We start from the raw sequence: 41,014 nt of genomic DNA, 5'->3' as shown, positions 1-41,014 counted from the left end.
GTCACACTATCCACCGGATTTCTCTGACTGGTAGTCACAACGATATCTAGTCAGACGGCGCTACACTCTGCTAAACTAGAACGGATGGGCGCACCGTACCCGACGTCGAAAAGACCGGTTTTCGGGGGTCGAAAGGACTCGCCGTTTGTCGTTCGTCACCCGAGCAGACGAACGGGGACGATGCCTCTCGTCGTTTCCACCGCGTCGCGACAGTACCGTCCTGCGGTCAGTCCGCGTTCTCCTCGGGAAGGATGCGGACGGTCGTTTTACCGGTGAGCCCTTTTTCCTCGGGCTCGTCGACGTTGATCTCCGCACCGATCGTGTGTTCTCCGGGATCGACTTGCTCCCACTCCGTTTCGGAGACCCGAACGAGTTGGTCCCAGCGCTTCCGCACTTCCTTTCGTTCGCCACGATCGAGGACCAGTTCGCCTTCTTCGTCCGGCGGGTCGTGGACCGGTACCTTCGAGGCTTCGGCGAAGCCATCGACCGTCCACGACCACAACAGCGGCGAGTTCGTCGAAATCGCGACCGGGGTCGGAAGCGGATTCCGTAACGTCACCTTGAACCGAATCGGCTCCCCGAGGGCGAACTCGTCTCGCGGAGTCGAAACCGTCACCGACACCGCGCGGTGTCTGAGTCCCTGCGGGAGAACCCGTCGGCTCCATGCGGTCGAATTTACCGACCGCATCGCCTGGATCTTGTAGGATTTGTCTTTTTCGCTGGGAGTGAACGGTTCGTCGTCCCGGCGAAGCGCTCCCGAGTCGTATATCCGACGCACTGGTGATAGCAGGGACGGTGAAAACTAAAACGTTCGGATCGGGTCCGATTCGTACCGCTCGAGTGCTCTGACGTAGCGTCTTCCCGTCGAAAGGGAAAAACGGAAATCGAGCGAAGCCGGTCGACGACTACGTCGTTAGTCGTCCGCGATCGCGCTTCCGGTCGCGTCGCTGTCGTCACCCGCTCCCGAATACCGCTCGCGCTGGTGTTCGAACTCCTCGTCGTACAACAGACACGAGATCCGGTGAGTGTCCCCCGTCGGGATGCGGTCCGGGTTGAACTGTTCGCACGGGGATTCGAACGCCGAGTTCATCTGCTTGCGGGCGTCCTCGATGTTGCCGGCGTGGAGTTCGTCGATCGTCTGGGAGAGAACGAGTTCCGCCTCGCGATCCCCGACGTTCTCCGGGAGGTCGAACTCGGAACGCACCAGGTCGTCGAACTCCGTCCCGGAGACCGCCGTCGGATCGACCCGTTCGGTATCTCCACCTTCCTCGGAGATGTCCGTCACCGACTCGACGTTCTCTGCCTCGGCGAGCCGGAGCTTGAAGTCGACGACCGAGCGCCAGACTTCCTGCTCGAGGTCGTACTCCTCGGGCTGGATGATCTTCGGACACCGTGTGTGGAATCGACAGCCCGACGGCGGGTCGAGCGGCGACGGGACGGTTCCCGGCAGGAGGATCTGGTCGCCTTCCCACAGCGGGTCGGGTTCCGGAATCGCCGAGAGCAGCGCCTCCGTATACGGATGGTACGGCGGCGAGAATATCTCCTCGGTGGTACCGATTTCGGCGAACTCGCCGAGGTACATCACCGCGATCCGGTCGGAGATGTGCTCGACCACGCTCAGGTCGTGAGCGATGAAGATGTACGACAGGCCGAACTCCTCTTGGAGGTCCTCGAGTAGGTTGAGGATCTGAGCCTGGACACTGACGTCCAGTGCGCTGACCGGCTCGTCACAGATGATGATCTCGGGGTCAACCGCGAGCGCACGGGCGATACCGATCCGCTGGCGCTGTCCGCCGGAGAACTCGTGGGGATAGCGGTGTGCGTGGCTCGCGTTCAGTCCGACGGTCTCCAGCAGGTCGTAGATGCGCTCGGTCCGTTCTTCACCCTCGGCGATGCCGTGAATGTCGAGTGGCTCGCCGATGATGTCGCCGACGGTCAGTCGCGGGTTCAGACTCGAGAACGGGTCCTGGAAGATGTACTGCAGGTCCGTTCGCAGGTCTCGAAGTCGGCTGTCCGAGACATCGGTCAGGTCGACCTCCTGTCGTTCCGGCTCGCCCGGTCCGTCGATGTTTTCGACGGCTTCCTGGTAGTAGACCGACCCATCGGTCGGCTCGATCAGTCGAAGCAGAGTCTGTCCGAGCGTACTCTTTCCACAGCCACTCTCCCCGACGACACCGAGGGTTTCGCCTTCGTACAGCTCGAGGTCGACGCCGTCGACGGCTTTGACCCACTGCGTGCGACCGAGAATGCTGTCGATGACGCCGCTACTGCTGTCGTAGTACTTCTGAAGTTCCTCTGCGCGCAACAACGGCGTCTCGTTTGGCTCAGTCATCGGTATCACCGTCCATTCGTGACTGCCCACTCGCAGGCGAGTTCGCGTTCGCTACCGTTGCTTCGACGTCACCGGCCGCGGCGTCGCGAATTTCCACCGAGTAATCGAGCCCCTCTCGAAGCTTACCCGTGTACTCGTGGCAGGCGGCGACGTGGTCGGTGGTCGACTCCACCCCCTCTTCGAGCTGTCCAGTGTCGGGGTCGACGAGCTTGGGCTCCGTTCGGGTACACGATTCTTCGGCGTACGGACACCGTGGATGGAAGCTACAACCCGACGGCAACTCGACGAGGTCTGGCATCGTTCCGGGGATCGTCTGTAGCCGTTCCCGTTCGTCCCCGATACGCGGGATCGAACTCATCAATCCGACGGTGTAGGGATGTTTGGGATCGTAGTAGAGCTCCTCGACCGGAGCTTTCTCGACCGGCGCGCCCGCGTACATGACCATCACTCGGTCACACACTTCCGCCACGACCCCGAGGTCGTGGGTGATGAGCTGGATTGAGGTGTCGAACTCGTCGGCGAGCTGTTCGATCTCGTCTAGAATCTGAGCTTCGATCGTGACGTCCAGTGCCGTCGTCGGCTCGTCACAGAGCAGCAGGTCGGGGTCACACGATAGCGCCATCGCGATGACCGCTCGCTGTTGCATCCCCCCGGAGAACTCGTGGGGGTAATCGTCGTACCGCGTTTCCGCTTCCGGAATACCGACCCGGTCGAGCAACTGGATCGTCCGTTCTCTCGCTTCCTTGTCGCTGTAATCGAGGTGATGTCTGATCGCCTCGGAGATCTGCTCTCCGACGGTGTAGACCGGATTGAGTGCGGTCTGGGCGTCCTGGAAGATCATCGCGATCTCGTTGCCCCGGATCGTCCGGAGCTCCTCTTCGCTCATCTCCAGGAGATCCTCGCCCTTGAACAGGATCTCGCCGCTCTCGATCTGTCCGGGGCTCTCGATGAGCCGCATCAGCGAGAGCGCAGTGACGCTTTTGCCAGCGCCGGATTCGCCGACGACACCGAACTTCTCGCCGCGCTCGATCTGATACGAGAGGTCGTCGACCGCAGTGACGACCCCCTCTTTCGTGTAGAACTTGACCGTCAGATCGTTGACCTCGAGCAGGGACATCAGGCACCACCTCCCTGTTGGCCAGCGCCGGTCTCCTGGGCGTCGAGCGCGTCGTTGATGCCGTCACCGATCATGTTCATCGCCATCACGAACATGAAGATGGCGAGACCCGGGAAGACGGTCGCCCACCAGGGGATCGCGCCGTCAGGCCCCTGGATGAGGGTTTCACGGGTCTGGTCGAGCATGGTACCCCACTCCGCCGTGCCCGGCGGCATGCCGAGCCCGAGGAATCCGAGCGCGGCGACGCCGATGACGACCGTCCCGATGTTCAGCGACGCGACGACCAGCAGCGGCGGCATCGCGTTGGGGACGATGTGTCTGAAGATCACGGACTTGTCACGTGCACCGAGGGCTTTCGCAGCCATAACGTACTCGTTCTCTTTGATCTTCAGCACCTCGCCACGGATAAGTCGAGCGTAACTCGCCCAGCCGACAAGCGAGAACGCGAGCACGAGCTGCCAGTAGCCACCGCCGAGCATCGCGACGATGATAAGCGCCATGACAAGGAACGGGAACGCGAAGATCGTGTCGACGAAACGCATCATGATCTCGTCGATCCAACCCCCGTAGTAGCCCGAGATCGCACCGTAGATCGTTCCGAAGGCCGCCGTGATCGCGACGACGACGAAGCCGATGGAGATGCTGTATCGGCCGCCGTACAGAATGCGCGAGAACAGGTCACGGCCGGAGCCGTCCGTTCCCATCAGGTTCTGCATGGACGGCGGATCGTAGACGCCGACCGTCGGGTCCTGGAGATAGAGAATCTCCGTCGGGTCGTATGGTGCAAGCGAGAACGGCTGGATCGGGACCCCCATCACCGAGATCGGTCGCGAGAAAATCGCCAGTAGCGACAGTAACGCGACGACGGTGAGACCGATGAGGGCGGTTCTGTTGCGCTTGAACCGATGCCAGCCGCGTTGCCATCGGCTCTCTGTTTCGCCGCCCGAGTCTTCGGTCCAGTCCGAAAGCGGTTCTCGCTGTTCGACCTGTTCCGGGTCGAACCCGGTAATCTGTATTCGTCCCCGTTCCGCCGATATCTTCCTAGTCATATCTGATTCTCGGATCGAGTGCTGCGTACAGGATGTCCGCTACGAGATTCGCGATGATGATGATGACACCGACAAACAGCGTGATCGCCATGATGAGGTTGATCTCACGCTGCTCGATCGCATTAACCAGTTCCATCCCCAATCCGGGCCAGTTGAAGACGAATTCGACGACGACGGACCCGGAGATGATACTCGCGGTCAGCGTCGCGGCCAGCGTGACGACCGAAATCAGGGAGTTGCGAAGCACGTGCTTGAGCACGACCTGTCGTTCGGGAAGTCCCTTCGCCCTGGCCGCAGTTACGTACTCTTTGTTCAGTTCTTCGGCCATCGACGTCCGCATGACACGCATCATCGCTGCCGCCGACGCGGTCCCGATCGTGATCCCGGGAAGAACTAGGTACCACAGCATCTCGGGATGGTACAGCGGTAGCCGGGACGGTGCCAGCACCGGCCACCAGCCGAGCCACATCGACCCGATCAGGATCAACATCAGACCGAGCCAGAAGTTCGGGATCGAGATACCCGAGAGCGCCAGGAACCGACTGACGGTGTCGCCCAGCTGGTCTTTGTTGACCGCCGCGTAGATACCGGTCGGGATCGCGATTATCAGCCCGAACACCCAGCCGAAAAGCCCGAGTGCGATAGTCTCGGGAAGGCGGGTCATGATGACTTCGGAGACATCTCGCCCGGAGCTGATGACCTCTCCGAAGTCGCCGGTCAGGACGTTTTCCATCCAGGTCATGTACTGGTGCCAGATCGGCCCGTCAAGCCCGTATCGTGCCCGGAGCTGTGCCTCCTCGCTCGGGCTCATGTCGGGATTCAACCCGACCATCTGGTCGATCGGATCGCCAGGTGTCAGGTGAACGAGCGCGAACGTGATGACCGATACACCGAACAGTATCGGAATTATCGATATGAATCGTTTCAGTATGAAACGTCGTAAGCTCATGATGTATACATATCCACTAAACCGCGGAGTGATTCGGACGGCTACGACCAGTTCCCCTTACAGATCGTAGTCGTCGACCACTTCTTCGAGCAGTTCTTCGGCGCGTTCAGGGTCGTACTCGTTGTACGGTCGAATCTGTTCCTCGAGTGCGTCGGGATCTACCGTCCCGAGCTCTTCGGCGAGTGCCGGAACGTCCGTCCAGGCGGGAACAGCCCAGCCGTTGAAGACGTTCTCGGTGATCTGTTCCCGGGGAACGAGGTGGTTGACTGCCTCGCGGAGACGCGAGTCGTCCCACGGTTCGACGTTGACGGGGTACTGGATGTAGTCGTAGCTGCCGGCCTCGACGGCCTCGACGAGGAACTCGTCGGACTGATCGAATTCGTCGAGGGTCCCGGAGGCGAGACCGAACGTAGCGTCGATCTCCTCGTTCTGGAGCGCACCGGAGCGGGTCGCGTCGTCCGGGATGATCTCGAACTCGATCTCCTCGACGACGGGACCGTCGGGGAACTCCGCAGGCCCGTCGTACCAGTCGATCGAGTCGACGCCCTGTTGCTCGACCCAGTAGTCGTCGAACTTGGTGTACTCGGCGTACTGCTCGTCTACGAACTCATCGAACTCGTACGGACCGGTACCGACCGGATCGTTCCCCTGTCGCGGGTCCATGTCGCCGCCCTCGAGGTCGGCCTGTTCCAGCGAGTGGATGTAGACGCCGGGGAGTTCGCGCTCGGCTTCGGCGTCGGGAACCTGCGCATAGAGGTTGACGGTGTACTCGTCGACTTCCTCCGCGTGCAGTACGGAGTCGAACGTCTGGGCCGACAGGTCGGAGTTTTCGTAGCGCTCGTAGGTCGCGACGACGTGCTCTGCGGAGAGTTCCTCGCCGTTGTGGAACTCGACGCCTTCGCGGAGCTCGTACTGGAACTGCATCCCGAAGGTCCCGTCGTCGACGGCGTCGGCCGCTTCGTCGGGGGTGAGGACGCGGACTTCGTCGTCCGTGAACGGATTGTCATCGGGGTGTTGGATGATGACCTGCTCGTCGGTACCGAGGACGCCGTCTTCGTCGGCGTCGACCGAGATCATGTAGTCCTCGTAGTCCTCCCGCTCGATGTCTTGCATCTCGACGAGCTCGTAGTCCTCGGCGAGCCACGGGTAGAGGTTGCCGTCGGCGTCGGAGGTCACGAGCTGTTCGAAGATGAACTCCTGGGCCATCGTCGAGGTCGTGTCGTTGCTGTACGGCACGTCGAAGGAGTCGACGTTCGCACCGGCTCCGATCGTGAGCATGCCGCCCTCCTCGAGATCGCCGAGGTCCGTATCGTCCGGATGGGACCCTTCGTCGCGATCGAGCCAGGAAACCTGTTCGTCCTGGGGAGCGTACAGCCCGTAGTCGAACAGCCCCTCGGTGAACGGATACGTGCTGTAGCCGTGCAGGTCCGCGCTGATGACGGGCGCGAGGAGGTCGAAGTGCGTGATCGAACTGTACCGGTTCTCGGCGAGGTGCTGCCAGATCTCGTCGTAGCGCTCGGCACGGAGCTCCGAGTCTTCCACGACGTCCATGTCGAACCGGGCACCCTCGAGCAGATCGTCGAGTTCGTCGTCGCTGATACCCTGGAGGTTACAACACTGTCCGTGGTTGTCCGACTGGTGAAGCGCGTCGGCGAAGCTCTCGGGGTTGAACGTCCCGGAGAGGCCGATAGCAGCGATGTGACCGTTCTCGGCGTATTCGGTGTCGAGAACGCGCCCAACGTACGTGTTCCACTCGTAGGTCTCGATCGACGTGTCGAAGTAGCCGGTCTGTTCCATCGACTCGGCGATCAGCTCGACCATCTGGACGCGGTCGTCGTTGTCCGCGTTGACTTCCAGCTGGACCTCGAACGGAGCGTCGCCGTCTCCGTTTCCGTTACCGAGGCAGCCGGCGACTGCGATAACCCCAGCACCGCCTACCCCCTGCAGGACTTGACGTCGGTTGACATTACGTCCCGACTGATTGTGTTTCTGCACCATGGTTCTCTGATGTGGAATGCTTCCTTATAGATGTATTGTTTTTCTCCTTCGTTCCGGTAGCTATGTTTTCCTCAGCGCCCGAATTTCACAAACAGCACCCCCGTTTTCTCACGTTCTAGTGTGATACTGTACAAAAGTCCCGACTGTGAGCCAGACCTGACCAACGAGTTTAATATCATGTAGCGCCATCGGCGGTCCCGTCCCACCGGGTATCGGCACCGGTTCGTCGTGGCGGCGTCGTCCGCCCGGGCAGGATCGTGAAACCGACGTTCGTCGGGCCCTATCGAGGGTCTTCCGCCTGCGTTCCGATCTGGACGTTCTCGAGTGAGACCACCCGTGTTCTCGGCGGTTCGGTGTCGATGTCAGTCTCCAGTTTCGTCGACGATGACGACTTCGCCGTCGACGACATCGACGTTGATCAGCGTCTTGACGTCGTAGCCGGCGTCGTCGACTTTGTTCTCGCCGCCGACTTTCTTGATGACTGCGACGGTATCGACGACTTCAGCGCCGATCTCGTCGAGTGCGGTGAGGACGGACGCGAGCGTTCCACCGGTCGACAGCACGTCGTCGAGGACGAGCACTCGTTCTCCCTCGCGAACGTCGTTGATGTACATCTCGTTCTCGGAGTAGCCGGTCTGCTGGGAGATCGCGACCTCGTGTTCGAGCCCGTACTCGCGCTTTCGGATCACGGTCAGGGGAATGTCCGTCATCAGCGAGACGGCCGTCGAGATGTGGATTCCCATCGCCGCGGGAGTGACGATTCGGTCGACGTCCTCGAGTTCCGCCTTGCGGATGATGCCGATGACGATCTCCCGGAGAAGTCCCGGATCGAGCTTCGGCAGCCCGTCGCTGATCGGGTGAACGAAGTAGTGGTAGCCGTCTTTCTCGATGATCGGCGCGTCGAGGAGCGACTGTTCTAGTTGATCCATGTCGTCGGTCGGTCGGTATCGGAGTAAAAGTTGACGATACGCCGCGCTGGTCGGCGTTCGAACCCGACACTCGTGACCGCCTCTCGAGCCAGGTCACGAGTCGGAAAGGCCCACTCCCAGTGCTTGGCGACCGACGCAATCGCCCGTCGCTCCGTTCGTCCATCACTGCCTCCGAAAACGTGAGAGAGCACTGAACCCGGTCGGAGACTGCTCTTCGTCGAGTTCCGGTCGGGTCCGACGACTACTCGTTCCCGTAGCTCAACTCCGGCGGTTGATCGCCGTGTCCGAGACGCATGTGGCGTTCGTGGTAGATGTGCGCGACGGCCGTCGCGGTAAACGTGACGGCGATAACTCCGGCCCAGGTCAACGGCGAGAGGATCGTCAACGGGTAGATACCGACCCAGAGCGCAGCGACCAGCGCACAGCTTATCGCCCCAAGCGAAAGGTACAGTTCACGCCAGGCGAACTCCCGCCCCGGAACGATCTCGAGGTAGACGCTGATGTCTCGAGTCCGATCGGTCGCTTCGATGACGCCGCGATCCGAGTCGAACGTGAGGATACCCGCTTCGTCCATCTTGGGAAGGTGAGTCTGCTGTAGCGTCGTATAGACCCGTTTTCGTTGTTCGGGTGTGACGCCCTCGAGGGTCGTCTCGTACTCCCAGGCAGCGATCTGCTGTGCGAGATCGCCGAGTTCGACCGGTCGATCGTCACGTTTCAGATAGTGGAGCACGTACCGACGCCGCTGGTTTCGCAACACTTCGAAGACCTCTCCCTTGGCGAGCTCGAGAGTCCGGCCATCCTCCTCGGCGGCGGTCGACTCCTCGCCGTTTTCTCCTGTCGGTGCCGATTCGGATTCGGATTCTGATTCTGATTCGGCCTCCGAATCACCCTCCGAGTCGTCGGTCTCGGCGTCAGTGCCGTTTCCCACCCGGTCATCGTCGCTATCGTTTCCTTCTCCGCCGTTGTTGCGCTGCTTTTGTGCCACCACGGATCACCTCTCGACGTCGATCGGGACTGCCCCCGATTCCACCCGTTCACGCATTAATTCGTGGCAGGAACCCCTCCTATATAATACCCCGCCTGCACCGTTCAGGCTGACGACAGTGTCCCGACCACGGCAGCAATGGAGTCGGCGATCTCGTCGGCGAGCCCCGACTTCGGCCCTTCGTAACGGGCTGCATCCTCCTCGTGGACGAATAGCGCCTTCGTTCGGTCCGAACCCATGACACTCGCGTCGTTGGCGACGACGAAGGCCAACCCGGCTCTCTCCAGCGTCTCGCGGGCCTGTGTGATCATTTCGCTCTCGTCACCGGAAGTCTCGGCTTTGAATCCGACGATCGGGATATCCGGCCTCGTGGCCCGAACCTCGTCGATCAGTTTCGGCGTCGACTCGAGGTCGAGACAGAGGTCCTGCCCCGAGCGGATTTTCTCCTCACTGCGCTCGACCGTGTAATCGCCGATGGCAGCCGCGGAGACGAGCACGTCGGCTCGACTTTCGTCGATACCGCTGTCTTCGTTCCCGTCTCTTCCGTCATCTCCTCGTTCTGCTTCGTCACCGAGACAGACGCTCCGCGTCGTCTCGAGCATCTCGGCTGCACGTTCGACCTGACGAACGTCGGCGTAGGGAACAGGATCGGCACCCTCGGTCGCCCGCTCGAGCGACTGTGGGCCGACGACACCGTGGACGAGCGTCACGTCGGCACCGCGGACGTAACAGGCCCGCGCCACGGCACGGCCCATCCGCCCGGAAGCGCGGTTCGTGAGTACCCGCACGGGATCAATAGCCTCGGCCGTCGCACCGCTGGTGACGACGACGTGCTCGCCCTCGAGCGCACCGTCTCCGGCCGCACGAGCGACGGCACAGCAGATCGCTTCCTCAGTCGCGATCTTCGCCTTTCCTTCCTCGATTCGCGGGTCGACGAAGTCGACGCCCCACGCGGCGACGGTGTCGATCGCCTCGAGGACGCCCGGATGGTCGTACATCGGCTCGTGCATCGCGGGGGCGATCACGACCGGCGTGTCGGCTCCCAGTGCCGTCGTCGCACACGTCGTCACGGGCGTATCGTCGACCGCACCGGCGATCTTGCCGACGGTGTTTGCCGTCGCCGGGGCGATCAGGAAGACGTCGGCCCATCCGTCCCGGCCACAGAGTTCGACGTGCTCGACGCTGCCGGTGATCTCGGTGACGACATCGTCGTCGGTCGCGAACTCGACAGCCCACGGGTGGACGATGCCTCGGGCACTGTCGGTCATCACGGCACGGACCTCGGCACCACGGCGTCGCAGTTCGTGGGCGAGTTCGACCGTCTTGACGGCCGCGATCGAACCCGTCACCCCGAGTGCGACGTTGACTCCCTCGAGCATTCGTCTCGAATTCTCACTCGGGGTATGTTAAGCGTAGCGGGGCGTCGTCGCGGTTCGAGCGGGAGAAGCAGTTACGTGTAGTCGTCGAGTACGTGCAGTTCGTACGCCTCCAGGGGTGCGGCGTCCTCGGGTGCTCGAAACCCGTCCGAACTGGCACCGAACCCGACCGTCTCGCCCGCCGCCGGCCCGAAGAGGACGTCGGAGCCGGTTCCGCGAAACGTCCCGTCCTCGTCGTAGATCGGCGCGACGACGACGAGTCGCTCGGCATCGGCCGCCGGCCCGGAGTCGTCGACCTCGAGTTCGCCAGCCACGTTGACGACATCACCGCCAGCCGACAGGTCTGCATTCCGGATCGTGACGCCGTCGACTGGCGAACTCGTCACCTGGGCGTTCGCGTCGTGGATCTCGGCTTCGGCCGTCTCGAGGTCGTCCACGTCGACTTCTCCCTCGAAGTAACACCGCAGCGTCGTCTCTCCCGGGAGCAACGCCACGACGCGTTCAGTCGTGCCCAGTACGTCGCCGTTTTCCGAGAGAAAGCGAACACCGATCTCGAGCCGGCCGTGAGGGACATCGCTTCGGTTCTCGACGTCGACCCGGTGCCACGGGGTCGCCGCCGTTCCGCTCCGTGGCGGCGCAGTCATCGATTCGGCGTCGACGAGTTCGACATCAGCGTCGCGGTCGCTCGGCAGGGCACCGATTCCGCCGTCTTCGCTCGCGTCGCCGTTCGAAGAACAGCCCGCGGTGCCAACCGCAACGCTCCCGGCGGCCGTTAACAGGAACCTCCGTCTCTCCATACTCGACGAAGGTGACAACCGGTGACAAACGTTACGGATGGAGGACCGGCCGTGGTCACGACGAGCCGGCCACTCACTCGTCGCTCGAGTCCGCGACGCTTGGATGCATCGTCGGCCGTTGCTCGAGCGGTTCCTCGAACGCCTGGCGCATCGTTTCGCGAGCCCTGGCGTCCCGTGCTCGCCGGTCCTCGTCGTCGATCTCCTCGCAGCCGGGCGGGACATCGCGACCGCGGTCGGTGAAGTAGCCCTCGGGCGTAACCCAGTCGTGATAGAAGTTAGCATCCGAGTCGTGGATGACCGCGAGGCCGACTTTCGCGCCGTGGCCGGCCGCGACGATCGTCTGGTGGGGTTCGCCGGCGATCCGACCGGCAGCGTAGACACCGTCGACCGCGGTCCGACCGCCGTCGTCGACCTCGAGGAAGTGTTTACTCCCGCGCTGTCGTCGCCCCACGTCTAGCGGAGTCAGGTACTCGCTGTCGGGCCAGGAAGCCGCGATCACGTGGCTCGCCTCGAGCGGCTCGCCACCGTCCGTCTCGAGGACGAATCCGTCCTCGGGAGCGGTCTCCTCGACCGGTTCGACTCGTTCGACCCGTCCGAGTTCGAACGTCGCACCCGCGTTTCTCGCCTGTTTGCGGGCGAGTTGCAGATACCGGCGGGCGTCGACTCCGTCGGGAAAGCCCGGGTAGTTCTCGAGGCTGGCGTTGCGCGCGAGGATGGACTCGCCTCCATCGACGACGAGCGTCTCCAGGCCCGCGCGGGCGGTGAAGATGGATGCGGCGAGGCCGGCGACGCCCCCGCCGACGATACAGACGTCTCGCATGGACGGCCGTTCGCGCGCCCGAGTATAGAACCTGCCGTCTCCTCTCTTCGTCGGAGCAGTCGGCTCGAACCGGACGGCAAACGCCGGAACGTGATAGCGAGGGAGAAACGCTTACTTTGGAACCGAACGTATGGCCGGTGTGGATCGAATTCTCCTCAGTACCGTCGCCTACCGTCCCCCCGAGGAGGCCTTTCCGTACGTGCGGTCGTTTACCGAGTACCCCCGCTACACCGAACACCTGAAAGACGTCAGTGTAAACGGCGACGGGGACGCCGGCTCGGTCTACGACCTGCGGTTTGCCTGGTGGAAACTCAGCTACACCGCCCGCTCGCGGGTGACGAACGTCTCCCCGCCCGAGTCCCTCCAGTGGCAGTTGGTCAACGACCTCGACGCCCACGGGGAGTGGCGGATCGAACCCGAGCCCGAGGCCGTCCCGGACGGCGGGGACGGTGACGGCGACAGCGAAACGGCGAGTCGAATCTACTTCGAGGCGAGCTACGACCCGTACTCCGCGAACAAAAACGCTATCTCCCTCCCCCGGTTCGTCTCGCTGGATCGGGTCGTCGACAAAGTCGAACCGCGGCTCCTGCGGGAGGCCGAAACAGTCGTCGAGCGTCTCGTGGCGGACATCGAAGGCAGAGAGACGCCCCGTGACGTCGAGCTGACGATCCACGAGATGCCCTAGCCCGCACAGGGCAGTTCCAGGGGGACGCGAGGCCGGCCGTCTCAGCCGTCGTCGTCGAGTGAGTCGACGACCACCACGTCGCCGCGCATGGTGATCCGGTGTGGTGCACAGACGTACTCGGCTAATTCCTCCGTTGCCGTAACGGTGAGCTCCCGCGTTCCGTCGTCGTCTTCGATGAGATCGGTCGCGTAGTCGTCGACGACCGCTTCGCTCTCGTCCCCGAGCTGGAAATTATGTACGGAACCGTCGCCGTTTTCGACAGTAATGGTATACTCCCGGCCTTCCTCGAGGACGAGGGGCGGATTCGTCTCAGCGGCGATGTGGTCGGGTTTGCTCCCGACCCAGCCGGAGGTCTGAGCCTCGAGCGTGATCTCGGTGACGTCCGTCCAGGCCGCGAAATCGACGATCGAGACCGTCTGGAGCGTGTTGGCTCCTTGCTCGGAGGGGTCACGAACCGCGGCCCGGATTTCGTACGTTCCGCCGGCGACGTCTTCGTTTTCGGTCGAGAGCGTACGTGCTTCGCCGATTTCCTCGAGTGCGTACGGTTCGCGTTCGTCGCTATCGCCATCCGTGCCTTCGTGCTCGGCCGGAACGACGAACACTGTCATCGCCTCGCTTCTGTCGAGGAGCGTGATTTCGACCGTTTTACGGTCCGTTCTGTCCACGTCGACTGCGGCGTCGGCTGGCGGACGGAACGGCTGTGACGGCGGTTCCCGGTACCACGCGTACCACTCGCCGTCGATCTCGACTGCGGTCACTCCGACACGCCGCTCGTATCGATGGTCGGCAGCTTCGAGTTCGAGATCGTACTCGAGTCGCCGTTCGGTCTCGACGGTTCCGTCGTCGAAGACATCCGGCGTGTCGGTCTCGTCGTCGGCCTCGCCGGCGAAGTCGATCGCGCGGACGGCGTCGGGTACCCAGATCCGTTCGTACGGGCCGGCTCCGTCGAATGGGGCATACGAAGCAGCCACCGCCGGCTCTCCGCGGGCGAGCGCGTCGAGCGTAGCTTCGCCGGTTTCTCGGGCAGCGGTCGGAACGTCGTGATCGTCGCTGTCGTCTCCAGTATCCTCTCGTTGGTCTTCGGCTTGGTCCTGGCTCCCCTCGGCGCTCTCGCTCGTGTCGCTCCCCTCACGATCAGCGGTCGGGTCGGGAGCAGCGTCGTCGAGACAGCCGGCGAGTCCCGCGAGCGTGAGACCACTGGCAGTCAGAAGATGACGTCGATTCATCTAGTTACCTTTCCGTCAGGACTCGACTCGTATAAAAGTATAGGTCGACCGAGACGATCAGGTCCATCCTCCGCCGGACCAACTGGCGTCGATCGCGTCGGTGACCCATCGAACGCGTGTATCGGCGGTTACAGCGAGTAGTCGTGGCTCCCGTCCTCGCTCACGAGGAACGCCTCGAGCAGGTCGATCGCCGCCGCCACGTCGTCGACGTTGGCCGTTTCGGTGACGGTGTGGAGGTACCGCGTCGGAATCGAAATCGCGCCGACGGGCTTTGCACCTGCCGTGTTCTGGAAGCCGGCCGTGTCGGTCCCTCCAGCGGGGAGAATCTCGAGTTGCTGTTCGATCCCTTCTTCGTCGGCGACCGACTGTAGACGCTTGTGGACTTTCGGGCTCGTGAGTACGCTCGAGTCTTTGAGTTTGATCGCTGCACCGTCCCCGAGCCGGGTGACGTGCTCGCCCTCGTCGAAGCCGGGCACGTCGTTGGCGACGGTGACGTCCAGTGCGATGGCGAGGTCCGGATCGACGTCGACACCCAGCGCCTTCGCGCCGCGTAGGCCGACCTCCTCCTGGACCGTCGCACAGAAGTGAATCGTCGCGTCGGGGTCCTCGATCCGGCGAGCTGTCTCGAGCATGGCGAACAGACAGACGCGATCGTCCAGGGCCTTGCCGGTGACCGTCTCGCCGACGCGTTCGGTGGTCTGATCCATCGTCACGAGGTCGCCAGGGGCAACGCGCTCCTCGAGTTCCTCATAGGGGATGCCCACGTCGACGAAGACGTCCTCGACTGCCGGCGTCTTCTCGCGCTCCGCCTCGTCGAGCGTGTGGGGTGGGGGCGAGCCGATGACTCCCGGCAGGTCGCCGTCGTCGGTGTGGACCGTCACGCGCTGGGCCTTGAGCACGCGGGCGTCCCACCCGCCCAGAGGCTCGAGTTCGAGGAAGCCGTACTCGTCTTCCTCACCCTCGACGTGGCGGACCATGAACCCGATCTCGTCCATGTGCGCTGCGACGCCGACGGAGAAGTCCGTCTCGCCGTCACCCTCCAGGGTGCCGACGACGTTGCCCATCGCGTCGGTTCGGACGTGGTCGACCGACTCCTCGAGTTCGGCGACGACGAGTTCCCGTACCCGATCCTCGTAGCCGGGGACGCCGCTGGTTTCGGTGAGGTCGCGAAGCAACTCGAAATCGAACGGAGTCTCGCTTGCCATACCTGGACGTGCGGATGGTTCTCATATAAACGCGTGGAAATTCCCCACAGCGGCCCTGATAAGAGGCATTAGTAATATCTAATGGCAGCCCACGGCGTCGATATCCGTGGCCGCGTCGGTCAGTCAGTTGTCGTTTCTTCCCCGCCCTACTGCGTCCTCAGAACGTGAATCGGTCTGCTGTGCGAACGAGAGTTCCGCTCTCGTCAACGCTACTCGCTCGCTTTGCTCGTTGCGACGTCGTCCGAAAATCGGAGATTTTCGGGATCACGAGACGCTTCGATTCCCGAGCGACTCTTCGAGAACGGGAACTCCACTCGACAACGTTGAACCGAGAGTCGCCGTCAGGTGGCGATAACCGTCGTCCGATAGGGACAGGAGTGGGGATTGGCGGGCTGGCGGGTCGGCTGGACTCGGGTTTCCATCCCAACCACGGAGTATTAACGGTTGCACTCGTAACGGACGTGTATGAGTAACGTGCGTGTTGCTGGGACGGGGTTGACCCCGTTCGGGAACACCCCAGAGCGGACGAGTCGTGACCTGTTCGCCGAGGCCACCGTCGCGGCGTTCGAGGACAGCGGCGTTCCACGCGAGGACGTCGACGCGCTTTTTTACGGGAATTTCATGGGCGAACTCTCCGAACACCAGGGCCACCAGGGACCCCTGATGGCGGAAGCTGCCGGCATCCAGGTCCCGGCCACCCGTTACGAGGCCGCCTGCGCCTCGAGCGGTGCGGCGATCCGCGACGCCGTCGTCCGTCTCCGGAACGGCGAAACCGATGTCGTCGTGGTCGGCGGTGCCGAGCGGATGACAAACCTCGGCACTGCGGGCGCGACCGAGGCGCTCGCCATCGCCGCCGACGACCTCTGGGAGGTCCGTGCGGGGATGACGTTCCCCGGAGCCTACGCGCTGATGGCCAAGGCCTACTTCGAGGAGTTCGGCGGGGAACACGAGGACCTCGCTCACATCGCGGTCAAGAACCACGAGAACGCACTGACCAACGAGAAGGCCCAGTACCAGAGTGCGATCGAGGTCGAAGACGTCCTCGAGGCCCCGCAGGTCTCCTCGCCGCTTGGCCTGTACGACTCCTGTCCGATCTCGGACGGAGCAGCCGCAGTCGTCCTGACCAGTGAGGCGTACGCCGAGAAACGAGACCTCGAGGCTCCGGTCGCGATCACCGGCACCGGTCAGGGCGGCGACCGGATGGCGCTGCACGACCGGGACCACCTCGCGCGCTCGCCGGCTGCCCGCGAAGCCGGCGAGGAGGCCTACGCCGATGCCGGCGTCTCCGCGACCGATGTCGACCTCGCGGAGGTCCACGACTGCTTTACCATCGCGGAAGTCCTCGCACTCGAGGCGCTCGATATCGAACAGGTCGGCGAGGGGATTTCGGCGGCTCGCGACGACCGGACGACCGCCGACGGCGAAACGCCGGTCAACCTCTCCGGAGGTCTGAAGGCGAAAGGCCATCCCGTCGGCGCGACGGGCGTCTCCCAGATCGCCGAAGTTACGAAACTGTTGGCTGGTGACCACCCCAACAGCACGCACGTCCCCGACGCGACGACCGGCGTCGCACACAACGCGGGTGGAACGGTCGCCAGTGCGACGGTTCACGTCCTCGAGGAGGTGGCCCAGCCATGAGCGACGCCAAAGACGACGTTCAGGACGCCGGCTTCGACGACTGGTTAGACGCCGCCGAGGACGGCGAGGCGTACTACTTCGAGTGTCCCGACGGTCACGGCTCCCTGCCGCCACGACGGGTCTGTCCGGAGTGTGGCGCGACCGACCTCGAGCAACAGCCCGTGCCGGAAACGGGCGAAATAGCGACGTTTACCGTCACGCACGTCCCGACGCCGGCCTTCGAGGACGACGCGCCCTACGCGACGGCGATCGCGGACTTCGGTCCCGTCCGGATTACCGGTCAGGTCGTCGGCATCGATCCCGAGACGGTCGGGAACGGACTCGAGGTCGAAATCGACGTGACGGTCTCCGAAACGACGGACGAGCGAGTGGTTTCGTTCCGGCCTACGTAGCCCGACGGTTCGTCCCGTACCGGCCCCGATCTCGAGTCACGCCCCGGGTTCGGGGACGGCCGTCACTCCTCGAAATCTGCGTCGGGGTCCGCCCCGGCGTGTAACAGTTCTGCGGTCAGGTACTCGACGAACTTCGTCGGGTGTTCGGCGTGTGGCAACTGCGTCGCGTAGTCGATGACGACGAGGTCCAGGTCCGCCGCCTCGGCGAGGTCCCGGCCCTCCCGTAGGGGAACGAGCTTGGCATCCCGCCCCCAGACCAGCGTCGTCGGCGTCTCGAGGGCTGCCAACTCGGTCGCCAGATCGAAGTCGGGGTCGAGGGTTCCTGCTGCGAACGACGCCGGCGCGTACCGCGCGCCGGGCTGGTGGGCGCTGTTCCAGGCGTGGGCGATCTGGTCTTCGTCGATCCGGTCGGGATCGTAGTAGCCGTCCCGACCGTAGAAGCGCTTGATCGACGGCTTGCTGGCGATCACGTTGTAGACCGTCGTTCCGACGATCGGCGACCGGAGGAGGGTTCGCAGCCACGGCCGCTCGGGCGCGGTTTCGTCGGTCGGACAGACCAACACGAGCTGGTCGAACTCGGTTTCGTCGGCCGCATCGGTCGCGAACGCGCCGGTTAGCGAGGACGCGACGACGATCGGGCGCTCGAGTTGGTCGGCCGCGAAGTCCCGCAGGAACTCGGCGTACAGCGTCGGCGAGTAGACCAACGGCGGCCGCTCCGACCGTCCGAAGCCGGGGAGGTCGACTGCGACGACGCGGTAGTCTTCGGCGAGCCGTTCGACGACGGGTTCGAACTCGTGACTGCTCGCACCGGTGTAAATCCCGTGACACAGCAGCATCTCGGGGTCGTTCGGATCGCCGGCGACGGTGTAGGTCGTCTCGATCCCCCGCCAGCGGTAAGTTCGTTCGACACCGGGCAGCGGGTTCTCGAGGTCGCCAGCGCGGTTGGTGAGCAACCGGTTCCCGAGGACGGCGGTGCCGACGGCACCGACGGCCCCAGCGAGGACTGTTCGGGCTTTCATACGTACCAGTTAGGCAAGCACGCTCTTAGAATTGCGGTTGTCATTCGGCACGTGGGAACCGTGCCCTCGTCGTGGTCGAAACGGTCCCGACGACGGTGAGACGATATCGATATCGACCTCGAGCTCGCCGTCAGTCCCGCTCGAGCTCCGCGAGAGACGCTTCGACCGGATCGAGCAACTCGTCGGCGATCGTGTAGGGGTCGGTCTCGCCGTTGCGAACTGCCTCGGCGAGGTCGTCGACGCCGCCGGCACGCTCGAGTTCGTCCTCGAGGAGGCCGTGGACGTCCTCGCGCAAGAGGGTGCGGATCTCCTCGGCGTAGCGCTTTCGGGCCATCTCCGCACGGGTGCCGGAGTCGACGAGGTACGTCTGGTGGTTCTCCAGCTCGTCGATGAACTCCTCGACGCCGACGGCACGGGTGGCGACGGTCTCGACGATCGGCGGGACCCAGTCGTCGGTGTCGCCAGCGTCGGTATCGCCGCCGTCCCAGTCGGCGTGTGCCTCGTCGTCCGGGTGGTCTTCCAGCATTGCCATGGAGTCGGCACCGTGGTGGCCGCCGGACATACTGACGCTGTCTCCGGCGTCCATCGCGACCATATCCCGGAGCTCCTGGACCGTCCGGTCGGCACCGTCGCGGTCGGCTTTGTTGACGACGAACACGTCGCCGATCTCGAGGATGCCGGCTTTCAGCGTCTGGACGTCGTCACCCGATCCCGGCGGGACGAGCACCGCGACGGTGTCGGCCGTCCGGACGATGTCGATCTCGTTTTGTCCGGCACCAACGGTCTCGATGATGATCTTGTCCTTGCCGAAGGCGTCCATCGCCTTGACGGCGTCTGCGGTCGCCGTCGAGAGCCCACCCAGTGTCCCGCGGGCGCTCATCGAACGGACGAACACGTCCATGTCCCCGATGGTCGATCCCATCCGGATGCGGTCGCCGAGAACCGCTCCGCCCGAAAACGGCGAGGAGGGATCGATCGCGATGATGCCGACCGTCTCGCCGCGCTCGCGATAGGTCTCGGCGAGTTTGTCGACCAGCGTCGATTTCCCCGCACCTGGCGAGCCGGTGATCCCGATGACGTCGGCTTCGCCGGTGTGGGCGTACAGCTTCGAGACGAGATCCCGGTAGCCCGGCGACCGGTCCTCGATCTTCGAGATAACCCGCGCCAGCGCCCGGTGTTTCCCCTCGAGCAGGTCCTCGAGCAGCCGTTCGTCGTCGCCGGTCATCGCTCGGGTGCGTTGTCGCGGACGAACTCGATCGTCTCCTCGATCGACGTACCGGGGCCGAAGATGGCCGCGACACCCTCGTCTTTCAGTTCCGGTCGGTCTTCCTCGGGGATGACCCCGCCGACGAGGACGAGCGTGTCGTCGGCGGCGTCGTACTCCTCTAACCCGTCGATGATCTTCGGAACGAGGGTGTTGTGTGCACCCGAGAGAATGGAAATCCCGAGGACGTCGACGTCCTCCTGAACGGCGGCCTGCACGATGTCGTCGGGAGCCTTGTGGAGTCCCGAGTAGATGACTTCGAATCCGGCGTCACGGAACGCACGCGAGATGACGTGTGCACCGCGGTCGTGACCGTCGAGACCGACCTTGGCGACGAGACACCGGATCGACTCGCCTTCCTGTTCGCTACTCATACCCCCACGTTCCCGGGCCGGATGTTTGACTTTAACGGAAGTTGGTGCACGTTGAGCAACCGAATTCGCGTCGAACCGCCGGAGTCGACGACCGACCTCCTTCGACGACTGACTCTCATACCGACAGCCAATACCCCGAACCAAAGGCTAAAGAGCGAAACTACCGAACATTCTGTCAATGACTATCGTTCGTCTACTGCGGAGGGATCTCTCGTGGGCGTCGAAATAAAAGAAACCAGGGTGTCCGACGCCGAGTTCGAGGAGATGAAGACGTTCGTCTTCGACTACCTCGCAGCGAGCGTCGAGAAAGAAGAGGAGGGTGGCCGCATGCGCTGGTACCCATGGCACTCCGCCGAGTACCGGCACAACCACATCCTCAACGTGGTCGATCTCGCGGAGGAGATCGCCCGCGAGGAGGGGGCAGACGTGGACGTGACTCGCGTGGCCGCGCTCTTTCACGACGTCGCGAAACTCGAGACCGATCAGGAACTCCACGCCGAAGCCGGCGCTCGCGTCGCTCGCGAGTACCTCGAGTCACGCGCGGACTACCCCGAATCGTTCATCAAACAGGTGTGTCGTGCCGTCGAACACCACTCCTATCAGGGTGACTTAGACGACCTCGCGCTCGAGACACAGTGTCTCATCGAGGCCGATCTGCTCGACAAGATCGGGGCGAACGGCACCGCGCTCATGCTGTTGCGGATGGGGTACGAGGCCCGCACACACATGGACGCCGACGAGATGGTCGACCGCGTTCTCGAGCGGGGCTACGACGCGGCCTCACGCGTCGAAAGCGATACGGCCGAGAGCATCGCCCACCAGCGACTCAAGCGCGTGAAGTGGTTCAAGGAGTGGCTCGAGGACGAAATCGCAGGCCTCGGTGATTGACGAGTCGGCTCGGCCTCGAGCACTCGAGGTCGGTTGTCAGTAGCGAGTAGCCAGTAGCCAGCAGCCAGCAGCCACGAGGAGAGCGGACGTGGGAAGCACGGACACCCCTGTCCCCCCAACCCGTCGTCCGTCGTCGACCCCACGGGCAAGTGTCCTCCCCGGACTCGCACCTTCGAGCCCCGATCCACCTTATCGCCCGGTTCGACTCGAATCCGAACGAGCAGGACCTCGTTCTCGGTTCGCTTCTTTCCTTGCGGTACCGTGCCGTGAGAGCCGGCCGGTGTCTTCTTATTGTCGGGCAACCGATACACGCCCGATGCGTCGCGACCGTCGTTCGACGATCCCGTTTGTCGTCATCGTCGTCACGCTCTGTGCAGTCGGGGCGCTGGCCGTACCGGTCGCAGCAGGCGCGGCCGGCGGCCCTATCGGCGCTGACGGCGACCGGAGCGACGCCGCTGCGACCGTCGACGAGCCGCCGGGGACGACCGCCCAGGGCTGTTTCGGAGCGGGCGGCTCTCTGTTTACGATCGGCTCGACCGACGCGGCACACATCTGGGTCCGGCTCCATTTGGGACCGTTTACGGACTCCGGGACGTCGTTCGGTGCCGAACTCGTCGGGACTGCCGAGGACGCAGCCACCGTCGAAGTCGCCGCCGGTGCCGAGTACGTCGGTGACGACCTCACTGCTCTTCGGAACCCGCTCGAAGCGTTCGCCGCCGTGACCGGCTTCGAGTTCCGGCTGCCGGTCTTCGAACTCGACGCTCCCGGACTCGACGAAGAGCCGGCCCTCGAGGGAGACGACGCACAGACGGGTGACGACGACCTCGTCGAGGGGCCGTTCGAAACCCTCGAGTGCTGATACATAGTACGAGCGCATACCCGCGTCGTTAGGCGCGGGAGGAGGGCACCGAAAGCGGGTGCTGGACATCGCTTTCCGGGATGGGTTCCCCGCCAGGGACGACCCCTCGAGCGTGCAACGACGTCGATCGGCGCTCGCGAAAAGCACGGTGGTCGCAGGTGGCGTTTTCCTCGTTACGGGTGTCGTCACCGGGCTCGTCCCGACCTCGCTGTTCGATCGAATGGTACCGCGTTCGCCACTCGATTACGCGTTTCTCGTCCTCACGTCCCTGCTGGCGGGCGTCTGCGTCGCCCAGCGTGACCGACTGGCGGAGTGTTCGGGGGACGGCTGTGCCTACGGCGGGGTTGTGGCCGGGACCGTCGGTCTCCGTTCCCGTGCCCGTGCTCGTTCCCGTTCCCGTGCTCGGGATCGTCGAACTCTCGAGTAGTTTCTCGACGGCGTTACGCGTCCGGGAGATCGAGTACGAACGCGTGACACGATCACAGAACACCGACCACACCCATCGCGAGAAAGAGCAGCCCGAACCCGGCCAGCACGGCGGCGCTCAGCGCCGCGATGACGGGCGCGAGAGCGTCCACCCGACGGCCCGCCGAGACGAGCGCCGCCGGATACACGACGATCCAGACCGCGATGCCGGCGAAGAAACCGAGGACGAGCGCCGGGGACCCCGTCTCGACCACCAGCGAGCCCGCGAGCCCGTCCCCGACCGCCGGTACGTGGGCGAACACGTCGAGCGTACCGGGCTCGAGCAGGCCGACGCCGACGGTGAGCCAGAAGCCGATCTGATAGGGGTTGGTCAGCGACAGGGCGAACGTCTTCCGGAACCCCATCGAGTCGGCCCGTCCGCCGTCGGTAAACGAGGTCGCTTCCCGTGCCTCGGCGATCGCTCCAGCGGCGAAATACAGCATCAAGACTCCGCCGGCGAAGTAGAGTACGGGACGGACCGTCGGGTACTGATCGATCACGGCGACGACGCCGAGCAGCGTCAGCGCGAAAAAGAGGACATCGGCGAGCATCGCCCCGAGGCCGGCCCAGAAGCCTGGCCACCACCCCCTGACGACGCTCTCCTCGGCGATGATCGCGTTCATCGGACCCGGCGGCGCAGCGAGGGCGATCCCGAACACCGCGCCGGCGAGAATCGTCACCAGCGTCACTCGCTCTCGAGTGGGCGGCCGGTCGTGAAAAGCGTAGTGATCGGATCGACCACGACGTGGGGTCGCGTTAGGCGCTACGCACTACTCCCGGCCGGCGACCAACCGTCCCGTGGAACGTAGACCGTTACGTGGCTCCCGTTCTCGTGGCGCTCGTATCCCAGGTGGCCGCCGTAGTCGTCGACGATCAACCCGGCCAACCAGAGTCCGAGCCCCGTTCCGTGATCGATCTGCGTCGCGGACCCGTCGTCGAAGACGCCGACGCGTTCGGATTCGGGGATTCCCGGTCCGGTATCCGTGACGCGGACGGCGGCGTACTCGCCCGCCGGGTAAAGTCGTATCTCGACCGACGGCTCCGGCTCGGCGGCGTGAACGACGGCGTTCTCGACGACCTCCTCGAAGACGGTCTCGAGCCGTTCGTCGGCGGTAACCTGGGGCTCGAACGTTCCGGACCCAACGACCGCCGGCGAGGGAGGAGTTCCGGACGGCGTTCCGACACAGACAGTGAGTTCACTCTCGGGGTATCGGTCTTCGAGAGCAGCGACGACCTCGTCGACGACGGCCGCGAGGGGGACGGGAGCAAGCGGCGTGTCGGTACCGATCGTCGCGTCGGCGAGCTGCTTCGCCCGTTCGTTCATCTCGATCAAATCGCCGGTCGTCTCCTCGATCTCGGCGGCGTACTCGACGAACCGCTCGTCGAGACCGTCGTCTCGATCCAGGGACTCGAGTTCGGCGACGAGCGTCTCTGCAAAGCCGTTGATGACGTTGAGGTCGTTACGAAGGTTGTGCCGGAGCAGCCGGTGGAGGACCTGCAGGTGCCGCTCGCGCATCTTGAGATTCGTGATGTCCCGCCCTTCCGGGATCAACAACTGTACGCCGCCGTCGTCGTCCGTGATCGGCCGCAGGGAAAAGTCGATGATCGCGACGCGTTCGTCACCCTGAATGCGGAGCTCGTCTCTGACGAACTCACCCTCCGCGGCTCGTTCGACGCCGGTCCGGACCGTCCGTCTCGTCTCGTCGTTCAGATCGAACCAGGGGGCGTCCCAGAGTGACTGCCCGACCACATCCTCACGGTCGATGCCGCCGAACGACAGCGCCGTTTCGTTGGCTTCGATCAGGGTCCCGTCGGGTTCGGCGAGTCCAGTGAACTGATAGGTGTTGTTGAAGACGGCCTCGAAACGTCGCCGTCGGGATTTCCGCTCGGAGATATCCCGGAACAGACCGGTGAAGAGCCGCCGATCGTCGTATCGGTGTTCCCGGAGACTGACCAGTACCGGTACTTCGTGTCCCGCTTTGTGCAACGCGGGCAGCTCGATCCCGTCCCAGTCGATGTGTTTCTCTCCCGTTCGAACGTACTTTTCGAGACCGGCCGCGTGAGCCGAACGGAGCCGCTCGGGGATGAGTTGCATCTTCGAGGTGCCGACTAGCTCGGCCGGGGTATAGCCGAGGATGTCCTCGATCGCTTCGTTCGCGAACACGATCGTGCTCTCTTCGTCGATCGTCAGGAGTCCTTCGGACGTATTCGCCACTAGTTGGCGAAAGAAACCGCTTTCGTCGAACGGAAAATCCGGAATATCCGGTGATTCGTCCACGGTACTCGTTCCAGGCGTCTCTGTCACGAACCGGTTATGGCTTCGATACTGATATATCCGGTCATGGGAGCACCGCTTGAGGCCGTTCTCGTCGGTCCCAGTACTTCTTTACCGTCCGAGCGTTCGTTTCGGACAGAGCTGTGACGACGCATTCGTCGACTCCGGAGGCGGGGATGGTATGAACCGACGCGAACTCCTCGCGACGACTGGCGGTGCCATCGCCGTCACCGGGTGTCTCGAGGGCGGAACCGATGGTAACGGGTCCGATACCGACACGACCGACGAGGGCGACGGCACACGAACAGCCACCGACGCCGCTGGGGCCGTTCCGCCGTTCGAGATCACGACCGTCGACGCGCCCGGCAGCGACGCAGGGACGGTGACGGTTCCACAAGAGAGGCGGGTCACGCTCGTCAATTTCACCCGGACGGAGTGTCCGACGAGCGAACGCTTGCTCGAGACGATCGGCGATGCACGAAACCGACTCGAGGACGACCACGAAGTCGGCCCGAACGGGACCGTCGCGTTTCTCTCGGTGACCGACGATACGCGGGGGCTCAGTCCCTCGGCGACCGAACTCGCCGACTGGTGGGAGGAACACGACGGCGACTGGTCGGTCGGAATCGACGAGGGCGGACACCTCAACGATCACTACGACGTGCCGGGGTTCCCGATGCTCGTCGTGCTCGACGGCGAGGGCGACGTTCGGTGGCGACATCGGGGGAGTACGTCAGCTTCGACGATCGCCTTTGCAATCAGGGACGTGTTCGACGACGAGTCGTCTGGCGACGGCAACGCGTAAGGAAGCGGTTCCATCGGCTCGAGCTGTGTGATCGGTGGTCCCGTGATCTGTGTCGGGTCATCCGCTAGTCGCTTCCTGGCTCGTCGTCCCGGTCGCCAAGCAGCGGATACGACTGTGCTCCCCCACTGGAGTTTCGCGCGACCACTGTCGCGACGGCACCCATCCCCATTGACTCGGGCCGGCGTCGCTCCTCGTAGTGGAGGATCGTCAGGTCCAGACACGCCCGCAGGAGGTCGTTCGATCGGAACCGGTGTGTGTCGCTCGAGGGACCCATGTCGATGGGATCGCTCGAACGGAGGTGATGTTCGTACACCAGGACACCCCCTGGCGCGAGCGCCGCTTTCAGCGCCGGCAGGTGCTCGAGAGCGGTGAAGAAACTGACCGTGACGATGTCGTACTCCGCTCGATCCTCGAGCGGGTATTCCTCTAGGTCCGCCCGCACCCAGTTTACGTCGACATCGCGCTCGTTTGCACGCCGGCGAGCCCGCTCGAGGGCCGCGTCGGCAACGTCGAGCGCGTCGACCGCGTAGCCGTGCTCGGCGAGGAAGATCGCGTTGCGTCCCGTGCCCGTCGCGACATCGAGCGCGCGACCATCGGGCAGCGTCTCGATCCGGCGCTCGAGTTCGGGAATCGGCTCGTCCGGCAGTTCGAACGCTGGGTCGGCGTACTTCTCGTTCCACCGTGCTCGATCGTCGGTCACGGTCGACTGGACGGACTGGCCGATCTTGTAGGTTCGTGCCGGTTCCCGTGAATGTGGCTGTGGCTGTGGCTGTGGCTGTGGCTGTGGCTGTGGCTGTGGACGACTCGGCACGATCGGGCCGACGATGCTTCGTACTGCTAGACAGAACGACGTGAAGCCGATCCTGCTGCTGGAGTCGTCACCGGTGGCGACGGCTCCGAATCCACGATCAGGTTCGTCTTGCCTGGGTCCGACAGTACCACCCACCGGAGGGTCTTTTTTCCTTGGAACACTGTATCACGTATGCGCGTTCGGTCTCCGCTGCAGACGTTCGATCCGCTCCGCCTTCGGAGGTGTCGGTCGTGAACCGTCGCGAACTCGTCGCTGGACTCGCGAGTGTCGGCGTTCTCGGCGGCGGTGCGGTCGCGTGGCGAGTGCGGTCGACCGTGCTCGGCAACGACGGTTCCGACCGATCTGACAGTGACGAGCACAACGACGACGACGGCGAGGGCGACGACGAGGGCGACGACGCGAGCGACGGAGCCGTCACGCTCGAGACGATCGACGCGCCCGGCAGCGACGCCGGGGCGGTCACGATCCCGACCGACGGCGTCTCTCTGGTCGTGTTCTTCTCGGCGGTCTGTCACCGGTGTCGGTCACTGATGCCGAACCTGGTCGAGGCACAGGCGCAACTCGCCGACGACCACGGCGACGCCGTCACTGTCGTCTCGGTCGCGTCCCACCAGACCGAGGAACAACTGCGGGACTGGTGGGCCGAACACGACGGGGACTGGACCCTCGCCTACGACGGCGACGGAACGCTCGGGCGAGAGTACGGCGTCACCCGCCACCCCGTTCTCCTCGCCATCGACGCCGACGGCGACGTTCGCTGGCGAGACGAGGGCGAACTCGAGACCGAGCGGATCGTCGACCGCGTCGAGTCGGTGCTCGAGGAACCCGTGGAGACGGACGACGACTGACTGTCCTCGCTTCGCGACCGCCGCTTTCGAGGAGCGAACCCGTACGTATTTTCCCCGTCCCGACGACTGTCGACCGTGAACCGTCGCGAACTCGTGGCAGGCATCGCGAGTCTGAGTGCGTTGGGCGGGGCGGTCGCCGTTCTCCGACGTGGCCTGCCAGCGGCGGACGGCCCCCGATCCGGGTCCGACACTGCGTCGGAACCGAACGCCGACGGGACATCGATTGCCGGGGACGAACCGATCGAAGTGGAGACGATCGACGCACAGGGAAGCGAGTCGGGAACGCTCCCCGTCCCGAACGACGGGATCACCGTCGTGACGTTCTTTTCGGTCACGTGCACCCAATGTGAACGGATGCTGTCGCCCCTGGCCGACGCCCACGAACGGCTCACAAGCGAGTACGGCGACGCCGTGACGTTCGTCTCGCTCTTTCCGCCAACACCCGAACCCGACCTCCGGGAGTGGTGGCGCGAGCACGAGGGGAACTGGTCGCTCGGTTTCGATCCGGCGGGTCGACTCGCGACCCGGTACCGCGTCGCCGGCACGGTACTCCTCGTCATCGACGCCGACGGAGAGAACCACTGGCGGACGGATCGGGTCCTCGAGAGCGACAGGTACGTTCGTCGTCTCGAGTCGATCTTCGAGGAGCACCTCAAGGACGAAACGATCGGTCCGGACCGCGGGGAAGACGAAGCTACCGACGGAAACGAACACGAGTCCGACGATAAGAACGAATCGGAACGCGACCTCGAGCGGAATGGCGAACGCGAGGGCGAAAACGACGCCTGATACGGATTGCTGTACCTGTTTACTGCCGATCGTCGACCTTCGTTCCGGCGATCGGCGGTACGTGACTACAGTAAACAGTACGACTCGCCAGCCGGATCAGGCCTCGGCCTGCCAGGTACGAATTCGGTCGGCCGAGACGCCGTCGACGTCTTCCGCGACCGCTTCCGGATCGGCGTCGGTCAGGTCGTCGATGCTCTCGATGCCCGCGTCGGACAGCTTCTCGACAGTTTTCGCACCGACGCCGTCCAGCGCCTCGAGGTCGGAGCCGGTCTCCGACTCGCGGGCCTGAAACTCCTGGTAGTTACAGATCGGACACCCAAGCTCCCACGGGTCGTCGCCGCTGTGGACGACGAGTTCGGGGAGGCCGTGTTCCTCGCAGCGCTCGTCGGTGACCTCGATCTCGCCGCGGCGTGGCAGTGGCAAGGAGTAGTCACAGTCCGGATATCGCGTACAGCCGACGAGCCGCGAGCCGCTCTGGAGGGTTTTGACGGCGAGGTCGCCGTCGTGGTCGTCCCCGCAGTCGGGACAGTCGCCGAGAACCGGGCCCTCACCTGCGTCTTCGGACTTACAGAGCGGACAGCCGTGGACGAACGTCTGCCGGCCGGCGAGCATCTTCACCTCGTTGAGGTCGTGGTCCTCACACTCCTGGTCGAGGATCAGCGGCTTGCCAGTCGAGGGCAGCGGCAGCGTAAACTCGCAGTCGGGGTAGCCGTCACAGCCGACGAAGTACGAGCCGTGGCGGCTGCTCCGTACGAGGAGGTCCTCACCACACTCGGGACACGGCCCGAGCCGTTTGTCGTCCTTGAGCGACTTCCGGAGGTGGTCGCCGATCTCCTCGCGGGAATCCGCGAGATTCGCGAATATTTCCTCTAACATCTCGCGGGACTCGTCGGTGACGTCCGCGAGGGTCGCCTCGCCGGAGGCGATGGCGTCCATGTCGGCCTCGAGCTGTGCGGTCATCTCCTCGCTGACGACCCGGTCGGCGTAGTTCTCGGCAGCGTCGATGACCGCCATCGCGAGTTTCGTCGGCCGTGGCGGATCGCTCTCGATGTACCCCCGGTCGTACAGTTTCTCGAGCGTGTTGTGTCTCGTCGACTTGGTTCCCAGCCCCTGATCCTCCATGGTCTCGATGAGCCGCGACTGGCCGTACCGGCGGGGTGGCTGGGTCTCTTTCGCCTCGAGTTCGACGTCGGTCAGCCCCAGCCTCTCCCCCTCGTCGACGTCAGGGACGTAGTTCTCGGCCGTGCTGAAGTACGGGTAGACGTCGTGGTAGCCGGGTTCGACCAGCCGCTTGCCGTTTGCCTTCAGGCGGCAGTCGTCGACCTCGGCGACGACCTTGAGGTGTTCCCAGACGGCGGCCTCTGCGACGGTGGCGTAGAACCGCCGGACGACGAGTTCGTAGATTTCCCACTCGTCGTCGTTCACGTCGCCGCCCCGCGAGGGAATCTCGCCCGTCGGATGAATTGGGGGGTGGTCGGTCGTCTCCTCGTCGCCCCTGGTCGGCTCGAGCGCGTCGGCCTCGAGCAGTTGCTCGGCGCTGTCGCCAAGCGTCGAGTGACCGACGAACTCGTCGAGCAGCTCCTCGGGTTCGAGGTCGTCCGGGTAGACGGTGTTGTCCGTCCGCGGGTAGGTGATGTAGCCGGCAGTGTAGAGGTCCTCGGCGATCGACATCGCACGCTGTGCAGAGTAGCCCAGGGCTCCGGCCGCACGGATGAACTGGGTGGTGTTAAACGGGGCCGGCGGCGCGTCCGTCCGCGTGCGGCGGTTGACGTCGACGACGGTGGCAGCGTCACGACTCGAGAGCGTGTCGTGGACTTCCTCGGCGGTCGCCTCCTCCCAGACGCGTTCGGCTTCGTTGTCGTCCTCGTCGCGGTAGAAGTACTGGGCCTCGAAGCTCGTGTCGTCTTTTTGCAGGTCGGCAAAGAGCTCCCAGTACTCCTCGGGATCGAACGCCTGAATCTCGCGTTTGCGGTCGACGATCAACTTTAGCGTCGGTGACTGGACCCGACCGACGGAGATGAAGTCGTCGCCGAGTTGGCCGGCCGACAGCGAGAGAAAGCGGGTGAGCGCGGCACCCCAGATCAGGTCGATGATCTGGCGAGCCTCGCCAGCGGCCGCGAGATCGAAGTCGATGTCGTCGGGGTTCTCGAACGCGTCTGTCACCTCGTTTTCGGTGATCGAGGAGAACCGGACACGACGGATCGGGACCGTTTCGTTGACCTCTCGGACGATCTCGTAGGCTTCCTTGCCGATGAGTTCGCCCTCGCGGTCGTAGTCAGTCGCGATCGTCACTGTGTTTGCCTTGCGGGCGAGAATCCGCAGCGTCGCGACGATGTTCTCCTTCGTCGCGGTTTTTTCGACGTCCGCGTCGATCAACTCGACCGGTTCGACGTCCCGCCAGTCGGAATACTCGGGCGGGAAGTCGACGCCGACGACGTGACCGGACAGCCCCACACAACGTTTCCCGCCCCACTCGTAGACGTTGACGCCGTTCTCCCGGCTCGAGTCGTACGTGCCGCCGGAAAGGATGTCGGCGATCCGTCTCGCGGCGTTGTCCTTCTCGGTGATGATCAGTTCCACCGCGGACCACCCCCTGGGCGGGGAGCCGGCTCGCGCGGGCGAGGCGTGACGTTCATCGTCGGCCGGTACGACGGAGCATCTGATAACCCTTTCGCAGCCAAACCGACAGACAGCACGGGCGTGCGTGCGCTGCGCGCCCGACAGAGCATCGGCGGTCCGGGGGAAGCGAGCGCGGCTCGCGGACGGTATCGAGGCTCACGGTCCGGACTTACCCGTCCCACGACGGACCGGCTGACCGATCGGTCGGCGTGGACGAAGGCGAAGGTCCGGAGGCTGTCGGATCGTCGTCGTCGCCGTCGCCGTCGTCGGAACCACTCGTTTCGGGTCCATCCTCCTCGTGCTCTTTTGGCTCGCCGTCCGAGCTCGCGGGGGCTCCCGTTGCCGTCGTCGGTATCGCCCCGCCGTTCGAAACCGCGTCGGGGTCCGCCCGCGGCAACCGAAGGCGGACGACGGTGCCGGAACCGTCGTCTTCTCCGTCGCCGTTACCGCCGACAGTCCCGTTCTCGAGATCGATCTCGCCGTCGAGACTCGAGACCATCCAGGTGGCGATCCAGAGACCGAGACCGCTCGCGTGCTCGAGTTGTGACCGCTCGCGCTGGCCCGTGAGGATCTCCCGTTCGGCCGCTGGAATCCCCGGCCCGTTGTCGGCGATCGTCAACTCGATCCCGTCGTCGACGCCGCCCTCGGTCGTCGACGCGTCGACTTCGATCCGTGGGTGGGCCGCGTCGTTGTGTTCGATCGCGTTCTCGAGGACGTGTTCCAGCGCGATCTCCAGTCGCTCGGCCCCTCGAACGGGCGCGGACGCCGACGGCCCGGACACCGAACACTCGAATCCGGAGAACCGATCACGAAGCGACGCCACCGCGCTCTCGAGGACGTCCATCAGTTCGACCGCGCGGCGATCAGCCGCCGAGCCGGTGACGACGCTGTTTGCCCGGTGGAGTTCCTCGCCGACCGATCGCAGTTCCTCCGCCGCGACCTGGATGCGACGGGCGAACGATTTCCCCTCGTCGTCGCTCTTCCGTTCGAGCATCGACGCGTACCCCTCGATTACGTTCAGACGGTTCCGCAGGTCGTGGCGGATGACTCGGTTGAAGACCTCGAGACGCTCGTTCTGGGACTCGAGTTGCCGTTCGTAGGCCTTTCGCTCGGTTACGTCCTGTACGACGCCGACGGCGCTGACCGGATCGCCGTCGTCGAACGTGAGTTCGGCCTTCTGTCTGACCCACTTCGTCTCGCCGTCGGCGGTGACGATCCGGTGTTCGATGTCGTACGGCTCCCCCCGTTTTGCGGCGTTCCACTTTCGCTCGACGTACGCTTCGTCTTCGGGATGAATGTACTGCAGGAACGTCTCGTGGTCGATCGTCCCTTCCGTTCGCTCTTTTTGGTACCGACTGTGCTCGGAGTCGCTGTCGACGGCGAAAATCTCGTCGACTTCGTCGGACCAGTAGATCCGATCCTCCTCGAGGTCCTTGTACCAGCTACCGATGTTGCCGAGGGCCTGAGCCTGCTCGAGATGGGCTTCCCGCTGGCGGAGTTCGGCGGCCGTCTCCTTGTGCTCGGTTACGTCACGGGCGACCAACACGACCGCTCGCGAGCCGTCGATACGGTTGTCGACGGGTGCGACCCGGCCTTCGAACCAGCGTTCGCCCGCCGGGACCTCGAGCCGGTATTCGACCGTCTGTATCGCGTCCGATTCGATGGCCCGGTCGACGGCGTCCCGGAGCGTCGAGGCTTGCCGTTCCGGGAGCAGTTCCTCGAGGACTCCACCGACGAGCGCGTCGGGGCTGTCGACCAGCAGCGACTCGGACTCCTCACCGGCGTACACCTCGAGGTATCGTCCGTCTTCGCCGATCAGGAGTGCGATGTCGGGAAACGCCGCCGCGAGCGCCTCCAGTTTCGCGTTACTGGCGCGAATCTCGCGGCGCTGTCTGTGCTGTTCGGTTCCGTCCCAGACCGCGCCGTAAAGCCGGACCGTCTCGCCGTCCTCACAGCGGGGCTCGCCACGGGCCCGTATCCGCCGCGTCGATCCGTCGGCCGCGACGATGCGACCCGTCTCGTCGAACGTGCTCCCGTCCGCGATCGCCTCGTGGACCGCCGACGCGATTCGCGGTCGATCCTCCGGGTGATAGAAATCAAGCACCGTCTCGAGAGTCGGTTCGTACTCGTCTCCGACCCCGTAGATCCGTCTGGTACCCTCGGTCCATCGGAGGTCACCGGTCAGACAGTCGAGTTCCCAGCCGCCGGCATCCGCGATCACCTCGGTCTGTTCGAGGAGGTCCAGGCTCCGCTCGAGTTCCTGTTCTCGTTTTGCGAGCGCCGATACGTCGCGAACGACTGCGACGAACCGATCGTCGTCCGTCTCGTCGCGGCGAACGCTCACCTGCACGGGAAACTCCGTTCCGTCGGCGCGTCTGTTCCGACCGTCGACGGTAGTCGTTTCCCCTGGCGTGAGGTCACACAGCACCGACTCGAGCGTCGCCGAGTCCAGGCCGACTTCGATGTCCGTGACGCGTTTCTCCGCCAGTTGTTCCGGACAGCCGTAGCCGAGCAACTCGGCTGCTTCCGGGTTCGCCCGGATGAGGTGCCCGTTCGCGTCGTGAACGACGACGGCGTCGGGCAGCCGCTCGAAGAGAGAGCGGTACTCGGCCGCTGCTCGTCGCGATCGATACCGCTCGCCGCAGTTCCGGAGTCGGCGGGCGAGAACTGCTTCGCGGCTCCGGTCTAGTCCCTCCTCCCGAACTGCTCCCAGTACGTAATCCGTGACGCCAGCCTCGAGCGCCGCCTCGGGGTCGACGAGGCTCCCGTCGCCGAGACAGACGATCGGGAGGTCGGGTCGTCGGTCGCGGATCGACTCGACCGTCCGGGCCAGCTTCGAACCGGCGGATGCAGCTAGTCGTGCCTCGGTGTAGAGCAGGCAATCGGCCGTGATCTCGTCACCGTGGTCTCTCTTGTCCCCGCCGTCGTCGCCATCGTCGGCATCATCGTCGTCGTCGTCGTCGTCGTTGCCCTCACACACGTCGAGCCAGCCGGTCGCTGCCCCGTCGACAGTCGCGTCGACGGTCGCCACGAGCGACTCGTCGCTTCGCTCGAGTTGCTCCGCGACCGTCAGTCCGCGATCCCGGTCACTCGCGAGGACGAACACGCGCACCCGGTCGTCCAGCCCGTCGTCTCGAGAAACAGGTGCGTCTCGAGGCTCCCGTCCCATCGTCACCTATCAGCCACGCTGTTTGATAGGTAATTCAACTTTTTGGCCGGTATGAAGAGATAACACGAACATGTGAGGCATAACTTTACGTGTGCAGCCGGCCGCTACCGCTGGTGGAGTCGCCACCGGTCGATGAAGAGACTCAGGGTCCCATCCGCGTCGCGCTCGAACGTAACCGGCTGGCGGTTCCCAGCCGGCGTCACGGCGTAAAACTCCCCGGCCTCGAGGTCCGCCGGAACGAGCGGCGTCCAGGCACCGTCCTCGATCGGGCCGCCGACGCGGAGCCGAAGGGTCCCACCCTCGATTCGGACCTCGCCCTCCTTGATCCCGCGGTAGGTCTCGTATTCGCCCGCGAACTCCTCGAGGCGTCGTTTTCGTGCGAAGAACGGAAGCTCGCGCGGCTCCTCTCCGACCAGCGCTGCGAAGACCCCTTTCCCGAGTTCCGCGAGGGCGTAGCCGGGTGCGGCGTTGGCCAGTAGGGTGATGCCGACGTCTTCCTCCGGCGAGAAGCCGGCGTAGGCCGTCGAGACCGCGATCGAACCGCTGTGGCCGATCAGCTCGTGACCGCACACGTCTCGCGTCCGCCAGCCGTAGCCGTACGGGCCGGCGGGCGTCTCGGCGTACTCGCCGTAGCAGGCCTCGAGCGAGTCAGCGCCGACCAGTCGCCGTTCGTCTCCGTCGACGGCGACGCCCTCGTTGAGGTGGAGACGAACGTACTTGGCGAGGTCCGTCACCGGCGCGAGCAACCCCCCTGCAGCCGCGCTCTGTTCGCGAATCGGGAGCGCGGCGGGCTCGAGGTCGGGGGTCTCGCTTTCGTCTCCGTTCCCGTCCCCGCCTTCGTCGGCACCCTCCTGTGCCGGAAAGTACGGCGTCATCCGATCCTCGAACGACTCGAAGACGTCGCCGTCGTAGGTCGAACGCGTCATCGCGAGCGGCTCGAGGATTTCGTCGGTGACATACTCCGTGTACGGACGGTCCGTCACCGCCTCGATCACCAGCCCGACCAGCGTGTAGCCGGTGTTGCAGTACAGCCAGCGCTCGCCCGGCTCGCCCGCGATCTCGTCGCGAGCGCCCTCGACGTGGGCACGAACGTCCTCGAGCGAGCCAAGCGGGACGCCGGCCTCGCCGACCTCGAGCTGGCGGGCGATCAACGCCTCGCTGACCGCCAGCGACGGGTAGCCGGAGGTGTGGCTGAGCAAGTGATGCAGGGTTACGTCGTCGGGCACGTCGATCTCGAGGTGGTCGACGACGGGATCGTCGTAGGAGAGGGCACCATCGTCGACCAGTTGGGCGACCGCGAGCGCGGCGACGGATTTCGAGACGGAGCCGATGCCGTAGACTGTCTCGGGCGTCGCAGGATCGTTCGACGCGAGCTCCCGCGAGCCGTAGCCGCGAGCGTAGATCGTCGCTTCGCCGTCGGTGACCGCGAGGCTCAGACCCGGAACGTCGTCTTTCCGGAGTCGGTCGCGAAGCAACGAGTCGATCCGATCGATCGTCTCGGACTCGAGCGTCTCGGACATGGTGGGCCACTCAGACTCGGACCACATGAATGTTGAGAAATCCCACACCATCAGCCGACTCTCCCGCCCCAGTCGAAGCCGGCAACCCGTTACGGGAGGCGAGCCCTTTTCACCCGTCCGAGCGAGCCACTATCTGGTACGCGTGGGCGATCCGGACTCGAACTCGAACCCAGCCCCGAACTCGGACTCCGATGCGGACGCGGGTGCGGAACCCGACCGCAAACGGGTCGATATGACGACGGGGCCGATCCCGTCGAAGCTACTCCACCTGGCCTGGCCGCTAGTTCTGGGGAATTTGCTCCAGACGTTCTACAATCTCGCGGATATGTTCTGGGTCGGTCGGGTGGGTAGCGACGCCGTCGCCGCCGTGTCGCTGATGTTTCCGCTCTCGTGGATGTTCGTCTCGACGGCGATGGGGGTCACCGCGGCGACGATCGCGCTGGTCTCCCAGTACGTCGGGGCCGACGACGACCGGATGGCAGACAGGGTCGTCGCCCAGACCGTGTTGCTCACGCTCGCCGTCTCGTCGGTGCTTGCGGCACTCGGGCTCTACTTCCGTCGGCCGCTGCTGTGGCTGATCGGCGCGCGCGATCAGGTGTTCGTCGAGGCGCTTGCGTACATCGAAGTAATCTTTCTCGCCTTGCCACTCACGTTCCTCTTTTTCGCGTTTCGGGCCTCGCTGCAGGGGGCTGGCGACACGAAAACCGCGATGTGGCTCGTGCTCATCTCCGCCGGGATCAACGTCGTCATCGACCCGTTTTTCATCCTCGGGTGGGGGCCGTTCCCCGAGATGGGGACCCGCGGTGCAGCCGTCGCGACGTTCATCTCGAGGGCGATCGCGGCCGCAGCGGGCGTCTACGTCCTGCTCGACGGCCGGTTCGGCGTGCGACTCCGACCACGGGACCTGACGCCGAACCTCGACATCCAGCGCAAACTGATCGACATCGGCTATCCGTCGACGATCGACGGCTGGGCCCGCAGCTTCGCCTCGGTCGCGATGGCCGGCTTCGTCGCCCGGTTCGGCGCTGCCCCGACGGCGGCCTACGGGATCGGCGTCCGGTACATGTCCGTGACGTGGTCGGTCGCAGGGGCCGTCGGCAACGCGACCGCGACCGGCGTCGGGCAGAACCTCGGCGCGAAGACGCCCGACCGCGCCGCAGCAGTGACGCGGACGGCGACCGCGGGAACGATGGCGCTGATCTTCGGTGTCGCGGCGCTGCTCTTTGCCTTCCCCGCACAGGCGATGCGCGTCTTCGTCGCCGATCCCGAGGTGATCGCCGAGGGGGTCGTCTTCCTGCGGATCATGGGGCCGTTCTGGGCGCTGTTCGCGGGCGTGATGGTCATCCAGGGTGCGTTCCGCGGTGCCGGCAATACGCGAGAGGCGATGGTGCTTTCCTTCCTCTCGCGGTGGATCTTCCGGGTCCCGGTGGCGCTGGCGCTCGCGTTTACGACGGTGACGATCCCACTGGTCGGCGTGACGATTCCGACGGTGCCAGGGATCGACCTCGGTATCGAGGGGATATGGTGGGCCTACTCGTTCGGGATGGTCGCCTCGTTCGTCGTCGCCGTCGCCTGGTTCCGGCTGGGGACCTGGCGCGAGCAGGTCATCGATGAGGACGAGGACGAGGGCGAGGGCGAAGCCACCGACGTCGAAACCGACGACGAGGCGACCGGGCGTCCGGACGTTCCCGCCGACGAGTGAGACGGGTTATCGTACCGATGCCCCGGTGTAACCGTGGCCCGAAACGGTCGCACCGGAACTGAGTGTGAACCGATAGATGACTACCCCACCGGCAACCACCGCTCGAGTCGCGGGCTGAACTCGCCGACCATCCGTGCGTCCTCCTCGGTGAACGCGTCGCTTCCGACCAACACGAGCAGGTAGGTGCCGACGACGACCACCGGGAGCGCGACGACGACGAGGAGATCGGACTCGAGAAAGAGGACGATCGGCGCGCCGGCGATCGCTGCGGGGACGCCGGCGGCGACGATCTTGGCGAAGTCGCGGGTGAAGGGGTGGATGCCGTCGAGATAGTATATCTCGGCCAGCGTGAGCGTGCCGACGAGAAAGAGGGCAGTCGCGGAGCCGACGGCGGCCCCCTCGATGCCGAGGACCGGAACCAGCGCCATCGAGACGAGGAAGTTCGCGCCGAAGAGGACGAGGGTGTTCGCGAAGACGATCCGCGAGTAACCGAGTCCTTGCAGCAGCGAGCCGTCGGGGCCGCCGAAGGTGACGTTAAAGAGGAAGGCAAGGGCCAGCAGTGCGACCACGGCGCTCGCCTCGGCGTACTGGGGCGTGTAGAGAACGGCCAGGTAGGAGCTGGCACCGAGCGAGACGACGATCGCGATCGGGAGCGTGATCCCGACGATCCAGCGGGCCATCGTCCGGAACCGTGCCTGGACGAGTTCGACGTCCTCGCGGGTCTCGGCGATCAACGGCTTGAACACCGGCGACAGCGAGTTGAAGATGATCATCAGCCCCGAGCCGAGCATGTAGCCGACCCGATAGATTCCGACGTCGTCGGACGCAAGGAAAAAGCCAAGCACGAAGTAGTCGACGTGGCCCATCAGGACGAAGACGACGCTAGTCATCGCCAGCGGGAGCGAGTAGGTGACGAGCGGTTTGGGGGAGACGAGCTCGAGTCTCGCGGTCAGGAGGTCCCAGGCCTTGTAGGTGAAGATGGCGGCACCGACGGTGATCGCGGCGAACAGACCGACGACGTAGCCGGCGATCAGCCCGAGCAGCCCGTACCCGACCAACAGGAGACCCGCGGTGACGCTAAACCGGACGATCGGCCGCACGAGGTCGCGCATGACGACCCTGTACTGTAGCTTCTTGATGCTGTAGTAAGACGTCAGAAGGACGTTGTAGATCGCCAGCATCGGAATCGTTACCGACAGGAACAGTAACGCGACCTCCATCGCGGGCTCCTGGAAGAAGTTCCCGACGACCGACGCACTGGCCGCGAGCGCGAACGCGACCAGCGAGGACGTAATCAGGACCGTCGCGGTGACCTGGACGATCACGCCCTTGGCCTTGCCGTGTTCGCCGGCGTCGAGGTACTGCGGGACGAAGTAATCGATCGCGAGCGGTAGCCCGAGATTGGCGAACACCTGCATGAAGAGGATAACCGACGTTGCAAGGACGAACAGGCCGTACACGGACGGACTGACGAACCGGGTCATCAGCATGACGATGGCAAAGCCCAGAACGCCGTTGACCACGTTCCCGACGAACGTGATACTGCCTTGTTTCGCCAGCGTCGAGACGCCTTCGTCGTGGTCGGTCATGTGGTGTGGGTGTCCTCGTCCGGCTCCGCTTCGGTCCCGCCCCACCCACTCGCTCCGTCGTCCGCGTTCCCTTCCGGCTGGCCGGTTCGCACGAGGTCCACCCTGCCGGCGCGGGTCCTCCCGCCGCCCGCAACGGTCACAGTCACGCTCACACGCCCGTCGCGGGCTCGAGTTCGTACCGATCGACTGCGGCGGCTCGCTCCCCGAAGTGTGGGTACTCGACCTCGAACGCCCACTCCTCCCCGGTGCTTACGTCCTGGTCGACGTTCTGGATGACGCTCTCGAGTTCCTCGCTTTCCGCGTCGAAAAACGTCGCTCTGACCTCGACGTAACTCAGCGTTCTGTCGCCGACGTTCCTGACGACCCCCCAGATCGTGACCCGTTCGTCTTCGGTTCCAGGATCGTCCCGGACGAGGTCGTCCCAGACGATCTCGACGTCGCCCGGATCGGTGATCTCTTCCTCCTCGTCGAGGAACTCGAGGCAGCCGGCACCGACGGTAAGCGAGCCGACGACGAGCGGGAGGAACGCACGACGGTGCATCTATCCCGTATTGTCGAGGACGAGTCTTGAGCGTTCGGGACGACGTGACAGGAAGAGGTCACGAAGACGGCCCTGATTCTGTCTCGAAACGCTTCCAGGGCGGACGGATACGCATATCCATCGGGGTCGCAAACGAGCCGTATATGGATTCACCCCCGGAGATTCTGTTGACCAACGACGACGGGATCGATGCGCCCGGGATTCGCGCCCTGTACGACGCGCTCTCGGCGGTCGGGTCGGTTACCGTCGTCGCGCCGGACCGCAATCGAAGCGCGGTCGGGCGAGCGCTGACGTACGGTCGGACCGGCGAAGACGAGGAGATGGAGTCGGATTCGGAACTCGAGGCCGAATCCGACGCCGACGACGCCACCGTCACCTCGTCTGCCAGCGGTGGCTTCGCCGTCGACATTCCGGACGATTCGTTCACCTCCCCCGTCCCACACGCCGACCACGAACTGGGGTACGCGGTCGACGGGACGCCCTGTGACTGTGCTATCGTCGGCGTCAACGCCATCGACCCCCAGCCGGACGTACTCGTCTCCGGCTGCAACGCCGGTGCGAACCTCGGCGCGTACGTCCTCTCCCGGTCGGGAACGGTCAGCGCCGCGATGGAGGCCGCGTTCCTCGACGTGCCGTCGATCGCAGTCTCGATGGACACGCTTGGCTACGACCGCGCCGGGGACACCCTCGAGTCCGACGGCGACCTCGAGCCCGTCGACTTCGAGCGCGCCGCCGAGATAACCGCCTCGCTGGTGGACGGCGCGCCCGGAACCGGTCTCTTCGATCGGATCGACTACCTCAACGTCAACGTCCCCCGCCCGGATCGGCCGGTCGAGAACCTCGCGATCACGCGTCCGACGGAAGTCTACGAGATGGACGCGACGATACAGGACGGTCGATTCCGGCTGACCAATCGCCTCTGGCAGCAGATGGCCAATCGGGACATCCCCGACCCATCGGACACCGACCGCCACGCCCTCCTCGAGGACGACCTCTCGATCTCGCCGCTGGTCGCGCCGTACGAACTCGTCGACACGGAGCCGGTCGAACGGATACTCGCGGACATCGTCCCCGTCTGACCGCGCGAGCGAGGCGACCGTCCCGTCCGGGCCGAGCGAAAGCGGACCGGTTTTACACGTTCGGCGGCAACCGCCGATATGGAGTGTCGCCACTGTGCGTCGCCGCTCGAGAAACCCGGCGACTTCTGTCTCGTCTGCCGGGAGGCCAACACGGAGGCGGTGGTCCTCGAGGCGGGACGCGATCGGGCGACGCTGACGATGCTCGCCGACGAGGATCGCGAGGAACCCGTGCTGGGACAGACGACGATCACGACGACCCCGGAAGACGGCGGCGAGAGTGAAGTCATCGAACTCCGGAACTTCGCGGGCCTGATCGGGGACGAGATACGGCGCAAACGGCCGGAAGAGGTCTACGCCGGCGGGAGCCGCGCGGTGATCCGCGCCGTCCGTGAAGACGTCCACCACCCGTTCTACCGCGTCGACGACGAGGACGCCGTCCAGGCGGTCCGCGACCGGCGGGGCAATCGCGCGCTGGAAGTGGTCGAAACCCCACCGGCGGAGAAAATCAGCGGGAGCCACTCGACGCTGATCGGCGGCCGGACCGGGATGCGAGCCATCCAGACCGTCGCCGGCCACCCCCACGTCAAGAAGGTCATTCCTGGCCCCATCGACGCCGGCGGTAAGGGTTCCCAATCCGGGCTCCGTGCGAAGGTCACGCGCGCCGACGACGGCGGTAACGTCCGTATGCTCATCCGCGACGGCTCGAGCGTCCAGGAGAACCGCGTCGTGACGACCGCTCGAGACCGCGAAATGGGCGAGCGAATCCGTGAGGACTTAAACGACGTGCTCTCGGAGGCGGAGTTTCAGTAGTATAGCCCGTTGCACGCTTTCGAAATTAGCTCCGACCTATCGCGGTGTAGTCACTAGCGTCTAAAATAGTCACTTTAACTAGACTAGAAG

Annotated in this window: 37 protein-coding genes; 11 read left to right on the top strand and 26 right to left on the bottom strand. The window is 64.6% G+C overall.

Annotated elements, in window-relative coordinates; all coding sequences use genetic code 11:
- Positions 1–226: 226 nt before the first annotated feature.
- From C446_RS08195 to C446_RS08145, 11 genes are all read right to left on the bottom strand, one after another.
- The gene (locus tag C446_RS08195; RefSeq protein ID WP_006672623.1) at positions 227–778 is read right to left on the bottom strand and encodes a hypothetical protein; all 552 of its coding nucleotides are present in this window, start codon (positions 776–778) and stop codon (positions 227–229) included.
- A 135-nt stretch (positions 779–913) separates the two neighbouring features.
- Positions 914–2,332, bottom strand: a complete 1,419-nt coding sequence (locus C446_RS08190; protein WP_006672622.1) for an ABC transporter ATP-binding protein — start codon at positions 2,330–2,332, stop codon at positions 914–916.
- Positions 2,325–3,449 (bottom strand): ABC transporter ATP-binding protein, encoded by a 1,125-nt coding sequence (locus C446_RS08185; RefSeq protein WP_006672621.1) that lies wholly within the window; start codon positions 3,447–3,449, stop codon positions 2,325–2,327. Before C446_RS08185 ends, C446_RS08190 begins: the two co-directional genes overlap by 8 nt.
- Positions 3,449–4,498 carry an ABC transporter permease gene (locus tag C446_RS08180; RefSeq protein WP_006672620.1) on the bottom strand — a complete coding sequence of 350 codons (1,050 nt, stop codon included), beginning with the start codon at positions 4,496–4,498 and terminating at the stop codon, positions 3,449–3,451. The genes C446_RS08185 and C446_RS08180 overlap by 1 nt, the downstream gene beginning before the upstream one ends.
- The gene (locus C446_RS08175) at positions 4,491–5,447 is read right to left on the bottom strand and encodes an ABC transporter permease (RefSeq protein ID WP_006672619.1); all 957 of its coding nucleotides are present in this window, start codon (positions 5,445–5,447) and stop codon (positions 4,491–4,493) included. The genes C446_RS08180 and C446_RS08175 overlap by 8 nt, the downstream gene beginning before the upstream one ends.
- 57 nt (positions 5,448–5,504) lie before the next feature.
- Positions 5,505–7,445, bottom strand: coding sequence for an ABC transporter substrate-binding protein (locus tag C446_RS08170; protein WP_006672618.1), 1,941 nt, complete (start codon positions 7,443–7,445; stop codon positions 5,505–5,507).
- 362 nt (positions 7,446–7,807) lie between these two features.
- Positions 7,808–8,374 carry a hypoxanthine/guanine phosphoribosyltransferase gene (hpt, locus tag C446_RS08165; protein WP_006672617.1) on the bottom strand — a complete coding sequence of 189 codons (567 nt, stop codon included), beginning with the start codon at positions 8,372–8,374 and terminating at the stop codon, positions 7,808–7,810.
- A gap of 241 nt (positions 8,375–8,615) precedes the next feature.
- Entirely contained in the window at positions 8,616–9,359 is a 744-nt protein-coding gene (locus C446_RS08160) for a DUF7344 domain-containing protein (protein ID WP_006672616.1), read from the bottom strand.
- Positions 9,360–9,463: 104 nt separating this feature from the next.
- Entirely contained in the window at positions 9,464–10,738 is a 1,275-nt protein-coding gene (coaBC, locus tag C446_RS08155) for a bifunctional phosphopantothenoylcysteine decarboxylase/phosphopantothenate--cysteine ligase CoaBC (RefSeq protein ID WP_006672615.1), read from the bottom strand.
- 71 nt (positions 10,739–10,809) lie between these two features.
- Positions 10,810–11,532: a hypothetical protein gene (locus tag C446_RS08150; protein WP_006672614.1), complete on the bottom strand. Its 723-nt coding sequence runs from the start codon at positions 11,530–11,532 to the stop codon at positions 10,810–10,812.
- A gap of 73 nt (positions 11,533–11,605) precedes the next feature.
- Positions 11,606–12,352 carry an NAD(P)/FAD-dependent oxidoreductase gene (locus C446_RS08145; RefSeq protein ID WP_006672613.1) on the bottom strand — a complete coding sequence of 249 codons (747 nt, stop codon included), beginning with the start codon at positions 12,350–12,352 and terminating at the stop codon, positions 11,606–11,608.
- Between the two features lie 139 nt (positions 12,353–12,491).
- Between C446_RS08145 and C446_RS08140 the strand changes: the two genes are divergently transcribed.
- Positions 12,492–13,037, top strand: a complete 546-nt coding sequence (locus C446_RS08140; protein WP_049920105.1) for an SRPBCC family protein — start codon at positions 12,492–12,494, stop codon at positions 13,035–13,037.
- Positions 13,038–13,078: 41 nt separating this feature from the next.
- Here C446_RS08140 and C446_RS08135 read toward each other — a convergent pair whose 3' ends face one another.
- Complete coding sequence (locus C446_RS08135) at positions 13,079–14,263, bottom strand: cupredoxin domain-containing protein (protein WP_006672611.1); 1,185 nt, start codon at positions 14,261–14,263, stop codon at positions 13,079–13,081.
- Positions 14,264–14,391: 128 nt separating this feature from the next.
- Positions 14,392–15,468, bottom strand: a complete 1,077-nt coding sequence (locus tag C446_RS08130) for a M42 family metallopeptidase (protein WP_006672610.1) — start codon at positions 15,466–15,468, stop codon at positions 14,392–14,394.
- 465 nt (positions 15,469–15,933) lie between these two features.
- On the opposite strand from C446_RS08130, the gene C446_RS08125 reads away from it, so the two are divergent.
- Together C446_RS08125 and C446_RS08120 are read left to right on the top strand one after the other, a co-directional pair.
- Positions 15,934–17,106, top strand: coding sequence for a thiolase domain-containing protein (locus tag C446_RS08125; RefSeq protein WP_006672609.1), 1,173 nt, complete (start codon positions 15,934–15,936; stop codon positions 17,104–17,106).
- Complete coding sequence (locus C446_RS08120; protein ID WP_006672608.1) at positions 17,103–17,498, top strand: Zn-ribbon domain-containing OB-fold protein; 396 nt, start codon at positions 17,103–17,105, stop codon at positions 17,496–17,498. Before C446_RS08125 ends, C446_RS08120 begins: the two co-directional genes overlap by 4 nt.
- A 62-nt stretch (positions 17,499–17,560) precedes the next feature.
- On the opposite strand, the gene C446_RS08115 is transcribed toward C446_RS08120, so the two are convergent.
- The 3 genes from C446_RS08115 to C446_RS08105 all read right to left on the bottom strand — a co-directional run bounded on the left by C446_RS08115 (position 17,561) and on the right by C446_RS08105 (position 20,155).
- Entirely contained in the window at positions 17,561–18,517 is a 957-nt protein-coding gene (locus tag C446_RS08115; RefSeq protein ID WP_006672607.1) for an alpha/beta fold hydrolase, read from the bottom strand.
- 130 nt (positions 18,518–18,647) lie between these two features.
- Positions 18,648–19,742 (bottom strand): methylmalonyl Co-A mutase-associated GTPase MeaB, encoded by a 1,095-nt coding sequence (gene meaB, locus C446_RS08110; protein WP_006672606.1) that lies wholly within the window; start codon positions 19,740–19,742, stop codon positions 18,648–18,650.
- The gene (locus C446_RS08105; RefSeq protein WP_006672605.1) at positions 19,739–20,155 is read right to left on the bottom strand and encodes a cobalamin B12-binding domain-containing protein; all 417 of its coding nucleotides are present in this window, start codon (positions 20,153–20,155) and stop codon (positions 19,739–19,741) included. Before C446_RS08105 ends, meaB begins: the two co-directional genes overlap by 4 nt.
- A 213-nt stretch (positions 20,156–20,368) precedes the next feature.
- Between C446_RS08105 and C446_RS08100 the strand changes: the two genes are divergently transcribed.
- Together C446_RS08100 and C446_RS08095 are read left to right on the top strand one after the other, a co-directional pair.
- On the top strand, positions 20,369–21,043 hold the full coding sequence (locus tag C446_RS08100) for an HD domain-containing protein (RefSeq protein ID WP_049920102.1): 675 nt from the start codon (positions 20,369–20,371) through the stop codon (positions 21,041–21,043).
- A 316-nt stretch (positions 21,044–21,359) separates the two neighbouring features.
- Positions 21,360–21,902: a DUF7332 family protein gene (locus tag C446_RS08095; protein WP_006672603.1), complete on the top strand. Its 543-nt coding sequence runs from the start codon at positions 21,360–21,362 to the stop codon at positions 21,900–21,902.
- 28 nt (positions 21,903–21,930) lie between these two features.
- Here the strand turns inward: C446_RS08095 and C446_RS20380 are convergent, their stop codons facing one another.
- The 3 genes from C446_RS20380 to C446_RS08080 all read right to left on the bottom strand — a co-directional run bounded on the left by C446_RS20380 (position 21,931) and on the right by C446_RS08080 (position 24,645).
- Positions 21,931–22,392 (bottom strand): hypothetical protein, encoded by a 462-nt coding sequence (locus C446_RS20380; protein WP_049920101.1) that lies wholly within the window; start codon positions 22,390–22,392, stop codon positions 21,931–21,933.
- A complete protein-coding gene (locus C446_RS08085) occupies positions 22,382–23,056 on the bottom strand; it encodes a LysE family translocator (protein WP_006672601.1) in 675 nt (224 codons plus the stop codon). The genes C446_RS20380 and C446_RS08085 overlap by 11 nt, the downstream gene beginning before the upstream one ends.
- Before the next feature lie 74 nt (positions 23,057–23,130).
- Complete coding sequence (locus C446_RS08080; RefSeq protein ID WP_006672600.1) at positions 23,131–24,645, bottom strand: PAS domain-containing sensor histidine kinase; 1,515 nt, start codon at positions 24,643–24,645, stop codon at positions 23,131–23,133.
- Between the two features lie 178 nt (positions 24,646–24,823).
- Between C446_RS08080 and C446_RS08075 the strand changes: the two genes are divergently transcribed.
- The gene (locus tag C446_RS08075) at positions 24,824–25,447 is read left to right on the top strand and encodes a TlpA family protein disulfide reductase (protein ID WP_006672599.1); all 624 of its coding nucleotides are present in this window, start codon (positions 24,824–24,826) and stop codon (positions 25,445–25,447) included.
- Positions 25,448–25,511: 64 nt separating this feature from the next.
- On the opposite strand, the gene C446_RS08070 is transcribed toward C446_RS08075, so the two are convergent.
- Positions 25,512–26,147, bottom strand: a complete 636-nt coding sequence (locus tag C446_RS08070; RefSeq protein WP_006672598.1) for a class I SAM-dependent methyltransferase — start codon at positions 26,145–26,147, stop codon at positions 25,512–25,514.
- Positions 26,148–26,488: 341 nt separating this feature from the next.
- On the opposite strand from C446_RS08070, the gene C446_RS08065 reads away from it, so the two are divergent.
- Positions 26,489–27,106: a TlpA family protein disulfide reductase gene (locus tag C446_RS08065; RefSeq protein ID WP_049920104.1), complete on the top strand. Its 618-nt coding sequence runs from the start codon at positions 26,489–26,491 to the stop codon at positions 27,104–27,106.
- Between the two features lie 75 nt (positions 27,107–27,181).
- The gene (locus tag C446_RS08060; protein ID WP_006672596.1) at positions 27,182–27,895 is read left to right on the top strand and encodes a TlpA family protein disulfide reductase; all 714 of its coding nucleotides are present in this window, start codon (positions 27,182–27,184) and stop codon (positions 27,893–27,895) included.
- 96 nt (positions 27,896–27,991) lie between these two features.
- Here the strand turns inward: C446_RS08060 and C446_RS08055 are convergent, their stop codons facing one another.
- The 3 genes from C446_RS08055 to C446_RS08045 form a co-directional block, all read right to left on the bottom strand.
- A complete protein-coding gene (locus C446_RS08055) occupies positions 27,992–30,475 on the bottom strand; it encodes a DNA topoisomerase I (protein WP_006672595.1) in 2,484 nt (827 codons plus the stop codon).
- Positions 30,476–30,683: 208 nt separating this feature from the next.
- Complete coding sequence (locus C446_RS08050) at positions 30,684–33,683, bottom strand: PAS domain-containing sensor histidine kinase (RefSeq protein WP_083861091.1); 3,000 nt, start codon at positions 33,681–33,683, stop codon at positions 30,684–30,686.
- Positions 33,684–33,787: 104 nt separating this feature from the next.
- Complete coding sequence (locus C446_RS08045) at positions 33,788–35,203, bottom strand: serine hydrolase (protein WP_006672593.1); 1,416 nt, start codon at positions 35,201–35,203, stop codon at positions 33,788–33,790.
- Positions 35,204–35,435: 232 nt separating this feature from the next.
- On the opposite strand from C446_RS08045, the gene C446_RS08040 reads away from it, so the two are divergent.
- Positions 35,436–36,905 (top strand): MATE family efflux transporter, encoded by a 1,470-nt coding sequence (locus C446_RS08040; protein ID WP_049920103.1) that lies wholly within the window; start codon positions 35,436–35,438, stop codon positions 36,903–36,905.
- Between the two features lie 80 nt (positions 36,906–36,985).
- Here the strand turns inward: C446_RS08040 and C446_RS08035 are convergent, their stop codons facing one another.
- The 3 genes from C446_RS08035 to C446_RS08030 are packed head-to-tail and all read right to left on the bottom strand — an operon-like array spanning position 36,986 to position 39,035.
- Complete coding sequence (locus C446_RS08035) at positions 36,986–38,494, bottom strand: flippase (protein ID WP_006672591.1); 1,509 nt, start codon at positions 38,492–38,494, stop codon at positions 36,986–36,988.
- On the bottom strand, positions 38,491–38,646 hold the full coding sequence (locus C446_RS20375; RefSeq protein WP_160162959.1) for a hypothetical protein: 156 nt from the start codon (positions 38,644–38,646) through the stop codon (positions 38,491–38,493). Before C446_RS20375 ends, C446_RS08035 begins: the two co-directional genes overlap by 4 nt.
- Entirely contained in the window at positions 38,643–39,035 is a 393-nt protein-coding gene (locus C446_RS08030) for an FxLYD domain-containing protein (RefSeq protein ID WP_006672590.1), read from the bottom strand. The genes C446_RS20375 and C446_RS08030 overlap by 4 nt, the downstream gene beginning before the upstream one ends.
- 143 nt (positions 39,036–39,178) lie before the next feature.
- On the opposite strand from C446_RS08030, the gene surE reads away from it, so the two are divergent.
- Positions 39,179–40,114 carry a 5'/3'-nucleotidase SurE gene (surE, locus tag C446_RS08025; RefSeq protein WP_006672589.1) on the top strand — a complete coding sequence of 312 codons (936 nt, stop codon included), beginning with the start codon at positions 39,179–39,181 and terminating at the stop codon, positions 40,112–40,114.
- A 78-nt stretch (positions 40,115–40,192) separates the two neighbouring features.
- Positions 40,193–40,924: a DUF2103 domain-containing protein gene (locus tag C446_RS08020; protein WP_006672588.1), complete on the top strand. Its 732-nt coding sequence runs from the start codon at positions 40,193–40,195 to the stop codon at positions 40,922–40,924.
- Positions 40,925–41,014: the final 90 nt, after the last annotated feature.

It is taken from the genome of Halobiforma nitratireducens JCM 10879, from assembly GCF_000337895.1.
GTDB lineage: Archaea > Halobacteriota > Halobacteria > Halobacteriales > Natrialbaceae > Natronobacterium > Natronobacterium nitratireducens.
Note: the sequence above shows the minus strand (reverse complement) of the source record. Positions and strands in the feature narration are given on the sequence as shown.

Bases quoted from the DNA above. Each gene is read 5' to 3' on its own strand.
- C446_RS08190 (WP_006672622.1), bottom strand. From the start codon at position 2,332: ATGACTGAGCCAAACGAGACGCCGTTGTTGCGCGCAGAGGAACTTCAG.
- C446_RS08185 (WP_006672621.1), bottom strand. From the start codon at position 3,449: ATGTCCCTGCTCGAGGTCAACGATCTGACGGTCAAGTTCTACACGAAA.
- C446_RS08180 (WP_006672620.1), bottom strand. From the start codon at position 4,498: ATGACTAGGAAGATATCGGCGGAACGGGGACGAATACAGATTACCGGG.
- C446_RS08175 (WP_006672619.1), bottom strand. From the start codon at position 5,447: ATGAGCTTACGACGTTTCATACTGAAACGATTCATATCGATAATTCCG.
- C446_RS08170 (WP_006672618.1), bottom strand. From the start codon at position 7,445: ATGGTGCAGAAACACAATCAGTCGGGACGTAATGTCAACCGACGTCAA.
- hpt (WP_006672617.1), bottom strand. From the start codon at position 8,374: ATGGATCAACTAGAACAGTCGCTCCTCGACGCGCCGATCATCGAGAAA.
- coaBC (WP_006672615.1), bottom strand. From the start codon at position 10,738: ATGCTCGAGGGAGTCAACGTCGCACTCGGGGTGACGGGTTCGATCGCG.
- C446_RS08150 (WP_006672614.1), bottom strand. From the start codon at position 11,532: ATGGAGAGACGGAGGTTCCTGTTAACGGCCGCCGGGAGCGTTGCGGTT.
- C446_RS08145 (WP_006672613.1), bottom strand. From the start codon at position 12,352: ATGCGAGACGTCTGTATCGTCGGCGGGGGCGTCGCCGGCCTCGCCGCA.
- C446_RS08135 (WP_006672611.1), bottom strand. From the start codon at position 14,263: ATGAATCGACGTCATCTTCTGACTGCCAGTGGTCTCACGCTCGCGGGA.
- C446_RS08130 (WP_006672610.1), bottom strand. From the start codon at position 15,468: ATGGCAAGCGAGACTCCGTTCGATTTCGAGTTGCTTCGCGACCTCACC.
- C446_RS08125 (WP_006672609.1), top strand. From the start codon at position 15,934: ATGAGTAACGTGCGTGTTGCTGGGACGGGGTTGACCCCGTTCGGGAAC.
- C446_RS08120 (WP_006672608.1), top strand. From the start codon at position 17,103: ATGAGCGACGCCAAAGACGACGTTCAGGACGCCGGCTTCGACGACTGG.
- C446_RS08115 (WP_006672607.1), bottom strand. From the start codon at position 18,517: ATGAAAGCCCGAACAGTCCTCGCTGGGGCCGTCGGTGCCGTCGGCACC.
- meaB (WP_006672606.1), bottom strand. From the start codon at position 19,742: ATGACCGGCGACGACGAACGGCTGCTCGAGGACCTGCTCGAGGGGAAA.
- C446_RS08105 (WP_006672605.1), bottom strand. From the start codon at position 20,155: ATGAGTAGCGAACAGGAAGGCGAGTCGATCCGGTGTCTCGTCGCCAAG.
- C446_RS08095 (WP_006672603.1), top strand. From the start codon at position 21,360: ATGCGTCGCGACCGTCGTTCGACGATCCCGTTTGTCGTCATCGTCGTC.
- C446_RS08075 (WP_006672599.1), top strand. From the start codon at position 24,824: ATGAACCGACGCGAACTCCTCGCGACGACTGGCGGTGCCATCGCCGTC.
- C446_RS08050 (WP_083861091.1), bottom strand. From the start codon at position 33,683: ATGGGACGGGAGCCTCGAGACGCACCTGTTTCTCGAGACGACGGGCTG.
- C446_RS08045 (WP_006672593.1), bottom strand. From the start codon at position 35,203: ATGTCCGAGACGCTCGAGTCCGAGACGATCGATCGGATCGACTCGTTG.
- C446_RS08040 (WP_049920103.1), top strand. From the start codon at position 35,436: ATGACGACGGGGCCGATCCCGTCGAAGCTACTCCACCTGGCCTGGCCG.
- C446_RS08035 (WP_006672591.1), bottom strand. From the start codon at position 38,494: ATGACCGACCACGACGAAGGCGTCTCGACGCTGGCGAAACAAGGCAGT.
- C446_RS08030 (WP_006672590.1), bottom strand. From the start codon at position 39,035: ATGCACCGTCGTGCGTTCCTCCCGCTCGTCGTCGGCTCGCTTACCGTC.
- surE (WP_006672589.1), top strand. From the start codon at position 39,179: ATGGATTCACCCCCGGAGATTCTGTTGACCAACGACGACGGGATCGAT.
- C446_RS08020 (WP_006672588.1), top strand. From the start codon at position 40,193: ATGGAGTGTCGCCACTGTGCGTCGCCGCTCGAGAAACCCGGCGACTTC.